The organism is Gelidibacter mesophilus DSM 14095 (assembly GCF_000423005.1).
GTDB classification, from domain to species: Bacteria; Bacteroidota; Bacteroidia; order Flavobacteriales; family Flavobacteriaceae; genus Gelidibacter; species Gelidibacter mesophilus.
This window is the reverse complement of sequence record NZ_AUHD01000014.1, coordinates 1-57,671: the sequence shown is the minus strand read 5'-3', so window position 1 is coordinate 57,671 and position 57,671 is coordinate 1. Positions and strand designations below refer to the sequence as shown.

Here is a 57,671-nt window from a genome sequence, read left to right as displayed (position 1 = left end):
TTCACTGGCTCTCCAAGCTTCATTTAATTGATCGTAAACGGTTTTATCCCATTGACTAGGGTGTTTCACATCAATCCAGATAACATCGCGATATTCGCTATCAATCAGGGCCAAATCGGGAGTTGCAGAACCATCAAACTTTTTCGAGTCTTCTTTTACAGCAGAGACAGTACCTAAAAAGAACATGCGTCTCCTACCTGCAATATCTTTAATATAAGGTCTAAACTCAACAGGTTTATTAACCGACCAATCATATTCTTTACGTGATTCAATCATTTTTAATGGCATTGCAGAAACTCCTGCATATCCTTGTTTTTTGCCAGCATGATCATAATAGAACAATTTGTCGGTACCATCTGCCGGAACAAAGACGCTGTAAGCTAAACTAGTGCGTTCTTCCCCAATGGGCTCCAATCCGAACCAATGGTACAAGCCGCTGTAGGTTTTGGTATCCACATCACTAAAATTGAAATCGGTCACAAAAGGCTGTTCATTTTGATCATCTGGCATATCTGGAATTTTTACGGCAGTTTGCATTTTCCATGGTAACGGATCCGTAAATCCGCCCAAAAATTTTAACGATTCTGCTTGCAACCGTGATACCTTTTCTGACAACGTATTCTGCTTGGTCAAAAATGGATGGTTTTTCATTTGTTCAGCACTGATGTAGGTACCTTTTCCAATCAAAACACGTTCTACATAATCATTAAAATCGTGTTTTCCACTGTCAATAACCATCACGCCACCAAATGTAGGATATGGGAAAAAGAAACCTTTCCATTTGATCAAACTTACCACTTCTACCCAATCTCCAGAATCGTTTTTCATATAAAACGTATCACTAGGTTCCATAGTAAACAACTGAAAAATATTGAAACGTTGCACCACAGCATTGTAGGTATTGCGACTGAATTTCAAGGATTCTCCAATAGAAAAAGTTACAGGAATCCGATTTTCACTGGAAAACCTTGGAAATGGTGACGTACTGGAAACCGAGAATATCTCTTCGGTATTCTCGCTGATTTGCTGCATGGTGTATTTTTCTGAAGGCTGAATGGCCATGGTCCATTTGTTTTCGCCATCTACCCTCACTAAATGGGGCAAAGACACATCTTTGGTCTCCCCAACCGATTCATTGGCCATAGAAAAAATATTTCGTAAGGGCTGAATGCGTTCGTTTTGGGTCAGTGGCAACTCATTAATCTCCACTTTATTTAAGTCTTTAAAAACATTGTAAGTTTTCATGTAATCGTACATCTTAAAATGCCAACCAACAACATAAAGCACACCAAAAAACAAAATTAAAAGTGCTAAAACACCTATGCGACGCCCAACCCCAACGGAGTTTCTAAAACTTCGCAACCCAAAAAACAATACCAAACCAATCACTAAAATTATAAAAAAGAATTTTCTTATAAACAATAGAAACGGTTGGTAATCATCACGAAGGAAAAACAATAGTAATAGTAAAACCAAAGCGCCGATAATAGTGATGGTTTTTTGTCTGCTTCCTCTATTCCAATAGTTCTTTATCATTTTTTTCTGTTGTCTGTTGTCTGTTGTCTGTTGTCTGTTGTCTGTTGTCAAAATAAAAATAAAATTTCACTCCCTAGTCCTCAATCAAAAATCGTCAATCTTCAATCGAGAATTCTAATTTTACATTAGTCCTTTATCCTTCAATCGTTCTCTAGCACTCTTTTTTGGTAATTCAGGATCTTCTTCAATTTCTTTTTTCGCTTCTTCTACGACTTTTGGATCTCTAGATCTGATATCTTGAACAAAATCCCTTCCCTGGTCAATAACATTGTCAAATTTCTCTTCAAAGGACTCACTATGTTCATCAATGACCTTTTCCGATTTTAAAATAAATCCGCCAATATAAGTCCCTAAAAGTGTGCCTACTATACTCGAAGCAAACACTGAAATAGTCGCAATATCGATTGGAATCAAAAAGCGCGCAATTAAAATTCCCACAAGAAAAATCATAGAAATGAACACCAAACGTAAAATAAATTTTTGCTGGTATAGAAACCCTGTAGGATCCATTGGTGACATTTGAAGTTTTTTGGAATACATCATTTTATTGAAAAAACGAAACAATCCGTTACCAGTAGATTCGCGCCAGTAAAGCAGGATTCCAAATAGTATTGAGCCGATGAAAACGATAATTTCTAAGGTCATAATTAAAAGTTTGAAGCTTGAAGCATGGAGCTTTAAGTAAAGGATTTATATTTATTTATAATTGTAAGTAATTGAAGACAAGAGTTTTGATTTTAATTCTCCATACCTCATTTCTAATTTATTCTATTTCTGAAAGCAATCGTCATATTCATTAAATCAAAACAGGCCTTATAATATTTTAAGAAACTATCATCAGTCATATAATTTCTTCTATTGGCTTTGTGTAAACAGGTCACCACTTCAGCAATTGATCGAATTGCATAGCCTAAAAACTTTCTATATTCTGCATCAGACTGTAGAATAGAACCTTCTGAAATATTTAATGCGACTGAGTCGGCTGCTCTTCTAATTTGTGACGACAAATTATACAACTCTTCTTTAGGAAACTTATAAGCCAATTGATTCATATCTTCACCTAAATCCATTGCTCTTTGCCAAATCAATAAATTTTCAAATTTAAACTGCATGCTTTTTTAATCATAAAGATATAAAACTTCATGCTTCGTGCTTTCAACTTCTTACTTTATATATTGTTACGAATCGTTCCAATTACCCAATCTTTCAATGAATCATCCCAATCTTTATAATTTTTATAAAATTGTTCTTTGTCGTACCAATACATGAACAACACATCTAAAGACGAGATATTAACCAGCAATTTCCAAATTAAATCTTGATGTTTTGCATTTAAGGACGAATGTGGTTGATGTAAGGCCTCAAAAAGCTCAACATCAACAATATCTGCCAATTTATGCTGATTGTTGACTTCCATTTTTTCGAGGTACAATTCAACACTCATTACTTTTTTTCGATTTTCAATGGACAGTTTGTTCAAATATCCTTTAAACAATACCTTATCATCTAAAATATCTTTTATAGGATGTTGGGGTTCCTTCAATAATTGAGAAAACATAAATTTTTTAATACGTTCATAACGTGGAGTTTTCACAACGGCGTCTAAATCATATTCAATAATCAAATGATCTCGTAGTTTATCCATCAATTCTGGTTGTGAAATGTGATAGATCAGTACGTCATGTGAGGTGTCCTTTATGGCTTCTTTGTGCCATTTTTCATCTTCGAAAACAACAATTGGCGTTATAAAATCACGTAAAACAAAAACTCCGTTAAACGCACGGGTGTAAAAAGAATCCGTTGAGAAATACAACTCATGAAGCTCTAAATTTCGATGTCTTAGGTCGCCGTAGGTCTTTGCCGAATCCAACAGTTGCTGATGTAAATTTTCATCAATAAAATTGTTCCCTTGCTTAAATGTATCAACCAGCTGAAACTGTAGCTTTTGAACTTTGTCCAAATCGTTGATCAGTTTAAAGCTAATGGAAATATCCTTATATTTTAATACATCCAATGGTTCATAAAATGCATCTATATATTGGTCAAAATCCACACAAATGGCACAATCTCTTGTAATATCATTGATTCTATCACCATGATTGCGAAAAATATGTTGCATCATATCTCTATCAAAAGTATGAAAAGGAACATATACTGGTTTCCCTTTTTGAAGAGGCGTGATGATAATCGCATTTGGATTGGCCTCTCCATTATTAAGATAGTGGATTTCCTTTTTCTCTTCAGCAATCTCAGGGCTCCACCCTAATCCGTCAATTGAAAAACTGGTGAGCTTTGTTACAGTCAGACCTAATTTTTTTAGGCACTGATTGTAACGCTCTACCAATTTCCCGCTAATGGGGATGAGATCGTTTCTAAATAAATGCGCTGCTTTTAGTTTTTCCATATTATTTCCCATGAAAGTGGGAATCTCTTTTTGTTTCCCGCCTTCGCTTCGCTGCGGACGGGCAGGCTTGTTTCTTGTTTCTTGTTTCTTGTTTCTTGTTTCTAAAGAAAAACAATTCTTAATTCTTAATTCTTAATTCTTAATTCTTAATTCTTAATTAAACTATTTATCTGAGCATATTGCAACAGAATAATCGTTTTCGCATCTAAAATCTCTCCAGATTCCATCATTTTTAAGGCTTTCGAAAAAGGTATTTCCATCACTTCAATTTCTTCATGTTCGCTTGCCAATCCTCCGCCTTCACTGACTTTCATATCCTCTGAATAGCGCGCAACAAATAAATACATCTTTTCAGTTAAGGCGCCAGGAGACATATAAGTTTCCATTATCTTTTTAACCTCTTTAACCTTATATCCTACTTCCTCTTCCACTTCTCTAATTATAGTAGATTCTGGTAAATCATTATCATCTATAGCCCCAGCGCAGACTTCAATAGACATACCTTCATCTTTGTTGGTATGGTAAATTGGCATCCTGAATTGTTTTGTTAAAATAATCGTCCCTTTTTCTACATTATATAATAAAATTCCGGTGCCATGTCCGCGATCATAACTTTCTCTAGAAACACGTTTCCAGGTGCCATCTTTGAACTGGTAATCATAATTGATTTCCAACAAAGTAGCCCAAGCTTTGGAAAGTGTTTTAAAGGTGATGTTTTTTATGTTGTCTAACATTGTCTTGTCTGTTGTCTGTTGTCTGTTGTCTGTTGTCTGTTGTCTAAAATCCTAAAAAATTACCATATCATCATTAATTGTCAAACTTTCTTCGCGCTTCCATTTCTATATTGAGTTGGTTGACTCTCGAATCGACCTGTCGTTTGAAATCAGTATCTGCAATAGTGGCAACATTATCCAAATAACGGACAACTTCCTGACGTCTTATTTCAGAAAAGTTAAGCCCTTTCATATTAGAACGCATGAGTTCTTGCAACATATTAAACTTTGTTTCGTATGCTTGTTTAAAATACACCTCAGGATTTTCGAACCATGAAGTTTCCAAATCAAAATCGGTTAAACGCAATGAAATAGCCGATTGGATATTCCGAACATCCCTTGAAGAGAAGAAAGGAAAAACCTTTTGCATTTCTTTGTAGAGATTGGCGTAAAACTGGTGTTCATTGGTTTGATACTGCTTTTCAACCTTATCATAAACAGCATGCACGCGTTCTTCTGAAGGTTTATCGACAGATTTCAAAATTTCACCCATATTTTTGGCCAAGCCCTGATCTTGAAGATAGTTATAATTGTTTGGATCTTTCATGTTTATGAAATCTGGCATCGTTTTTTGCAACTTACGCCACCATAAATGATCTTGATCCAAAAAATCGTTTTCAGTGCGTGCGCCATCAATTTTAAAACGTCCCTGTACACGAGAAATCACTGCCTTGTCCAGCATTTCCGGCAAATTAGTAAATAATCCGATGGAACTATTACCATAATTTACGGCATAAGCACCTTCCGTATATCTCAAAAACACCCCAATAACCTCTTTAACACCTGCAGAAACCCCTTGGGCAGTCCGTTCTTGCAGATTGTTTTCAGCATCATCAATAGGTGCAAAAATCAATTTTGAAGGATCTTGCATGGGTTTCATCCATTCCACCATTTTCTCGGCAGAACCTCCTTGAAATGTTGAAATCAAGGTGTCGGGCATAGGATGAAATAAAAACGGAATTTCCAAATGGTCACAATGCTCTTTTAATTTTGTAGCAATGGCGGCAATAAGCATACTTTTTCCCGTTCCTGGGATACCGTAGCCCATAAAAACGGGCATAAATCCGCCCAATTCCTGAAACGGATTCTTCTTTGCCGTAACATCATAGCTCAACATGCGCTCCGTTAAACGGCGTGCAAAATGTTTGGCGTCTTTGTTTCCAACGATCTGCTCAAACTTAATTTTGTTGAATTCTATACTTTTTGCAGCACCGGCAAAGACGTTGTTCCATCCTGAAATTGCAAATTCGGAATGCTCCAATTTGTAAGTCCTGTCCACAATGGTTTCCTGATGCTCCAAAGTTGATTTTCTCATTTGGATTTCATCAATCAATGCTTCAAAGAAAACCACAGTGAAATCGGCCACATCCTTATCACTTTTAATAATATCGGGATGTCCCAAATATTTGTCATAATAAAATAAGGTACAAGCCACACCTTTTAAAGGCGATAAAAACGAAACTTCAGGAATGCCTGCGAATTTCTGCTTCATAACGCTCAAATCGTCGGAAGCATAGGGCTTTAGATTGTGTAAAATATTATAGGCGGCTGAAAACAACATAAATGCTGTTGCAGTATGCATTTTGCTTTCGTATTCTCTTTTGCCCATGCTGTCCAATGAAGCTTTACGCTCATTTAAACTGGATAATCCCGAAGCATTATAATAACTATCCTTGATCCAGATGCCTAATGTCAACCCTTCCTGAACGGCATATAAGGTTTGGTTAAGCAAAACTGGAATAGCGATGGAATCTGGAAGCAACCGCTTTTTAAGCTCTAAAATTGTTTTGGACACCGATGTGGTCTCTGCCATATTAGAGCCGTTATTGGCTCTTGACAAATAAAGAAGAATAGAATCGTCCTTTGCGTCCTTATCTTTATTTTTGGCACGTTGTCCTTGCTCCCATTGAATACTTTTAAGATACGAAGCCGCCTCATCGCGAAGCATATGGAGTTCATTTTGTTTTATGGGAAATGTTGAGTTTTGTTGCATTGGTTGATTTATGATTTATCTATTGAATTTAGCCACGAACCTGCCCGTCCGTTCAGGCGGGTACACGAATATTTAAATTTTATAATCTCTATAAATTCTCATCCTTTCAAAGGAGGAGTGGATTCATCCCAAGATAAGGGGATGAAGACGAGGTGGTTGATTCAAACCCTTCCGTCTTAAATTCCACTACGGAAACTTAATCCACCTTCCCTTAAAAAGGGAAGGAATTTTTCTTTGCTTATTTAAAAAAAACTTCCAATTCTTCACAATTAAAAATCTTGATTTTTGATTCTATAAGCGCAGCGGTCTTTATTCTATTTTAAACTTTACTTATTTTCAAATCCGCAATCTGAATTGGTGGTTTTGCCAACCTATTCATGATTTCCGGTGTTTTACTGTACAATAACTGAATGATGCGATGTGGCGCCAATACATAACTTTTATGAATGGGTTCGTTCCATTTTTGCAAGGTTTGTTTTGAGAAATAGCCGCCTTCACTAAATTCGCTGCCTGAGAATACTTCGTCAACACTTAAGGAAAGTGCATAAGATTCCAATGGCACCACTTTATCTGCAATACTTTTTAAAATAGTATGGGTAATCTGGTTTTCATCTTTGGCAAATACATTGTGGAAAGGCCCTAAATCAATGCGTTTGATGTGTTTTGGTTTGATATCCTTTAATTTTCTATCAATTCCATAAGCCATAACATCCAAGTTCATGTCTCGGTCTGCCGTATTTTTCAAAACCTCATAGATTTGTTCTTTGATACTTTCAACATTCGGTCCTTCAAAATCAAAGTACATATAACAGACAAAAGGTCGGTTACAACCAACATCAAAAAAGCTCCAACTGGTCATAAATTCGGCGCCTGAATCTTCAGGCGCTTTTATGATTTTACCTTGTACAAAGCGATTAAAGATAAATTTTTGCTCAACGGAAGTATAATAAACAATGGAAGCTGCTTGAAACAATCTGCTTTTTTTAATAGGCTCCTTTTTTCTCAGTAAGGTATCTAAAAACTCTTCCTGTAACTCACTCACATCTTTGAGCTTATTGACATAATTTTCCCGTAAGGACAAATCATTGAACAAATAGCGGAATTCCAAATAATTTGGAAAACCAGATTCGGTCAAATCGACTTTCATGTTTTCTTCCTCGTCATACATATACTTGACCCGCATGGCTTCAATGGAATACAACAGCAAATCAGCGTACTGTTTAAAGAAAATGATTTCTTGAGTGGAACACAGTTGTTCACGCTGCGCACTCACTATTAATTCCTTCAGCGCAAAATCGACCATTTTATGATAAAATACATACTGCTCTTTGGAGTCGAGGTATGCAGAATCTAATGGCGTTACTATGTGATTAATGGACACTTTTTATAATTAAAAATTAATAATGAAAAATTATGAATGATTCGTAATGTAGCTTTTTTTTAAATTCGCGTTAAGGGTTGCAGCGGCATCCTTTTTTCTTTTTCAGAAAAAAGATACAGCGGAAAACCTGACCACGCTTTTCGCGTGGGAACGCCATGAACAAAAAACCGATCTTTTGTTTCATGAGATTCCCACTTTCGTGGGAATTTATTAAGACAATAAATCGTCACTATTGGTTTCTCGTTTTGGTGCGGCGGCAGGTTTTCCTGCGTCGTCATTTCCTGAAGGCTTAGTGGCGTCAGCTTTATAATAATCTTCAAAAATTTCTTTCATGTCAATACCGTAACGCTCCGCAAAATTCTTTTGGATATCGGCATCTTTCGTACGGATTTCCTGTAAAGCCTCAGCATAACTACTGTAAACACCTTGCATCACTTTTTCGTGAACTGGAATGTTTTCCATCATTTCCTGACGTGCTTTGGCACTTGCAGTGTGCATTGATGCTAAAGTTTCACCAATATGCTCATCTGTTTTAACTCCCAAATGCTCTAAAATAGCAGCAAATTCTTGATCTGTTCGTGCTTTTAAAGCCACTACATAGCCGTCATAATATTTAAGACGCTCTTCAGTATCACTTTTTAGTTTTGCGCGATGCGTTTGTAAGTTGCTTCGCAAAGACGTCAATACTTTAATGGTCAGGTTGTGCTTATGCACAAAACTATCTTTACTAGCCGACAATGTGGTATAGGCATTTTTAAGGCCTTCCAACTCTTCTACTTTTTGTTCTAAGGTGGTAACTTTCCCTACGGCCTGTGCATAATCAGCCGATTGTTTATCGACAATTTCGTCCAATTCCTGACGTGCCTGTCTTAACAATGCATAATTCTCATCGAGTTTCCCTTCTACTTCTTTCTTCTTTTCTAAAGCACGGGTATGGTTTTTTGTGGCCTCAACAATGGCCACCTGAAGCTTATCTTCAACCTCCCTGATTTCAACTTCCCTATTTTTTAGTCGGGTTACAGCGGCTTGACTTTTATAAGACAATTCACTTAAAAGCGTTTGCACATCGGCACTTTCAATACGCTCTTGAAACATGGCCTTAGCTCTATTATCTGCACCTGACCTGAATTTTTCAGCTTCCTTAAACTCCTGTTCTTCTTTTTGGATTCTACTTTTGCGTCCCCAAAGGTTATTCCACCAAGTATCCGGTTTATTGCGCGCATCTTCCAATTCTATCCGAGCACGTTCTAACGCTTTCTGGGCATCATCAATAATGCGTTGCTCATCAGGATTGAGAGAAGAGAATTTTTCAAAGATAATTCCCACTTCGTCCTGATAATCAGTAAGATCCTTGATGGCATCTAAAAGCGTTGTTCTATCTTTCTCTGCCATATGCACCACATCATCAAGCGTGGCATTCAGGATTTTTTGACGGGACTGCGGATCGTCTTCTTGCGCTAATTTAGATTTCATGGTATCAATGGCTTTCCCCCAATTGACATCCACTTTTCCTGTTTTTTCGTTAGAATTGGTTTCTAATAAATCAAAATCATCAGACATATCGTATATGGTTTAAATGTGATCAATAAAATTTAATGAGTAGCAATTTCGTTAAAAATTATCAGTTTCAAAATTATTACTCCTTATATTATTTGTAGGATATTTTCTTAATTTGTTACATACATTCTCAATATGTTTGAAAGTTAGTATCTTTAAGGAACTTAAATTCATAAAAATGAAATCCAAATTCCTCATTGCATCAATTTTTGCACTTACCATATTAAATTGTAAAAACACAACTGAGAAAGCTGTTAATCTAGCTTCTGAGGTTGCAAATGAACTTCATGAGACCACGAGTCCTGAAGACATCACGATCATTCCAATTGAGCATGCCACAATGATCTTAGCCTATAACGATACCGTTATTTACGTTGATCCTGTAGGAGGTGCAACAAATTTTGAAAATCAAGAACCAGCAGATTATATGTTAATAACCGATATTCATGGCGACCATTTAGACATCGAAACCCTAAAAAATATGGTATTGGATTCTACGACTCTTATAGTTCCTCAAGCTGTGAAAGAAAAGTTGCCCGCACCCAAAGTAAAGGAACTGATTGTGATGAAAAATGGTGATTTAAAGGATCTTGGCGTGTTTTCTATTGAAGCGGTTCCTATGTATAATCTAAGGGAAAAGGCCTTAAAGTTTCACGAAAAAGGAAGAGGAAATGGCTATGTTTTAACGCTGGGAAATCAAAGAGTCTACATCTCTGGAGATACAGAAGATATTCCTGAAATGAGAACTCTTAAAAATATTGATATTGCCTTTGTTTGCATGAACCTGCCTTATACGATGACCGTAGAAAGTGCGGCGAGTGCTGTATTGGAGTTTAAACCAAAAAAAGTGTATCCTTACCATTATAGAGGTACAGATGGAATGAGTGATATAAAGAAATTTAAAACACTTGTGTCTAAAGAAAATTCAGACATTGAAGTTATTCAGTTGGATTGGTATAAATAAACACATTTATTAGAAAACAAGGCTTTATTAACACGATTTTTTCATAACTTTTTTAATATGACATAGTTACTCCAGAATTTAAAAGTGTATATTTGATTCGCAATCCAGATTTAATTCTATTGAGTCATGAATCCTTTTCATTATAAAATACCTTTAGTTGCTTCAGTGAGCACTGAACAACTGACCGTAGTGTTACTCATTACTGCTGGAGTCTTCTTGTTTTTTATTGCTTTAGCCATAATTAAAATGTATAAACTGAAAGCTGAGAATAAACGCTTGACTGAAAGTGACGCGTTTAAAGCAGAAGTAGATGAAAGCTATAAGGATTTTACGGATGGGCATTTATATGACAACAAATAACTGGCCAATGATTGCCATTACTATTGAACTTTCCAACACTTAAGATTTGAATAAATTGGTGAGCATTTTAGCGAATGCTGTCGTCCTGTTCGTTTTATTGGGACTGAACATGTATAAAGTCTATAAGCTTAAGGCCGAAATAAAATCAATTAGAAATAGCAAATAACATTGTACTTAATTAAGAATATAAAAAATGCCGCTCCTTGAGCGGCATTTTTTATAGTGAACCCCAAAACTGAATAGCCAAACGCATTTAGTTTTGATGGTTGAACTAATCCCGCTTTTTAGCGGGATCTAAGGTTCAAAATCTCGAAAACCTCGAAGCTTGCTTCGGAAAGTAAAAAAGGTTTTCCGTTGAATACCTTGTGGGCTTGCCCAAGCATTTTTATTAACGTACTAATTTTTTGTACTTAAGTCGTTTGGGTGTTAAATCGCCACCAAGACGTTTCTTCTTATTTTCTTCATATTCACTAAAGCTACCTTCGAAGAAGTAAACTTCTGAGTTTCCTTCAAATGCTAGAATATGCGTACAGATTCTATCTAAAAACCATCTGTCGTGACTAATGACCACGGCACAACCTGCAAAATTTTCAAGACCTTCTTCCAATGCTCTTAGAGTATTCACATCTAAGTCGTTAGTTGGCTCATCTAAAAGAAGCACGTTACCTTCTTCCCTCAGTGTCATGGCCAAATGCAAACGGTTACGTTCACCACCAGAGAGCAATTTCACTTTCTTATTCTGCTCACTTCCTGAGAAATTAAATCGGCTCAGGTAAGCTCTAGAATTTACTTGCTTTCCTCCCATCATCACCAATTCCTGTTCATCACTGAAGTTCTGCCATATGGATTTTTCAGGATCAATATTGGAATGTTTTTGATCTACATATGCCAATTTTGCGGTGTCACCCACTTTAAATTCGCCTTTATCTGGAGTTTCCTCGCCCATAATCATTCTGAAAATGGTGGTTTTACCAGCACCGTTCGGTCCAATAACTCCTACAATTCCTGCTTGTGGCAAATTGAAATTCAGGTTTTCATAAAGTAATTTATCCTCATAACCCTTGCTGACACCAACGGCTTCAATAACATTGGTCCCTAAACGCGGACCATTAGGGATATAGATTTCTAATTTTTCGTCAAGTTGTTTTTGATCTTGACTCATCAATTTATCGTAATTGTTCAGCCGCGCTTTTTGCTTGGTCTGACGTCCTTTGGCACCTTGTCGCACCCATTCCAACTCACGTTCCAATGTTTTTTGACGTTTGGAAGCTGTTTTACTTTCCTGTGCCATTCGAGTCGATTTCTGATCCAGCCAAGACGAATAATTTCCTTTCCACGGAATCCCTTCCCCTCTATCAAGTTCCAAAATCCAACCAGCAACATTATCTAAGAAATACCTATCATGCGTTACTGCTATAATTGTTCCTTTATATTGCGATAAATGATGCTCTAACCAATGCACTGATTCGGCATCTAAATGGTTGGTTGGCTCATCCAATAACAACACATCCGGTTCTTGTAATAGGAGACGGCATAACGCTACACGACGACGCTCTCCTCCAGATAGGACGCCAATTTTCTTATCGCCATCCGGAGTTCTTAAGGCGTCCATGGCAATTTCTAATTTGGTATCTAGCTCCCAAGCGTTGGAGGCATCAATCTTATCCTGTAATTCTGCTTGACGGTTCATCAATTTTTCCATTTTGTCGGCATCAGAATAAACTTCCTCCAGACCAAACATGTCGTTGATTTTGTTGTATTCATCCAAAATAGCTACAGTTTCTGCAGCCCCTTCACGCACCACTTCGATAACCGTCTTTTCGTCATCCAATTGTGGCTCCTGTTCCAAAAAACCCACGGAGTAATCCTGAAGAAATGTAACGTCACCTTGATAGTTTTTATCCAGGCCAGCAATAATTTTTAATAGTGTGGATTTCCCGGAACCATTAAGTCCCAAGATCCCGATTTTAGCTCCGTAGAAGAAGCTTAAATGAATGTTTTTCAAAACCGGTGTATCAGCTCCTTTGAAAGTTTTAGTAAGACCTCTCATCGAGAAGATTACTTTTTTATCATCGCTCATTTTTAAAATAAGTTAGTTGTTATTAATAAAATAGTTCACCAAAGTCTGATTACAGATTATATTCTGTATAATTAAAACCCAAATGACATAAACCTTTACACCCTTCCTTTAAGAGCATTGAATACCCAGGCGATGGCGAAGAAGCCAATCCCTACAGCTGCAAAACCATAGCCTGCCACATCATCATACCTAAAAGCGCCAAGAGCAATTAAAGCTAATCCAACTATAATCATGATTGTTGTGGCCCAAGCCAACACCGTATTTTTATTCATTGACATAAATTTTCATTTTTAAGGGAATTACAAATATCGAGTATTTTAGTATAAAAACCGCTGTTAATGACGATTTTTAAAAGGATTTATAATAATCTGAAACGTTCTCACATCTTGTGTTTTCGTTTCTTTCAATAAATTTCATCATTCTTAAATCATTAAGTTTTCTCGTAAAAACATTATTTTAAAGCAATCAAACAGACCTTAAATTCTCAAGTCCTCAATTAACTTATTATTATCATATATTCTTCTGCCACTAGGAATGTATCGCCTAATTTTGCCGATTATTTTTTTAGCTAAAAGTATCGATAAATGAACAAAGCCCTATTATCATTAGCCATTGGAGGATTTGGCATCGGATTGACTGAATTTGTCATCATGGGAATTTTGCCAGATATTGCCCTGGCATTTGACATTAGCATTCCGGTGGCTGGACATTTTATTTCAGCTTATGCGTTAGGCGTCGTTGTGGGCGCACCTATCCTTACTGGTTTTGGCAGTAAATGGCCTGCCGATAAAGTTTTATTGGTACTTATGTTATGGTTTACCGTTTTTAATACGCTATCCGCTTTTGCTACTGGATACAACTCATTTATGATAGTGCGCTTTCTTTCAGGATTACCACATGGCGCATTTTTTGGGATTGGTGCTGTAGTAGCCGGGAAACTTTCAAAGAAAGGTAAAGAAGCCAAAGGTATTGCCATTATGTTTAGCGGATTGACCTTTGCCAATCTTTTGGGCGTTCCATTAGGGACCTATTTAGGTAAAAATTTTGATTGGAGCATATCATTCGTGATGGTTGGTGTTGTGGGTGTTTTAGCCGTTTTAAGCGTAAAGTTTTGGATGCCTGCGCTCAAAAAATCTTCCGAAAGTAATTTTTTAAGTGACCTTAAAATATTCAAACGTTTAGAACTATGGCTGATTATCTTATTGACTACCATTGGAACTGGCGGATTTTTTGCTTGGTATAGCTATATTTCTCCATTAATAACTGAAGTTGCTGGTCATTCGCCAAATGTAGTTTCTTATGCCATGGTTCTTGCCGGATTAGGAATGGTCATAGGAAATTTTATAGGTGCCAAACTAACTGAGAAATTCGCCCCCTTGAATACTGTAACTATCGTTCTAACGCTAATGGTTATCTGTCTTTCTCTGAACACTTACTTGGCTTCAGATAAAGTCATGGTTTTGGTGATGACCTTTATCATTGGGATGGTGACCTTCGCCATATCTACCCCTATTCAAATGTTAATAATCAGGGCATCAAAAGGCTCTGAGACTTTAGGATCATCACTCAATCAAAGTGCCTTTAATATCGGGAATGCATCGGGTGCCTATTTTGCTGGCTTACCCATTGCCATGGGCTACGGATATACCTCTGCAGACTGGGTTGGCGCGGCTATGGCAGGATCTGGGATCTTGGTGGCATTCAGCATTTTTATGCTGAGAAATCGAAAAGCGAAAAAAGTAGAAAAGCACGTATATTCATAGGTGCTTTTTAATTCTGTTAATAATAAAATTTGAAAAATAATTTTTAGAATTTCTCACGTATATTTTGCTGTTGTGATTATCAACAAAATTATTAACGCATCTTGTCCAATAAATCGCTCAACTGTTGCGCCTCTTCTTCAGTAATATTCTTTACCAATTCATCATTAAACGAATCTGAAATAGTATTTAAAAGTGCTTTACCTTTCATGGTAATTTGAATATTTACCACTCTTCTATCTTCGGGACAAGGCAAGCGTTCAATCAGTAATTTATCATGCAATTTATCCATTAATCTTGTGGCGTTGGGCGAGCGCTCTATCATACTATCCTTTATAGTCTGAACTTTAAGTGCTTTTCCGGCACCATTTAAAATTCGTAAAATATTATATTGCTGCGGTGAAATTCCATGAGGTTTAAAAAACTCATTCTGAAAGCTCGTTATCCAATTTGCAGTATATAAAATATTGATCAATGCCTTTATTTTGGCATTGGCGAATTTTGAATTAATATCCTTTGATAAATCACCCATAGCTTTAGTGTTCGGTCGAGGTCGAAGTTTTTAAAATAAATAGAGATTAAGCTATAATATCATCGAATGCTTCACTCTTTTTATCGAAAACAGACTTCACAAAAGCACATTGCGCGACCGCTTTTAAATTATTTTCTCTTAAATAATCTACTGCCGCATGAATTAATTGATGGCCAACCCCTTGCCCTTTTAGAGCATCATTCACTGCTGTATGAACAATGGTGATTTGTTGATCTCCTGAATGTTTGTAGGTCATTTCCGCTGCTTTCTTTCCGTCAAGTTCTACATAGAACAATCCTGTTTTTCCGTTGTCTGAGCGTTTTATTTCCATATTAAAGTTGTTTTTGAAATAGTTTAACTGCTTCTTTTAATTCGTCGTCAAATTCTGAATCGGTAATTTTTCCGTCAGCAAATTTATCCGCAAACAATGGCAAGGAGAATTCCGCGGCAATCTTTGCATCATGATATGGAAATCTGCTGTGTGCCATTGCCAATACCGAAGCGCCACCTCTACCTCCTCCTGAAGTTGCCATCAGAAGTATTGGTTTACCCATAAATGTCTTTTTTTCAGAACGTGATAACCAATCAAACAGATTTTTGAATGCGGCAGAATATGCACCGTTATGTTCGGCAAGAGATAGAATTATACCATCTGAATTTCTAATATAATCTAAAAATTTGCGAACATTATCTGGAGCTCCGATTTGTTTTTCTAGATCGACTCCAAATAATGGCAATTCAAAATCGTTCAAATCTAAAATTGTAATTTCTGCATCTTCTACTAAGCTTGCGGCATAGATTGCCAATTGTTTGTTTATGGACTTTAAACTATTGCTTCCCGCAAATGCTATTATGTTCTTCATACTATTTAGCTAATTTTTTGCTAAAGATATAAGAAACTATCAAAAGGACCATCGCAATCACAGCCGATATTTGCTCTCCGTCCCCAATCATGAAATGGGCAAAGAATGCTAAAATGAAAGCAAAAAAGAAACCAGCATAGGCCCATTCTTTAACAAGTTTTAAATTAGGAACCCAAAGTGCAACCAATCCCAACAGTTTTATAATGGCATATGGATAAATAAGATAGGTTGGATATCCAAAACTTGTAAACGTGACTGATACGTCATCATAATTAAAAATATACATCCCCGATGAAAAAAGCACTAATAAGGTCAATAATCCAGTTGATACGTAATAAACAATTCTATTGGTCTTCATAAAGTTATCATTTATATTAAACGCAAATATACCTTAAATAATTATGTTTTCCTAGGAAGATAAGTCCATGTAATATAGTTGTCGTATATTTAAATTTTTATCCTTCACAGCTTCTTTGTATATATTTTAAAGTTCGTATTTTTACATAAACTAAAAAACAGCAATGGATCTTAACTTCAACAAAAACGAAGACCACAATAAACTTCTACTCTCAGCATTACGTCAACGTCTCGCCAAAGTAAAATTGGGCGGCGGACAAAAAAGTATTGATAAACATCATGAAAAAGGAAAAATGACGGCGCGCGAGCGTGTCAATTATCTTTTGGATCCAAAATCTAAATCCATTGAAATTGCGGCATTTGCTGGCGAAGATATGTATGAAGAACATGGCGGCTGTCCTTCTGGCGGCGTGGTTGTCAAGATAGGGTATGTTAAAGGCAAACAATGTATGGTAGTTGCCAATGACGCCACCGTAAAAGCGGGTGCCTGGTTCCCTATTACTGGAAAAAAGAATTTAAGAGCCCAAGAAATTGCTATTGAAAACAGATTACCGATTATCTATTTGGTCGATTCTGCAGGGGTGTATTTACCAATGCAAGACGAAATTTTTCCGGATAAGGAGCATTTTGGACGTATTTTTAGAAATAACGCTATTATGAGTAGTATGGGCATTACGCAGATTGCAGCAGTAATGGGGAGTTGTGTTGCAGGTGGCGCCTATTTACCAATTATGAGCGATGAAGCCTTAATTGTGGATAAAACAGGAAGCATTTTTCTTGCCGGAAGCTATTTAGTAAAAGCTGCAATTGGCGAAACCATTGACAACGAAACTTTGGGAGGCGCTACAACACATTGTGAAATCTCTGGAGTTACAGATTATAAAGCCAAAGACGATAAAGATGCTTTGGACACTATTAGGAATATTATTGATAAGATTGGTGATTATGATAAGGCCGGATACAATCGTGCAAAAGCGCTAAAACCAAAAGAAAATCCTGAAGATCTCTATGGTATCATTCCACGAAGTCGTACGGATCAATATGATATGTACGAAGTCATCAAGCGATTGGTGGACAATTCTGAATTTGACGAATACAAAGCCGGTTACGGAAAAACTATTGTCACCGCTTACGCCAGAATTGACGGTTGGGCCGTGGGCATTGTGGCCAACCAACGTCAATTGGTAAAAACCAAGTCGGGAGAAATGCAGTTTGGCGGGGTGATTTATAATGATTCTGCTGATAAAGCCACCCGTTTTATTGCGAATTGTAACCAGAAGAAAATCCCCTTAGTCTTTTTGCAGGATGTCACCGGATTTATGGTGGGCAGTAAAAGTGAGCATGGTGGCATTATTAAGGATGGAGCCAAAATGGTAAATGCGGTAAGTAATTCCGTTGTTCCAAAATTCACGATCATTGTTGGCAATAGCTATGGTGCTGGAAATTATGCCATGTGTGGAAAGGCTTATGATCCTCGATTAATTGTTGCGTGGCCAAGTGCGGAATTAGCAGTGATGAGTGGTAATAGTGCCGCAAAAGTATTGCTTCAAATTGAAACCGCATCACTTAAAAAGAAAGGAAAAACGATCACCAAAGAGCAAGAAGACGAACTGTTCAAAAAAATAAAAGATCGTTATGATGCACAAGTGTCACCGTACTATGCCGCGGCCAGAATCTGGACAGATGGCATCATTGATCCTCTAGATACCAGAACATGGATCAGTATGGGTATTGAGGCCGCTAACCACGCTCCTATCGAGAAGAAATTCAACATGGGCGTTTTACAAGTTTAGTTCCAAAATCATAAGAATTACAATTTTTTTCAGAAGTGGTTCTTTAAAATCTCTCAGCAACTAAAAAATAAAAAGGAGTAGCTATCGCAATGACATTTACTCCTTTTCCCTTCCACCCATCGTTAACTCATAGTTTGAGCCATATTTTATCCTAAAAAATAATCGAAAGCATCTCAATTCAATTGATGAAAAATAGAATACTAAGAAATCGAGAAGACGCTTCAAAAGATTAATCACCAAATAAAAAGCGATTAAATAAAATCATCTTTTATTTAATCGCTTTAAATACTAATTGAGATCAGTATTTTTTAAACAGACGCTCCATTAGGAGAGTACATGCCCAAATTTACCAATGCTTATTATTTCTGAGCACCTTCAAGTTCCTCAACTTTGGCTTTCATGTTTTTATACTTTTCAGTTTCTCCGATAGCGCTGTAAATATTCGCTAATGTTTTTGCAGCTTGCAAATCTGTTGGTCTTAACTTAAGGGTCGTTTCCAAATAAGGAATAGCATCTTCATAAAGTTTAGATCTTTGCGCTTTTAACTCATCATATTTTTTGTTATCGGCAGCAGAACTTCCAAGGCTGTTCATTTGCTCAATAATTGTTTGTTCTTGGCCTAATATTAAAACAGCCATGTTATTATAAACATCAACATAATCAGGCTTTAATTGAATCGCTTTTTCATAATAACCCTTGGCTTGTTCTGTTTCACCGGCTTCTGCTGCAACAATTCCCAAGTTAAACAACAACTCCGGATTGTTTGGATCTTTGACCAACGCTTCCTGAATCAAACTTTTAAATTCCTCTCTGTTGCCCATCTTCAGCTGCATATTTGCTTCTGAAATAATCAAGGATGCATCATCAGGATTAGCAATTCTAGCATCCTTCATGGCTTCAATTGCTTTCGCATCGTTACCTTGGTTCATGTAAATCAATGCCACATTTCTTACAATTTCCGCTTGCTTGGATTCTGATTTTTTGGTGGTTGGTTTAATATGTGTACCAGATTTTACAGAAATATCCATCAGACTTTTAGAAGGAAATGCTTCTTCTTCATTGCTCTCTTTGTTCGTGGCAATATATTCAGTTTCAATGCCCTCATAGCCCATGTTTTTAAGCTCTTCGTAGTGCTTCAAAGCCGTGTCATAATCTTCGCCGTTAACAGCTGTTGCTGCAGCATAATAAAGATATAATGTGTCCTTTTTTGACATTTGATAGGCCTTTTCAAAACCACTAGATGACGCTGCATAATTCTTTTTTTCTAACGCAGCATTTGCGTTGGTCAAAAAGGAATTAAGCATGCCTTGCTTTATTTCTGAAACATCTTTTGAATACTTACCATTAGCACCTTCAACTTGTTCTACCATATTTAAACTCTCAATGGCAGTGTCCATATCAGCACTTGATCCGGTGCCGTTAGCATAATAAGCTTGTCCTTTTACATAGTAGAATTGTGCTTTCATTTTATCGTCTGCACTTCCAATTGCGGATTCTGCAGCATTAATTGCAGTCTTAGCTTCTGCAAAATTACTTTTCTTTATAGCTTTTTCAGCATCTTTTATCTCGCTTTTCTGTGCAAAAGAAAAAGAACCTACTAAAAGTGCCAAAGCGATTATCGTTTGTTTTTTCATTTTTAGTTGTTTTAAAATTAAGTGTTAATTGTTGTTTTCGTCGTTTAAATTATCAAGAGTTGTGCCATTTTCTTTAGGATCCTGAGTGTCAGTAGATTCGTCCAAAATGTCTTCAATTTGTTCGTTCTCTTCCTCACGCATTACCTTCGCAACAGCTGCAATAGAATCATTTCCTTTTAAATTAATCAACTTCACACCTTGAGTGGCTCTACCCATTACTCGGAGATTCTGAACCGCCATACGTATAGCGATTCCTGATTTATTGATAATCATTAAGTCATCGTCATCGCTCACGGATTTAATAGCTACTAAACTCCCTGTTTTTTCTGTAATAGAAATGGTTTTTACACCTTTTCCCCCTCTATTGGTAATTCTATAAACTGCTTCTCCATCTTCAGGATCATCTATATAAGTTCGTTTACCATACCCATGCTCAGAAACTACAAGAACAGATTCTTCCATTGGATTTTCAATGGTAACCATCCCGATCACTTCATCTTTAGCATTGGCAAGTCTGATACCTCTTACTCCAGATGCATTTCTTCCCATAGGTCGTGTTTTAGCTTCCTCAAAACGAATGGCTTTACCTGATTTTAGGGCCAACATCACCTGACTGTTACCAGTAGTCAATTTAGCTTCCAATAAAATATCGTCGTCCTTAATAGTAATGGCGTTGATACCATTGGTTCTTGGACGGGAATATTGCTCTAACGACGTTTTCTTAACCTGACCATTTTTAGTTGCCATAATTACATAATGGCTATTGATGTAGTCTTCATCCTTAAGGTCCTGAGTACAAATAAATGCTTTGACCTTATCATCCTGCTCTATATTGATCAAGTTTTGAATGGCTCTCCCTTTGGAAGTCTTACTACCTTCAGGGATTTCATAGACGCGCATCCAGAAACATTTACCTTTTTGAGTAAAGAACAACATATATTGGTGGTTGGTACCAACAAATAAATGTTCTAAGAAATCCTCATTACGCGTGGTGGATGCTTTTTGCCCAACCCCACCTCTATGCTGCGTTTTATATTCCGTCAATGAGGTACGTTTAATATAACCCGCATGAGAAATTGTAATCACTACCTGCTCATCAGGAATCATATCCTCAATACTCAAATCGCCTCCAGCATATTCAATGACTGAACGACGTTCATCACCATACTTTTCTTTTACTACTATCAGCTCTTCTTTGATGATTTGCATACGACGTTCTTTCTTTTCAAGAATGTCTTTCAAATCTTCAATGGTTGCCATCAGGTCAGCATATTCACTACGTAGTTTATCTTGTTCAAGACCCGTTAACTGACGCAGACGCATCTCCACAATAGCTTTAGCCTGAATTTCTGAAAGTTCAAAACGTTCAATCAATTTTTCACGAGCTTCATCAGCATTGGAAGAGGCGCGAATAATAGCGATCACCTCATCAATATTATCAGAAGCAATAATCAATCCTTCTAAGATATGGGCGCGTTCTTCTGCTTTGCGAAGTTCATAAGTGGTTCTTCTTACCACAACTTCATGTCTATGCTCCACAAAATGATGGATCATATCCTTTAAGTTCAATAATTCAGGACGTCCATTAACAAGTGCGATATTATTGACACTAAATGATGACTGCAATGCCGTGTACTTATATAAGGTATTTAAAACGATATTAGGAATCGCGTCACGTTTCAAGATATAAACGATACGCATCCCATTTCTATCAGATTCATCACGAATCATAGAAATCCCTTCAATTTTCTTTTCATTGACCAAATCGGCGGTTTTCTTGATCATATCGGCTTTATTCACCTGATATGGAATTTCAGTCACGATAATGGTTTCCCTGCCTTGGACTTCTTCAATATTTGCCTTTCCTCTGATCACAATTCTACCACGACCAGTTTTAAAGGCTTCCCTTACTCCGTCATAACCGTAAATAGTTCCTCCCGTCGGAAAGTCAGGAGCTTTAACATGGGTGATTAATTCATCAACCTCAATATCATGATTATCAATATAAGCTACAATACCATCAACAACTTCACTTAAGTTATGCGGCGGCATATTGGTAGCCATCCCTACTGCAATACCTGAAGCACCATTGACTAAAAGTCCCGGGATACGCGTTGGTAGTACCGTAGGTTCCTGTAATGTATCATCAAAGTTGAGTTTATGGTCTACGGTTTCTTTATCGATGTCCGCCAGCATGTCTTCAGAAATCTTACGCATTCGCGCTTCTGTATAACGCATTGCTGCAGGGCTATCACCATCAATAGAACCGAAGTTACCTTGACCATCCACTAACATGTAGCGCAAACTCCACTCTTGGGCCATACGCACCATGGCATCATAGACAGAGGTATCTCCATGTGGATGGTATTTACCTAGAACCTCACCAACAATTCTTGCTGATTTTTTATGGGCCGTATTAGATCTAATACCAAGTTCATGCATGCCAAAAAGCACACGTCGGTGTACTGGTTTCAGACCATCTCTAACATCTGGTAAAGCACGTGACACAATGACCGACATTGAATAATCAATGTAGGCCGATTTCATTTCATCTTCAATGTTGATAGGAATTAATTTTTCTCCTTCTGTCATATATAAATTAATTAGATTTTTCGTCGATTTTCAAATCGTGCTAAGATAACCATTTTATGAGTTTTAACGCCACTTTATTGATGCTTTTTTAGTATATTTTATTAACAATACCAACCCTTTTTTATTTGATAAGTATCTCGTTAAATGTTTTGAAATTTTGAAGTATTTTTCGTCACTTAGCCATTATAAAAACATTTAGGGTATAGTTTTTGCCCTAATACACTTGTTTTTACTATTTTTAATGCAGAAAGGATTTTACTATGGATGATAATTTTTCCCCAAGAGTCAAAGATGTTATAGCCTACAGCAAAGAAGAAGCTTTAAGGTTAGGGCATGATTTTATAGGAACAGAACATTTAATGCTAGGTTTGCTAAGAGATGGCAACGGCAAAGCTATTGATATATTGAGCGCGCTAGAGATTGATTTAAACCACCTACGTCGCAAAGTAGAAATCTTAAGCCCGGCAAACCCGAGCAATACTATCGTGTCAAATGAAAAGAAAAACCTACATTTAACAAGACAGGCCGAGCGTGCCCTTAAAACAACATTTTTAGAAGCTAAGCTATTTCAGAGCACCTCAATCAATACGGCACATTTATTATTGTGCATCTTAAGAAATGAAAATGATCCCACCACGAAGCTATTGAATAAGCTTAAAGTGGATTACGATAACGTTAAAGAACAATTCAAATCTATGATAACTAACAATGATGACTATACAGAATCTCCAAAAGCAGAGTCATTTTCTGATGAGGATGCCAATGATGAGGATGATAACAAACAAAACCCTTTTAGCCAATCAACCACAAAAGGTGTCAAAAAGTCAAAAACGCCAGTTTTAGACAATTTTGGTCGCGATTTAACGGTAATGGCGGAGGAAGGTAAATTGGATCCTGTAGTTGGTCGAGAAAAAGAAATAGAACGCGTCTCACAAATTTTGAGCAGACGGAAAAAGAACAACCCATTGCTCATTGGCGAGCCGGGTGTTGGAAAATCGGCCATCGCCGAAGGACTTGCGCTCCGCATCATTAAGCGTAAAGTATCCCGTATACTTTTCAACAAACGTGTGGTTACTCTGGATCTGGCGAGTTTAGTGGCCGGAACCAAATACCGAGGACAATTTGAAGAGCGAATGAAAGCGGTGATGAACGAACTTGAAAAGAATGATGATATTATTCTATTTATTGATGAGATCCATACCATTGTAGGTGCCGGTGGTGCTACCGGGAGTCTGGACGCTTCCAATATGTTTAAGCCAGCGTTGGCACGTGGCGAAATACAATGTATTGGTGCTACTACTTTGGATGAATATAGACAGTATATCGAAAAAGATGGTGCCTTAGAGCGTCGTTTTCAAAAAGTGATTGTAGAACCGACAACTGTTGAAGAGACCATTCAGATATTGGAGAACATCAAAGAGAAATATGAAGAACATCATAATGTGCAATATACACCAGAAGCCATAGAAGCTTGTGTAAAATTGACCAACAGATATATGACTGAACGCTTCCTACCAGACAAAGCTATTGATGCTTTGGATGAAGCCGGATCAAGAGTCCATATCACGAATATTGATGTGCCTAAACAAATTTTAGAGCTTGAAAAGCAATTGGAAGATGTTAAGGAAACTAAAAACACCGTGGTTAAAAAGCAAAAGTATGAAGAGGCGGCCAAATTGCGCGATGATGAAAAACGCTTAGAAAAAGAGTTGGCAGTCGCCCAAGAAAAATGGGAAGAGGAAACCAAGCTTCACAAAGAAGTTGTAACTGAGGACAATGTGGCTGATGTGGTATCGATGATGACTGGTATTCCAGTAAACAGAATAGCACAGACTGAAAGCAACAAACTTGCCATTTTACCAGAACTTATAAAAGGCAAAGTTATTGGCCAAGATGAAGCAGTTGCTAAGGTCGTAAAGGCCATTCAGCGTAATCGTGCTGGACTTAAAGACCCCAACAAACCAATTGGGTCATTTATATTTTTGGGTCAAACAGGTGTTGGTAAAACACAATTGGCTAAAGTTTTGGCCAAACAACTTTTTGATAGTGATGATGCCCTTATAAGAATTGATATGAGTGAGTATATGGAAAAATTCGCGATATCAAGACTTGTTGGTGCACCTCCAGGATATGTCGGTTACGAAGAGGGTGGACAATTGACAGAAAAAATAAGACGCAAACCTTATTCTGTCCTATTGTTGGATGAAATTGAAAAAGCACATCCTGATGTATTTAATATGTTGTTACAAGTATTGGATGACGGCTTTCTAACAGATAGTCTTGGTCGTAAAATTGATTTTAGAAATACGATCATCATCATGACCTCTAATATTGGCGCTCGCAAATTGAAGGACTTCGGACAAGGTGTTGGATTTGGAACGGCAGCGAAAGCTGCTCAAGCCAGTGACAACTCCAAGAGCATTATTGAAAATGCCCTTAAAAAAGCCTTTGCTCCTGAGTTTTTAAATCGTATTGACGACGTCATGGTATTCAATACCTTAGAAAAAGAACATATCAATAAAATTATTGATATTGAATTGGAGAAATTAATTCTACGGATTAAAGATTTGGGCTATGAACTCAAACTTACCACTGATGCGAAAGATTATATTGCTGAGAAAGGATTTGACCAACAATATGGGGCTCGACCGTTAAAGCGTGCCATTCAAAAATATGTTGAAGACACCTTAGCCGAAGAGATCATTACCGCGCATATCAATGAAGGTGACACCATTACGATGGATCTCGACAAGGAATCCAATGAATTGGTAATCCAGATTGAAAAACCTGAAAAACAAACGGAATCATAATTGAAATCCCGTGAAAAACAAAAAGCATCTGAAAATATTCAGATGCTTTTTTTGTTTGTGCTTTGTTATTGCATAACTTTATGTATGACTGATTTATTGAGGTTTGACTTTTGTGACATACACATTTATGAGGATTATATGATCGTCATTATAAATGAAGGACTTACAGTGCTACCAAAACATAATAATTTGCTAAAGGAGGTCGTGGAGGTTTTTTTTTATAAAAAAGATTTTGTCTATATCACCCACCGCATCAATTCTTACGCCGTTGATCCTACAACCTACATCGAAACTTCAAAAATTAAAAATCTAAAGGGGTTTGCAGTGGTCTCCAAAGATTTTAAGGCCAAATCCAATGCTGAAATAGAGAAATTATTCCTACACAACAAACCCTTTGAAATCTTTCACGATCTACAAGATGCGGTTTCTTGGACAAGGTCTATTCTGGATCATTAAACAAATCATGTGATCATACTTAATCGAAAATCAGGTCATTTTCAATTGAAAAATCAGCGATGAAATCTATAGATTTCACGATAAGATCATGAAATATTTCATCTTGGGTCACAAATTTAATTTCAGTTTGATAACTCTTTAAAAACGTCTCTATCAATGGTGAAGAGGTTTTAGGTTTTCTAAAGCTCATGGCTTGGGACGCATTTAACAATTCAATGGCCAATATTCTTTCCACATTATACACTAAGGTATATGCTTGGGTTGCCGAATTTGCCCCCATACTGACATGATCTTCCTGACCGTTTGACGATACAATAGAGTCTACACTTGCGGGCGTTGCCAATTGTTTATTGGCACTGACAATGCTGGCTGCGGTATATTGGGGAATCATAAATCCTGAATTAAGCCCCGGATTATCCACCAAAAATGTTGGAAGTCCGCGCAAACCTGAAATTAATTGATAGGTCCGACGTTCTGAGATGTTTCCGATTTCGGCCATTGCAATCTTTAAATAATCTAAAGCTAATGCCAAAGGCTGTCCATGAAAATTACCTCCAGAGATGATCTCATTCTCCTCTATAAAAATATTTGGGTTATCCGTAACTGAATTGATTTCAGTCTTTAAGGTTTTATGCACAAATTCTAAGGTATCCTTGGTAGCGCCATGAACTTGAGGCATGCATCTAAACGAATATGGATCTTGAACATGCTGTTTTTTCTGTGAAATAAGCTCACTGTTCTCCAAAAACTCCCTAATGCGCGCCGCTGTTTTTAACTGACCGTTATGTGGTCTTACCAAATGTACCAATTCATTGAAAGGCTCAATCCGTCCATCAAAAGCATCTAAAGAAATACTTCCAATAAAATCGGCAAAATAAGAAAGTTTATAACTCTTCATTAATAAATGAGCCCCATAGGCACTCATAAATTGAGTACCGTTTAAAAGTGCCAAACCTTCTTTGGACAATAATGTGATGGGCTGCCAATTAAAGTGCTTCATCATCGCTTCAGCAGTCATCACTTTTCCATCATACCACACCTCTCCTCTACCAATTAAAGGTAATGCCAAATGTGCCAAAGGCGCTAAATCTCCAGATGCCCCTAATGAACCTTGGGTATAGACAATAGGCAGTACGTCATTATTATAGAAATCGACCAAACGTAAAACTGTCTCCAGTTGTACGCCACTATGTCCATAACTTAAAGCTTGTACTTTTAACAACAACATCAATTTCACAATATTATTTGGAACTTTATCTCCAATACCACAAGCGTGAGACATGACCAAATTTTCCTGAAGCTGTGTGAGTTTATCTTTAGATATTTTTACATTATATAAAGAACCAAAGCCCGTATTGATTCCGTAAATAGGTTCGTCTTGGCCAACCATTCTTTCATTTAAATATTTCCTGCAATTATTTATTTTAGAAATAGCTTCCTCTGAAAGTTCAATCTTTTTATCGTAAAATATAATATCACTTAGCGTCGCTAATTCTAAGGTTTTTGAAGATATAGTGTGTATTAAGTCCATTATTCTAATTTCAGTGTTCAAAAATGGGCAATACCTACGCCTTATACAACAAATGTTAATAATTAATAAAATTTTCTTCTTTGTGTACGCAAACTATTACTTTTGGCAGCTTAAAATTATAACCATGAAAAATATATTTGTTTTCTTATGTGCACTCGCAATTGTGTCCTGTAAAGAAGAACCTAAAGATTATGTGACTATTTCTGGAAAAATCTCCAATAAATCAAGTGATTCCATTTTATTGCGAAACAGAACACTAACCAAAACCATCCTGCTGGGAGAGGACGGCTCTTTTTCTGATACGCTCAAAATCAGTCAACCTGAGGTTTTTGGCTTTTTTAATGGGAATGTGGCAGCACCAGTTTTCTTAAAAAATGGTTTTGATATTGAGTTGAAGGCAGACGCTGAGAACTTAGAGGAAACTATGGAGTTTTCAGGAGCTGGTTCAGAGCACAATAATTATCTGATCGAACAATTGAAGCTAGAGAAGGAATTATTGGATCAAGATAAGTTGAGTAGTTTGAGTTCAGAAGGTCTAAAAGAAGAAATGAAGGATATCAGAAATAAATTAACCACATTTTATAATCGCGACAAAAACATTGACAGCACACTTACCAATATGGCCAAAAACAATTTGGATCCTATGCTGAATATGTACCAAAATTATTTTGCAGAATCGATTGCGGTAAGAGAACAATTTCCGGTAGGTTCTCCTTCTCCAACATTTGAGAATTACGAAAATTACAAAGGAGGCACAACCTCATTAGCAGATTTAAAAGGAAAATATGTATATGTTGATGTATGGGCTACTTGGTGTGGACCTTGTATCGCAGAAATACCATCTTTGAAAAAACTTGAGGCAGATTACCAGGATAAAAACATCCAATTTTTAAGTATTTCCATTGATGATGCCATGAGAAGTGGTGGCGGCGATCTCGAGGTAGCTAAGAACAAATGGAGAACGATGATAGAAGAAAAAAACCTCGTTGGCATTCAATTGTTTTCAGATAAAAACTGGGAATCAGATTTTGTAAAGAATTATAAGATCAACGGTATTCCGAGATTCATTCTTATCGATCCAAATGGGAACGTTGTGGATGCAAATGCACCAAGACCGTCGAGTAAAAAATTAGTAGAACTATTTGACAGTTTAAACATTTAGTAAGCCAACGAATCCAAATTAAAAACCGCACTTAAATTTAACTATTCAAGTGCGGTTTTTGCATTTTCTAATTCTCATTTTCTTCTTCTGGTTCAGGCTGCGGTTGTACCGGTGGCTTTGTAAATAAATCAAGATATGCCTGTCCTAAATAATCAATAATATGACTTGCGGTCAAACTTTGATAGCCGTAGTCTTCAACAGCGATGTCTGCCGATTTTCCATGCAAATACACTCCAAATAAAGCGGCAGTTAAAGCTTCATAACCTTGGCAAATAAGTCCGGTGATAATGCCTGTTAACACATCCCCCGTTCCTCCTGTTGATAACCCAGGGTTACCTGTGGAGTTGATATACAATTTTTCCTCAAATACCGTGATGGTATGTGCACCTTTGATGACGAGAATGCAACCGTATTTCTTTGAGAACGCTTTAGCTTTTTTCAATTTATCAAAATCATTTTTCCATTTCCCAATGAGTCGTTCCAATTCCTTTGGGTGCGGCGTCAATACAGTTTGAGGCTTTAATAGTTTTAAATCCGATTTATGCTTGGACAATAAATTAAGCCCGTCAGCATCAATTACAATGGCTACGGTATTCGATTTTAATAACTTTTGAAACGCCAAATGCGTTTTCCCATCTACATCCATACCCATCCCAATCCCAATGGCGGTCGGTTTTATGTCAAAATCGATGGCGGTAATCTTCTCTTCATCGACATCCGTGATAACCATGGCTTCCGGGAACGCCGATTGCATCGGGATATAGCCACATTTAGGAATAAAAGCAGTTACCAAGCCTGCACCAGAGGCCAATGCACCTCTTCCTGAAAGCAACACTGCGCCTATTTTACCATAACTGCCACCAATTATTAACCCGTGACCGTAAATGCCCTTGTTAGAAAATTTCTCGCGTGGTTTATAAATAGTTATCATCTCATTTTTACCAATGAGTTCTACCTCAGTTTCTGTCATTTGTAAAAATTCAGGATCAATACCGATATCCAGCACTTCCCATTGTTTCGTATATTTTGAAGTTTCAGGAAGGAAGAACACCAGTTTTGGACTTTGAAAGCTCAGTGTGTAATCTGCCCAAACCACACTATTCTCATCTTCTGGAACGTCATCCGAATAGAGTCCTGATGGTAAATCAATAGCCAATGTAAAGGCCTTTGACGCCCTAAAATGCTGAAACAAGCCTTGCACCCACTCATTGGCAGGTCTATTCAGGCCTATTCCAAAAACAGCATCTACAATGATGTCATCTGGACCAATTGGCGGAAAATCGGCTTGACAATTAAGCATTGTTGGCCATTTCTTCGTGGTTTGTTTGATACGGTCATAATTGACCAAAAAATCCTTGGTACGCTTGTCACTGCAATTCACAACATAGGTATGCACATTATAACCGTAATTTATTAATTGCCTAGCTACGACCAAGCCATCACCACCGTTATTGCCAATTCCACAAAATACATGAATGGGCACTTGGGCACCTTGCATCCGCTGATGAAACCAATTAAAGATTTGCGTTCCTGCGCGTTCCATTAATTCCGTAGAACTGATGTTTTGCTTTTTAGCTGTCAATTCATCGCCTTTATAGATTTGTTCTTTTGAGAATATCTTCATTTTAAGAGTGATTTTTTATGATATACTTAATAATTTACCTTTTATTTCCAAAAAAGGTCTTTAAGTTTTTTTATTAAAGTAAAAATAATACATTTGAAAGGTATAGACCAAGATATGCATACTTTACACTACATAAAAAATGTTTTTATGACCTTTATTTCTACCAAAGGAAATTCTACTTTTAACATTATTACCCTTTGGGGTTAATTGTTATATTTTATCTCGTCCTGCATTTTTTTTAATTCATTTTATTTATTTAAATCATCATACTACCGACCATGAACGTATTAAAATTTGGCGGAACATCAGTTGGTTCCGCAGAAAACATAAAAAAAGTCATCACTATTCTCGATAATTATTCACAAAATGAATCCGTTATTTGCGTCGTTTCGGCAGTAGGCGGCATCACCGATAAGCTATTGAGAGCTGGGGAATTTGCCCAGCAAAAAAATGAAAGTTACCTCACTGAATTCAAAACAATCAAAGAGATCCATCTTAAAATTTTATCTGAGCTTATTCCGAATCAAAACGAAACGGTAAAAGAGTACATTGAAAGCAAATTGGCGAGTTTAAAAAGTTTATTGGACGGTATTTACCTTATCAATGAGCTGTCTCCTAAAACTTCTGATAAACTGATGAGCTTTGGAGAGCTACTCTCTTCTTATATCATAGCAGAGACTATGAAAAGCAAAGGTTTGAATGTTCTTAGAAAGAACAGTCAAGATCTTTTGGTAACCGACGCTAATTTTACCAAAGCTGAAATTAATTTCAACGTTACAAACGCCAAGATTCAAGATTATTTTAAAAACAGTAACCAGAAGATTACCATACTTCCAGGATTTATTTCAAAGTCAGAATCTGGAGAGATCACCACTTTAGGACGTGGCGGTTCAGATTTTACTGCGGCCATTATTGCTGCAGCACTCAAAGTCAACCGTTTAGAAATATGGACTGACGTTAGTGGCATGTATACCGCAAATCCAAAATTGGTAAAACAGGCTTACCCCATTGAGCGATTATCGTATCAAGAAGCTATGGAGCTTTCACATTTTGGCGCTAAAGTATTATATCCCCCATCTGTTCAACCTGTTTTAGATTTGAACATTCCTATCCTTATCAAAAACACAACAGTCCCTGACGCGATTGGAACGACCGTAACAAACGACAAAACCAACGGGTTTTCTAAAGCTGCAAAAGGCATCAGTAACATTAGCAATATCGCTTTATTGACCTTGCAAGGCACCGGAATGATTGGGATACCAGGATTTTCAAAACGTCTTTTTGGAACCTTAGCCCTTGAAAAAATTAATATTATTCTGATCACACAAGCATCTTCTGAGCATTCCATTTGTTTTGGTATTGATGAAAAAGATGCTAATCGCGCCTCGGTTAGTATTAATTTGGCGTTCGAAAATGAAATTTCTTTAAAAAAAATCGATCCTATTATTGTTGAGAAAGGGTTATCTATTGTGGCTTTAGTGGGTGACAACATGAAGAATCATCAAGGTATTAGCGGCAGAATGTTTAGCGCATTAGGAAGAAATAACATCAATATCCGAGCGATTGCCCAAGGCGCTTCAGAAAAAAACATTTCAACAGTGATAGCTGAAAAAGATGTAAAAAAAGCGTTAAACACTATCCACGAAAGCTTTTTTGAAGATCAAACCAAGCAACTTAACGTATATATAACCGGAGTTGGAAATGTTGGCGAACGTCTTGTAGAGCAAATTAAACAACAGAAAAAATATCTCAAGGAACATTTGAAAATCAATTTAAGAGTCATTGGTCTATCAAATTCCAGAACCATGATTTTTGATGAATCCGGCCTTAACTTGAAAACTTGGAAAGAGGATTTGGTTTCAGGGGAAAAAGCCTCTTTGGAAGGTTTCTTAGAACGAAACAAAGAACTCAATTTACGAAACAGCATCTTTGTGGATGTCACCGCAAATGAAGACGTATCTAAAATTTATGGAGAATATCTCAAAGAAAGTATTGCAGTTGTCGCCTGTAATAAAATTGCCTGTTCAAGCACTTACGAAAACTATAAAAATCTGAAAAGACTTTCAGTAAAATATAATGCACCCTATTTATTTGAAACAAATGTTGGTGCTGGATTACCGATTATTGACACCCTCAATCATTTAATTGCTTCGGGAGATCAAATAACCTCTATTCAGGCCGTCCTATCAGGCAGTTTGAACTTTGTTTTCAATAATTTTGATGACACTACAAATTTCCATGACGTGGTTAAGCAGGCTCAAAAAGAAGGTTACACAGAACCAGATCCACGTATCGATTTGAGTGGCGTGGATGTTGCCAGAAAAATATTGATTTTAGCACGGGAAAGTGGTACCGAAATGAATTTGGAGGACATTGAAAACACCTCTTTCTTAACCACAAGCAATTTGAAAAGTGATACTGTTGATGATTTTTATAAAACATTGATTGCTGACGAGGCACACTTTCAAGAGCTTTATGCATCGGCAAAAAAGAACGATTGTCAATTAAAATATGTGGCAGAATTTGATGGTAAGACGGCTAAGGTCGGTCTTAAGGAAATCTCAAAAGATCACCCCTTTTATAATCTGAAAGGAAAAGACAATATTGTCATGTTTTACACCCAACGCTATCCTGAACAACCCATGATCATTAAAGGTGCAGGTGCTGGTGCTGATGTCACCGCTTCGGGATTGTTTGCGGATATTATTAGGATTGGGAATTAGGGTTTCAATATGTAATATTCAGTCGGCAGTTGGCGTAATAGCCATAGGGAAATATTAATAGTTGTGTCTTATGACTAAAAGGACGTGGCAAAAAATAAATAAGTATTTGTGATTAAAAACGAAATTAAAATATTTTCACCGGCAACGGTAGCCAATGTCGCTTGTGGTTTTGACACCCTAGGATTTTGTTTGGACACCATTGGCGACGAAATGATCATCAGAAAAACAGAAAAAAAAGGCATTTGCATTACCAAAATCGAAGGTTTCGATCTCCCTTTGGAGGCCACTAAAAATGTAGCTGGTGTTTCTGCATTGGCAATGATTGCAGATGCGAAACCAGATTGCGGTTTTGAAATCGAAATTTACAAGAACATTAAACCTGGTAGTGGAATTGGAAGCAGTAGCGCCAGCGCTGCCGGAAGCGTTTTTGCCATCAACGAACTTTTAGGACGGCCTTATAACAAGACGCAAGTCACTGATTTTGCCATGAAAGGTGAAGCTTTGGCCAGCGGTAGCGAACACGCTGATAATTTAGCTCCCGGGATTTTTGGAGGATTTACGTTGGTGAAAAGCTCCTCGCCGTTGGAAGTGCTGCAATTACCAACTCCTGAAGATATTTATGCAACCATCATCCATCCTCAGATTGAAATCAAAACTTCTGATGCCAGAGCCATTTTGCCAAAGGAGTTCCCTTTAAAGGATGCCATTACGCAATGGGCCAATATGGGAAGTTTTGTTCATGCTTTGCACACCAGCGATTATGAACTCTTAAAAAGAAGTTTGCAGGATGTAATTGTAGAACCCCATAGAAGTCAATTGATTCCGCATTATGCTGATATTAAGGCGGCAGCACTTAATAATGGCGCTTTGGGCGCAGGTATTTCAGGTGCTGGCCCTTCAATTTTTGCGCTTTCAAAAGGCCTTGAGAATGCCAAAAATGTAGAAAAAGCCATGCGAAATGTGTATTTAAAGACAGAAATTGCGTTTGAAACGCACGTGTCACGGATTAATACGGAAGGAATTAGAATTTTAGAATAAAGCTAGGTGACGGATGACAGATGACAGAAATGAAATCTAGAAAACATTATGTATTATGAGTAAATTTAAATTTGAGAAACTCATTATTTGGCAAAAAGCCATGGATTTTGGTGAAGAAATCGATGATCTATCAGAAACTTTCCCTGATAAAGAAAAATATAATCTGTCCTCTCAAATAAGTAGAGCCGCAGACACAATAGCCTTAAACATATCAGAAGGGTCGATAGGTCAGAGCAATCCTGAACAAAAGAAATTTATTGGATAGGCCATACGCTCATTAGCCGAAGTCATTACTTGTCTTCATAAATCAAAAAGAAGAAACTATTTAGATATAAGTCAATTCGAAAACATATATGAAAAATCATTCGAGTTGATGAATATGATGATCGCATTTATAAATAAAATTAATTAAAAAAGTGGTGACTTATCGGCATGACTTCGGTCACCCGTCATCGGTCATCCGTCAATTACTATGAATTATTACAGTCTGAACAAAAAAGCTCCCAACGCATCATTTAAAGCTGCCGTAATAAAAGGTATCGCTCCTGATAAAGGCCTTTATTTTCCTGAGCATATAACCCGTTTACCAGCTTCATTTTTTGAAAATATTGATAATTTATCCTATGAAGAAATAGCTTTTGAAGCTATAAAGCAATTTGTAAGCCCAGATATTCCTGAAGACGTTTTGAAAACAATCATTGCAGAGACCTTGTCTTTTGATTTTCCAATTGCAAAGATCAATGAGAACGTTTCTACTTTAGAACTGTTTCACGGACCAACGATGGCATTTAAAGATGTTGGTGCCAGATTTATGGCACGTTGTTTAGGTTATTTTAATCAAAACAATAGCGAAGAAGTTACCGTTTTGGTGGCTACTTCAGGGGATACCGGAGGAGCGGTTGCCAATGGCTTTTTAGGTGTCAAGGGCGTGAATGTCGTTATCTTATATCCGAGTGGAAAAGTGAGCGATATCCAGGAAAAGCAATTGACCACGTTAAAACAAAACATTACCGCTATAGAAGTGGACGGTGTTTTTGACGATTGCCAAGATATGGTCAAACGTGCATTTCTGGATGAAGAATTAACCAGTAAAATGCAACTAACATCTGCCAATTCCATTAACGTGGCGCGTTGGCTACCACAGATGTTCTATTTCTTTTTTGCCTATAAGCAACTTTACAAAACGCATAAAAAAATTGTGTTTTCTGTACCAAGTGGCAATTTTGGTAATATTTGCGCAGGGATGATGGCGCAACAACTAGGCTTGCCAATCTATCATTTTGTAGCTTCAAATAATGAAAATAACGTTGTGACTGAATATCTCACGACAAAATTATATCAGCCAAAACCATCCGTTCAAACCATAAGCAACGCCATGGATGTTGGTAATCCGAGTAATTTTATAAGAATTCAGGAAATCTATAAAAATGATTTTGACGCTCTAAAATCTAATTTGTCCTCTTATAGTTTTTCAGATAACGCAACCCGAGTTGCTTTAAAGGAATTATATAATAATTTTAAATATGTAGCCGATCCACATGGTGCCGTTGGCTATTTGGGATGCAAAGCATATTTAAAGGAAGACACAAATGCGCATTGTGTGTTTCTTGAAACCGCCCATCCCACAAAATTTTTAGATGTCGTAGAAGAGGTCATCAGTAAAACTATTGCATTACCCCCTCAAATTGAAGCCGTAATGGACCAAGAAAAAAAATCCATATCGATAACAAATTACGAGGATTTGAAAACCGTGTTATTAAACACCGTATCATAAAAAAAGAGGCCAAACGCCTCTTTTTTTATAGAATGTTATCGGAGTGAAAGCTATTTTTCAGACAGTTTCTCTAAAGCTTCCCCAATTAAAGTATCACCGTTTAATATTTCAAAAGAGACGTTATTTGCTGTATCTTCATTAAGTACTCGCACTAAGGTTTGCGCCACATCTGCCCTGCTAATCTCTCCACGTTCAGATAGTTTTTCCTTCAATTGAACATGATCTGTCGCTTTATTGTTATTTAGAGTTCCTGGTCTAACGATGACATAATTTAGGCCGCTATTTTTTAAATGTTCATCGGCATTATGTTTTGCTTTCAAATAGTCCTGCAGCTCCTCCGCTTTTTCAGGAGCATCAGCGCCCATTGAGCTCAGCATGACAAATTTTTTAATATTAGAATTTTTAGATGAATCTATCAAGCGTTTAGCGCCTTCTTGGTCAACCCCTATCACGTTTTTACCTCCTGAGCCAGCTGCGAATATTACTTTATCTATATTTTTAACAGCATGGGAAACATCTTTCTCCAAATCGCCCAAAACCGTTTTAATTCCTTCGTTTTCAAACTGAGTCATCTGTTCCTTTTTTCTCACCATTGCTACGGGTGTAAAATATTGTGTCTCCATTAAAAGTTTCACTATTTGTTTTCCTGTGGTGCCATTTGCACCTGCTACTAATACATTTTCCATACCATCAATCTAACATTATTTTAGGCTTCACCAATTTTCTGAGGGCATTTAACTTAACTTTATCAACTTTCACATACAGTTGATAAGACTTGTGCGTCTCTATGTCATATAATTTAAAGAAGAATTCTCAGTGCGCTTTTTACAAACTTATAATCGGAAAGATTGATTTTTAAAACAGATAATTTTCGATACTTTTGTGAGGCAATTATGGAGGATATATTGGTAGAAATTGTAAAGTTTTTGGAAATACAATCGAAAACTTCGTTTTTGGCATGAGCTTAAAAAAAGGATTGTGCTATGCGTTTTTAATACTGTCCATCATCATTGTCATCGTTTTCATTTTAACAAAAAAAAATCAAATACAATAGCCGCCCCTTTTTACTGAAAGAAAGGGTCATGGAATTAAAACAATCAAATTATGAAAAATACAGCCTTAACAACAACCCACCAAGCCCTTGGCGCAAAACTAGTTTCTTATGCAGGTTTTAATATGCCTGTTCAATATGAAGGTGTCAGTGCAGAACACGAAACGGTCAGAAAAAGCGTAGGTGTATTTGATGTCTCGCATATGGGTGAGTTTTTAATTAAAGGACCGCATGCTCTTGAATTAATACAAAAAACATGCAGTAACGATGCTTCAAAATTAACCATCGGGAAGGCGCAGTACAGTTATTTACCAAATGAAGATGGTGGTATCGTGGATGATTTGATCATTTACAAGTTGAAAGAAGAATCTTATTTGTTAGTGGTCAACGCTGGAAATATTCAAAAAGATTGGGACTGGATTTCTTCTAAAAATGATGTTGGTGCAACTATGAGAGATCTTTCTGAAGATTACTCGTTATTGGCAATTCAAGGTCCTAAAGCGGTTGAAGCCATGCAATGCTTGTCAAGCCATGACCTTTCAGAAATTAAATTCTATAACTTTGTGGTTGGCGATTTTGCAGGCATTGAGCATGTTATCATTTCCGCAACTGGCTACACCGGCAGCGGCGGGTTCGAAATCTATTGTAAAAATTCTGAAGTGAAACAAATTTGGGATAAGGTTTTTGAAGCTGGCGCAGACTATGGTATCAAACCAATCGGATTGGCTGCCCGTGACACCTTGCGCTTAGAAATGGGCTATTGTCTATATGGAAATGATATTGATGACACCACCTCTCCGATTGAAGCTGGATTGGGCTGGGTCACAAAATTCACCAAAGAGTTCACAAATAGTGAAGCACTTAAATCAGAAAAAGAACAAGGCCCTGAAAATAAATTGGTGGGCTTTGAACTGGATGAAAAAGGCATTCCGCGTCAGGGTTATGATATTGTAGATGATAAAGGTAAAACTATTGGAAAAGTTACTTCTGGCACGATGTCTCCCTCATTAAATAAAGGTATTGGTTTAGGTTATGTGCCGGTTATCTATTCAGAAGCTGGAAATAAGATTTATATTCAAATTCGGAAAAATGCAGTTCCAGCTACGGTTGTGAAAACACCATTTTATAAAGCCTAATGCATGATTGATTACCAAAATGTCATTGATACCATACATGAAAATTTAAGAGATGAAGTGAATAGAGGCTTAGTGGCTTCCTATATCCCTGAATTAGCAAATATTGATGTACAAAATTTTGGAATTCATCTTCGGTTTTTAGACGGTCAAACTTATGGCACTGGTGATTGGAACAAGAAATTCTCCATTCAGAGTATCTCTAAAGTCTTGACGCTTGCCATGGCTCTATCACGGTATCCTGAAGACTTGTGGCAACGTGTGGATGTGGAACCTTCGGGAAATCCGTTCAACCATTTATCACTTTTGGAATTGGAAAACGGCATCCCAAGAAATCCGTTAATTAATGCGGGTGCTCTTGTAATTGCCGATATTCTGGTAAGTTTACTTGAGAATCCAAAAGAAGATTTTTTAAATTATGTAAGAGCCGTTGTTGATGATTCTACCATCGTCTTTAATTTGGAGGTTGCCAGATCTGAACGTCTTACGGGTTACAACAATTACGCTGCAGCCAACCTACTGAAAGCCTATGGAAATTTAACCAATGACGTAGATGATGTTTTGGATTTCTATTTTCATCAATGTGCAATTGAAATGACTTGCGAACAGCTCACCAAGGCATTTCTCATGTTTGCAAATCATGGTAAATGTTGCCTAAAAACCAATCAACTCTCACCTAGTCAGGCCAAACGGATCAATGCGATAATGCTTACTTGTGGTTTTTACGACGAAGCCGGAGAATTTGCTTTTGAAGTAGGTTTACCTGGAAAAAGTGGTGTTGGAGGCGGCATAGTTGCACTGTTACCTAATCATTTTACAATTTCAGTTTGGTCTCCAGGTTTAAATATGAAAGGCAATTCGTTACTGGGAATGAAAGCTTTAGAAGATTTTACCTCTATGACCAAATTATCTATTTTTTAAAAAATTGCCCCTCATAAATGTTGACTCCAGAAAACAAACACCGAATACTTATCCTTGGCGCCAGTGGTTTCATTGGAAACGCCCTATATAAAGAACTGTGTTCATATTTTAAAACCTACGGGACTTATCATATTTCAAATAAGGCATTTGAGAATAATAAACACTTTTTTCAATACCGCGTGGAGGAAGACGATATTTTTGAAATCCTCGAAGCAGTCAAACCTTCCATTATTATTTCATGTTTACGGGGCGACTTCTATGCCCAGGTAATTGCCCATCAACATGTTGCTGAATATGTGGTAAAAAATGATTGTAAGCTGATGTTCTTTTCTTCGGCAAATGTTTTTGACGCCTACAGTAAATATCCAAGCTATGAAGACGATAAAACTTTGAGCGGAAGCGTGTACGGACATTTTAAGATTAAGATTGAAAATATGTTATTGCGATTGCCAAAACGAAAAGTGGTCATTATCAGATTACCAATGGTATTTGGAACACAATCGCCACGTCTTAAAGAAATCAAAGAACATATTTTAGAAAACACGCCTATAGAAGTTTTTCCAAATTTGATAATGAATGTGACTACTGATTTTAAAATGACCCAACAAATCCATTATATCATTAACAGAAACAAATATGGAATTTACCACTTAGGAAGCTCAGATTTGGTCCATCATGACGACTTTATAATGGAAATAGCCTCTTTGATCACTTCAAAACCAGTACGTTTTAAAAACGTTTATACTACCAATGAAGACCGCTATTTAGCGGTTATGCCCAAGACAAATAGACTTCCCCAACATCTTCAAATTAGTAGTACTGAACTTTTGGAAGAATTAGATAATTACATGAATTATAACTCTTAGTTCTAGATTTTATCAATTATAATTTATAATTTTAAGAAACTAAAAATCGAAATTATGTCTCTACTTTCTGAAGATACCATTGAAAAAAAATTGTTGCACTTTCCAGACTGGGAATATTATGACAACGCACTACATGCTGAATTTGAGTTCGACAATTTCAAGGATTGTTTCAGTGCCATGAGCAGAATTGCATTTGAATGTGAGGCGCAAAACCATCATCCCGATTGGAAAAATGTTTATAATATGTTAACTATTACATTATCCACACATAGCGCCAAAGGCGTTACGGATAAAGATTTTAAACTGGCCGCCGCCATTGAAGCGATTGTTGAAGTACAGGAATAGTAAAAAATGGCCTCTTAAATTATGATGAAAAAGCTGGTTTCTATTACTTTCAGTTTAATCATTTCATGGACCTACTCACAAAGCGATCCTTTTTTTTGTGATCAAATATATGAGCTGAACCAGCGTATCCAACAGCATCATTTCCGTCCAAAGCCCCTAAACGATAGTCTCTCTAAAGATGTCCATCAATTGTTTTTAGATCGATTGGATGAAAACAAACGTTTTTTTCAAGAATCTGATATCTCGAAGTTCAAAGTTGACGAATATCAACTCGATGATGCCATTGCTTCTGGAAAATGCGATTTTATCGAAAAGTATAGTGCGACGTTAGTTCAGCGGATTGAAGCCTCCAAAGCGTATATCGCAACTTTAAGAGATGAAGCATTTGATTATTCAGGAAAAGACACGCTCTATTTTAAACCCATTAAAACAATGGGATATTTTAAGGATGATGCGGCCTTTAAAAAGTATTGGAATAAGCGTCTTCGCTATGCCATTCTTGATAACTTGATTGAGCAAGACAGTTCCCGTTCATATGTAGAAAAGAACTTCTCAGTTTTAGAAAAAGAGGTCAAACCAAAAATCATTGAAAATCAATTATGTCTTCTGGATGAGTTACTTCATAAAAATGGAGGCCTCGATCTTTTTGTAAAAGAATCGTTTTTAAATGCTTTTGCCAATTATCAAGATCCAAATTCCTTTTTCTATAATGATTCAGATAAATCACAATTTGAGGGCTCCGTGTCCAATCATCAATACACTTTCGGTATTGATACCATGAAAAATGGAGATGGCGATATTGTGATTTCCTACATTGCTCCAGGAAGTGCAGCATCTTTAAATGGGAAATTTGATGAAAATGATGTTATCAAATCGCTAACTTCTCCCACCCAAACTTTGGAAACATTTTGCGTATCCAATGAAGATATTATTGCTTTTACCTCTAATGAGAAGAACGAAACAATCATTTTTAAAATTAAAAAGCAAAATGGTTCCGTTCATGATATTCAACTCACAAAAACCGATCTCAAGGTTGAGGATAATTCTTGCACGGCATTTATACTTAAAAAACGATCAAATTATGCCTATTTAAAAATACCAAGTTTCTATACAGATTTTGATACGCCCAATGGCTATGGATTAGCCTATGATGTTGCAAGGCAACTCCAAATCATTAATACAGAAAAAGTTAAAGGTTTAATCCTGGATTTAAGATTCAATGGCGGAGGATCCATGAAAGAAGCCGCACAACTTGCCGGCTTGTTCATAAACAAAGGGCCTCTGGCAATTTTAAAATACGGCAATGGGGAAACTTTTACCATTAGAGATGATTTTAATGGCACATTTTTTAATAAACCCATCGTTTTGCTTATTGATAACTTTAGTGCTTCGGCCTCTGAATTTTTCGCCGCTGCTATGCAAGATTATAATCGTGCTATTATTGTAGGTTCACCAAGTCATGGAAAAGCTTCGGCACAGGTTATTCTACCTTTGAGTGAGACTGACGATTTAGGGTTCTGTAAACTGACTATAGAAAAATTCTATCGGGTCACGGGAAAAAGCCATCAGTCCGTTGGTGTTGTGCCAGATATAATTTTGCCATCACTCTATGACGGTTTTAAGACCAATGAAGCTTATAGTCCGTTTGCTCTCTCCAATGATTCGATAATCCCTATGTGGATATATCATCCTTATAAAAAACTCCCTATGGCAGAAATCCAATCAAAAAGTAAGATTAGGATAGAACGGAATGACAGTTTTAGGGCTATTCATAAGCTGAATACTGAATTATTGAATACGTACATTGACAGAGATTTAGAATTCCCCCTAACATTGGAATATCTGTATAAAGATGTCCAAAACTATAATGACCTATGGACGGATTTGAATATAACCTTTGATCAAAAATTTTCGAGCATCCCGGTTAAAAACACAATGTTCACCCAAAAGAAATTGGTAGGTGAAGACGCCATTATACTCAATGAGATCTTGATGGATGATATTTCTACCGATATTTACATCCATGAGGCGTTAACTATTCTCGCAGATATCAGAAATAAGAAATTACATTGAACATGGCCATTTTATCACTAAACATTGATATTGATGCCCTGATTTTTTTTAAATTTGCCAGAGGTGTTCAGTAACTGATGACGGTTAACAGATGTCAGTTACTTTGGACCTCAAATTGGAAAACTTAGAATTTTAAACTTTAAACATAGAATTAGAGCATGGGAAGAGCTTTTGAATTTCGTAAAGCACGTAAAATGAAACGCTGGTCAGCAATGAGCAAGGCCTTTACACGCATTGGTAAAGACATTGTCATGGCCGTTAAGGATGGCGGACCTGATCCTGATAGCAATGCCCGATTAAGAGCTGTCATACAAAATGCAAAGGCTGTCAATATGCCCAAAGACAATGTAGAACGCGCCATTAAACGTGCTTCTGACAAAAGTTTAGGTGATTTTAAGGAAGTGCTTTTTGAAGGTTATGCCCCACACGGCATTGCCATATTGGTGGAGACGGCTACCGATAATAATACCAGAACGGTTGCCAATGTTCGAAGTTATTTCAATAAATGTGATGGTAGCTTAGGTACTTCTGGTTCTGTTGTATTTATGTTTGACCATTCCTGTAATTTCAGAATCGCAGCTGACGGTTTGGATCCAGAAGAATTGGAATTGGAGTTTATTGATTTTGGTGCAGAAGAAGTCTTTATGGACGATGATGGGATTTTGATCTACGCACCTTTTGAGAATTTCGGAGCCATACAATCGGAATTGGAAAAACGGGAGATTGAAATTCTATCTTCCGGCTTTGAGCGCATTCCGCAAGTGACCAAAAAATTATCTGCTGAAGAAGCTGAAGACGTTGAAAAACTATTGGAAAAGTTGGAGGAAGATGACGATGTGCAGAATGTCTATCATACTATGGAGGAATAAGTTCGCTCCACGTGAAATCAAGGAACACACTCATTACTGGAATTTAAATCGTTTTTTATATTTATTTGGAAATACTTATGATTGTTTAAACTTCAAACTGATATCAAATTATTGAATTTCAAATATGATCTTTCGTTTTACATAAAGAAAATATAACAGAATTGATTAATCACAAGATAGTCACCTCATAAAAGGATGTGCAATATATTGGTTCATGTGTATTTGTTAAGCAAGCACAATGAAAGAAACTATAAAAAAGGCCAAGAATATTGCCAAGCTCAAACAATTTATAAGGCAGAATTCATTTTTACATCTTTTTATTTAGTTCACTAAACCTGATGAAGTATGAACGCTCGAATGCGGGACTAAAGTAAACCTTTGCCACTTTTCTCCTGACTACTTTAAGCAAAAACTCCGTTATAAATACCAAAGATGTGCCTGTTAGCCACAGACCAATGAATTGAAGATATATATTGTCCAAATAAGATTTATGAAGATCTTCAATTTCAAAAAATTACTAATAAACAAAATCTTGTATACTTATTTAATTCATTTAACGCAGCTTTTTAACTGTTGACCATAAAACAACTATCAAATATGGAAAATGTATAACCATTTATTATAATTGTATAATAAATCGACGAACGACATAATCTATCTTTGAAATTAAACTGTAAGGGATGTTTACTTACATAATATTTTAAATTAGATGAAACTATCCATAAATTTTTTAGTGATTTTTTACATTGCCAGCTGGCTATTGGGCATCACATTTTTTGTTGATTTTCAATTCATTAACATTATATTCCTATCTATCGGCATTATAGCTGTTCTGTTAATTTTTGCAGTTAAGCGAAAAGAAATCTTAATGGTAGATTGAGAATTCCAATGGTTCTTAAAGTTTTAAAATATCCTTGCATATATTACGATGTGAGGTATTGATTTGAGGTATTAAAGTACGAACTTCTCCAAAACAACTTGGCTTTAAGTATTTGCAAGATCTTCCATTTTAAGATTGACAATTCATATCTATTTTAAAATAGTTAAATAGTTGGATTTCCTTTCCAGTATGCATCCAATATGCACTCAGTTAAGTTTTATTCTGAGTTTTAATTAAAAGTCTTCTATAGTTAATTAATTTTCCTTTTCATTCTCTTGCTTTCCGTACTGATGAGTGCAATACAAAGCTTAAAGTATAATCGATAAGTGGTATTGAATTCTTCGTGATGCAACTAAACATCTGCATAAGAATCTCATTAATTTTTAAATCTCTCAGCATAGGATTCTTAGTCCAATAGGTTGAAAGACTTAGAATTGTATCATACTTTATCTATAGTGCCAAAGATTATTTTTTTACAGTTAATCAATTTACGGCATTCATAGTATTTTAGAAGTAATTATTAATCCATAAAAAACAACGAAATGAGCACTAGACATGACAAATTAGTAGATCAATTAGAGGAGATTTTAGAAAAGAATAGAGATGCCGAAAAAGGTTATAAAAAAGCAGCAGAAAATGCTAAGAACCCAAGTTTGAAAACTTTTTTTGCAGACAGAGCTCGAGACCGAGCAAGCTTTAATGCCCAATTAAAACGAGAGATGGTCGTAAATTATGATGATATTGATGATGAAGGTTCTTTTACCGGAACCATACATCGAGCTTGGATGGATGTTAAAGCTCTATTTTCCGCAGATAATGATGAGTCGATGCTTGAAGAAGCTATTCGTGGTGAAAAAGCATCCGTTGAGGAATATGAAGAAGTTTTGAAGGATAGCAATTTACCTGCGAGCATTGCAACCATTGTTAGACAACAAAAAATGAAAGTACAGGAAGATCTTGCTAAAGTAAAAAGTATGGAGCATTTTAAGTAATTAAAAACTCTTAATTATTAAAAAAATGTCCCAACATGGGGCATTTTTTTTAATTGTCTAGATTGAAATTCTCCTCTTTCCATAGTGATTTTGAAAAATAGGTTATTTCAATCTTTTATTCACTAATTAAATCCATCTTCCTGGATTAATTTTAAAATAAAAAAACAAAACATCATGACTATTGAAGAAACATTTTGGATGATATGTTCCGTATTAGGAATTTTTACAATTACCATTATTATAACAAGAGTTTTTGGCTTAAGGACTTTCGCAAAAATGTCCAGTTTTGATTTCGCCTCAACTATAGCAGTGGGCTCTATATTGGCTTCAATTATTCTTAACTCAGAGTATTCTTTGTTTAAAGGTGGCGTCGCACTATTAACAATTATTGCATTCCAGACCTTATTTTCATTTTTAGTCAGAAAAAGCGATTTATTTAAACGTTTTTTTACGAACAAGCCACAATTGATTATGTGGAACGGCAAAATTTTATTTGAAGCCCTAAAGAAATGTAACGTTGGTAAAGATGATTTAATTGCCAAACTAAGAGAAGCGAATGTTCATGAATTTAAAGATGTAAAGGCCGTAATATTTGAAAGCACAGGAAATATCTCAGTAATACACAACTCAGAAGACAGAAACATCTCCTTAGATTTATTAACTGACGTTGCCACTTAAGGAGTATTTCTTGGTGCTTAGGCGATTATAACCTATTAGTTAAATTTATACAGTTTTAGATTACACCTTTACAATTGATAACCGACAATTTTTAAATGGTAGGCGAAATTTTTTTAAAAATAAGAAATATCAGAAAACGAGGTTACAGAACAATTTAAAAAACAAAGTTTGATGAAAACTGGATTGGTATGGTTTAAAAATGATTTAAGACTTCAAGACAATGAAGTATTGTGTCAGGCAATAAGACAATGTGATCAAGTAGTGTGTTGTTTTTGCCTTGAACCTCATTTGTTTGATGTTTTAGAAATTGGTTTTAGGAAGACGGACATCAATCGTTTTAAATTCTTAGAAAAATCAATTGAAGATCTAATAAAAAATATAGAAGCTATCGGTGGTCATCTAATCATTTGTTCTGAAGGTGCGGTTAAAGAAATTCCAAAACTTATTAAAAAATTCAATGTCTCAACAATTTTTGCTGAACAAGAATATGCTTACGAAGAATTACAAATTATTGATGAACTGCAAAAATTAGTGAATGAGGTAGAATTCAATTTTTATTGGGGTAAAACTTTGTATAATATAGATGATATTCCATTTGAAATTTCTGAAATACCTTTGACCAGTAAAGCGTATCGGATTCCAACCTCCAAATTGACCAAACTCCGAAAGACCTATAAAATCCCTGATCATTTGGTTAGCCATCCACAAGCAGCGTCTACCAGATTTCCATCGCCCACTGAGTTTGGTTTTCATCAAACAGAATATGATAATACCACCCCTCTGATGATTGGAGGTGAAGATGAAGCATTAAAAAGACTTCACTACTACACATTTGAATCTGAACTTTTAACAGGGTATCGATGGTCACGTAACAAATCTCTGGGTCTTGATTACAGTTCTAAATTATCACCTTATCTAGCACTGGGATGCCTATCACCTCGTACAATTTATGAAGCTGTTCAAGATTACGAGAAGCAGATTAAAAAAAACCAAAGTACATGGTGGCTCATTTTTGAACTGGTGTGGCGTGACTATTTCACATTCAAAGGCATGCGATTTGGAAAATCTATCTTTTTCACTAGTGGAATCAAAAACAGGAAAGTTGATTTTCAAAATGACTTAACCAAATTTAAACGTTGGCAAGAAGGAAAAACTGGAATCCCTTTTATTGATGCCCATATGAGACAGCTCAACTTAACGGGTTATATGAGCAATAGAGGGCGAGTGAATTGTGCCAGCTATTTTGTTAAAGATCTTAGTATTGATTGGACTTGGGGAGCCTCCTATTTTGAAAGTAAATTAATTGATTATGATGTGAGCGCAAACTGGTTGAATTGGCATATGCAAACATTTGAAATGTATTATACAAATCCTGTACATCAAAGCTTGAAATATAGTGCCAATGAATATATAGCAAAATGGATACCTGAATTAAATCATATTCAAGACAATAAGATTCATGCACCTTGGTTATTTGAAGATGTTATGAAAGAAACAGAATATCCCAAACCAATTGAAGTCTATAGTAAATGGACAAGATCAATAAACAGAATTTTGAAAACTTTAGATTTTGCAAATTAAAATTTGGTGTTTAATGAGCAATTAACATTAAAGTCAACATCTATTTGTATCCATTTAAACGCCATAAAAGATTTCGTACCGTGAGTACATTTTTACAAACCTAAAAACGCACTCAAATTCTAAAACAATTACAATATCTCTCGAAATTAAGGGATTAAAATTTATACTTAAGTATTTAAGTATAAATTTGGAGGGTTTTTAGGTTATATTTAATTGAGGTTATTAGATTCCAAAATTTCAATGAGAGCTTTAGCCGTGGGTCCTGCGGATAAGGGATTCTGTCCGGTAATTAACCATCCATCCGTTTCCACATGTGATGTAAATGGAACCAAAGATTTATGATAGTCTGCACCTAACCACTTTAATTTCTCTTCTAATTTAAAAGGTATGGCGTTTGAACGCAGTACCAATAATTCTTCAGCGTTGGAAAATCCAGTCACTCTTTTCCCACGTAAAATAGAATTATCTAAATTGGCCGCCGAAACCAAAGCTGCGGGGCCATGGCAGACAGCTGCCACAGGTTTATTTAATGATATGAAATCCACAATTATTTCCCGCTTTCTTGATTGTTTGCTAAATCAAACATGGGTCCATGACCTCCTGGAAAAAAAACGGCATCATAATCTGTAGCAGAAATTTCAGATAATTTTAGGGTGTGTTTCAATTCATCTTGTGCAAAATCATCGTCCATAAAACGCCTATTGGATCCCGTTAGATTTTCTGTCAGCGTACTCATTGGATCTATTGGAGGACTCCCACCCTTTGGACTGGCAAGAACAACGGTATACTTCTTATCTTTAAATTCATAATAAGGATCGGTAAACTCACCTATCCACAATCCCGTCTTGCCATCTGTATTTAACATCTCCTGATGAGAAGTCATTATCATTAGAATTTTTCTCATAATCACAGTAATTTATTGATACGAAAGATTGAAAGCACATCAAAAATATTTAGTGAAATTAAATGTTTTGTAAAACCTCATTTAATTCAATTACAATTTAAATGAAACTGTTAAGGTTTATTTATAATAATTATTAATCCGTATTCGCATTAAACAATTGTTTTTCTAAGTTAAGTAAAGTGTTTGTAGAGTTATAATTTTATATCGAATTGTAATTATGAAAACACATAAATTTCATTTGCACATCTAAAATTACATTACGAGATATAAAACAAATAAATTTCTTTCAAATAGTCATAGAAACGTTATGAAAAAAAAGGTAACCATTATAGGTTCAGGACCAACATGTATATATTTTTTAAAACAGTTTTCCGACCAAAGCAAAGAGTTTAAGTCACGTTTTCACTCCATAACAATTTTTGAAAAATCACATAATTCAGGTATGGGAATGCCCTATAATCCTGAAATGACTGATTTATATAATTTATCTAATATTTCATCGGAAGAAATTCCAGCATTAGAAGAAAGCTTTGCGGATTGGTTAAAGAAACAACCGACGGAAATTCTTAAAAATTTAAATGTCACTGAATTTCCAATCAGTAAGTCAAAAGTATATAGTCGCCTGGCCCTTGGTCATTACCTGAAGGTTCAATTTGACTTGATTATTGAAAAAATTAAAGCACATGGCATACCTGTTCAATTAAATTCTGGCATTGAAATCGTGGATATTAACCCTATCAAAAACACTGATCAAGTATCACTTAAAGCTTCCAACAATAGGGTCTATAATCGTTTTCATAAGGTCATTATTTCAACAGGTCATATATGGTTGGATAAAGACAAGCCTGATCATGGATACTATGCCTCACCATGGCCTATCTGCAAAATACTGCCAAAGGAGGATGCTTATTATAATTTCACCATAGGAACCTTAGGAGCTTCTTTGAGTGCCTTTGACGTCGTCACATCTTTGGCACACCGTCACGGATCTTTTCAGAAATCGGAAAAGGGTTTCACCTTCAATCTCCACAAAGGCGCACAGAATTTTAATCTCGTCATGCATTCTGCCGAAGGTTGGCTTCCTCATTTGCAATATGAACAAGAAAAACCCATTCGAGAAATTTACAGACATACCAACCGTGATGAGCTGCTTTCTCTAATCGAGGATTCAGGTTTTTTATCCATTGCGGTTTTTTTTGATACCATTTGCCGTTCCGCACTTTTAAAAGCAGCATCTTTGGATGGAGATATCTTGCTTACCAAACTATTGTCACAATCAAACTTTGGAATTAAAGAATTTGTGGAACACATGGAAAATCAGCACGAATATGTCAACTCATTCGAAGGTATGCGCAAGGAATTGAATCAGGCCAGAAAAAAAATGAAATCAGAGAAGCCTACCTATTGGATGGAAACCCTAGACGATTTGATGTACTGTCTAAACTTTCACGCCGAGCTGCTTTCCGCAGAAGATCATTTGATTTTAAGTAAACATATAATGCCATTTCTGATGAATGTTATTGCAGCACTCCCATTAGAATCAGCCGAGATTTTACTGGCCCTTTATGACGCTGGATGCATATCACTAAAAAAAGGTTTTGTGGAAATTATTGAGGATAAAAATGCTAATGGGAATACAGTTATAAAAGTTAATAATGAAACTGAAAACTCAGAAAGAATTGAATACTCCATGTTTGTCAATTGCTCCGGACAGGCAACAATAGAATATGAAGATTATCCATTTCCTACCCTTCTAAAAAATAATTTCGTAAGTAGATCAAAAGCAAAATTTAAATCTATTCCCAAAACATCACTTATAAAGACGGAAAAAATGAAAAATAAGATTCTCACTACAGAGGATGAATTTTATCTATATACAGGAGGGATTGATATTGATGCCGGTTACCGGATATTAGATCCTAAGGGTTTGCCCTCTTCACAAATCAGCGATGTGTCCTTCATGCATACTTCTGGGTGTCGCCCATACTCCTATGGTTTACAAGCCTGCAATGCTACAAGCACCCTGTTAATCGAGCAATTCAAAAAAGAATTTCTTGACCACTCTTTTAAGGAAAACATTACAATTGAAGAAATCACAGAAATTTATGAAAGCAAAGACAATTTATAGAAATTAATTTCACTTAAAAAGAAAATAATTATAGCTACTTTATAGCAATCACGCATCATCACGGATAAGTTCAGATGACCTTTATTAATAAAGTAATATAACCAAAACAATGGAATATCCAATAATCCCTATTCAATCCGAAGGCGAATATCATGATAGCGTAGAGATGCATTGTGATGGTACATTAAATAAAGCAAAAGCCAATTTTGAAATACTAAAAATTCGTTTGCAATCGGTGAATGAATGGCACACCTATTCTGAAAAAATTAAGTCGAAATTTGAAATGCTCGACTCCAGTATTTTGGAATGCTCGACTCCAGTATTTTGGAATGCTCGAAAGAACTTAAAATAGGAAATTTTATGAAGTTTGAGAAAGTTATTTAATTCCTGAAGTCCTAGATGTCATTTTTATTTAGCATTCTTGTGCTGGATTTTTTTTTAATCAATGAGATAGTAAAAATTTTACAACAATAAAACAGCTCCCCAATTATGAACAGTAATAATTTTGATAGAGAACCAGAGTTTCAAAAAAAAATATGGATTATAATTGCCCTAGCGGCATTTACGTTTATAGTTCTTTGGATTTTGAAAGCAACATTTTCTGTCTTGCTTTTGGTCTTTGCTGGAATACTTTTAGCCAATTTACTGCAGGGATTAGCGGGGTTAGCAAGGAAACATTTAAAAACGTCAAACGAGTGGTCCATTGCAATTTCTATTCTCTTCACTTTAATGGCCACTGCAGGACTGCTTTGGTTAATAGGAGCTAAAATACAGGATCAAGCCTCTGAGCTTATTGATACAATTCCAGCAACAATTGATGCAGCACAACACCAACTTGAACAATCAAGATTTGGACAGTTTATAATTAACAAAATAACTTCAGATTCAACAATTTCAAAATTGGAAGCCTTTGGAGGGCAATTTTTCACTTCTACCTTTGGTATATTAGGAGATATATATGTCGTTCTTTTTATTGGATTATTTTTAGCAATTTCTCCCAACATATATATTGATGGTATTATTAAACTAATTCCAGAAAAGGGTCAGTCCAAAGCAGAAAAAGTCATTTTCAATCTTGGCTCGCAACTTAAAAACTGGTTAAAAGGTAAGTTGTTCTCAATGTTGGTAGTCGGCATATTAACAGCCATAGGCTTGGCTGCCTTGGGTATAAAACTGTGGTTGGTATTGGCATTGATTGCCGGATTGATTAGTTTTATTCCAAATTTTGGACCTATAATTGCCCTTATTCCTGCTGTACTCATTGCTCTCCTTGATAGTCCACATACTGCTGTTTACGTAATTATTCTTTATATAGTGGTTCAATTTTTAGAAAGTAATTTTATTACGCCATTAGTCCAACAAAAGATGATAAGTTTACCACCAGCTATGATCCTCACTGTTCAATTATTAATGGGCACTTTAACTGGGGGGTGGGGATTGGTCTTGGCAACCCCTATTGCAGTAGTCGTTCTTGTACTGGTCCAAGATTTATATTTAGATAAAAAATCATAACCCAAAAGTTATTCCGTACGCTAATTAGCAATTTTATTCTGCTTAAAAATTCAAAATGGAAAGGAAATAATTCTTTACTGAAGCTCTTGAAGAACTTAGGATAAAGACCATATTTCAAACGTACAACAATGGTATGGCACTTAGAGATAGTATAATAGTCCGGACTTGCTCTTTGCCCCATATCAGTTTCTCGATTTGAACAAGCCCTTAAGAACTGGGTTTGAATGTCTATTGGTATTGATAAAGAAATACGAAGTTTCTGAAATACCAATTGCATTTTATTCAACCTCCGCTGCAGAAGAAGATATCGAAAAAACTTTCGTTAACGGTACATAACAAAACCTTATGATTTCAAGCAGTTGAAATCCTTACTTTCGCAAGTTGTGACCACATTTTGGCAATATTTGAACAGGGATAACTTCTTGTTGCGATTATAAACTCTTTCTAGATGGTAGGATATTATTATATTTTAGAAAACAGCATCTAAATCAAAGTATTCCTAAAAAATTTAAAGGTTTAAAAAATTCTTGATTGTAAAATACAATTCATTTAAGTATCACGAGTGTTCTAGTATCCAGGTAGTCATTGTAAAAAAAAAATCTAAGTTATTAAACTTAGACCTTCTACACTTATGGGGATGGTGTTGGTGTGATTTTTCATCCATTGATTTCGAGTTTACAACTTGCAATTCCGAATGTCATTTTCTATGTAATATTTGTTCTTCTAGCAATACTCGCTATGACCTGGTCAAAATCACTAGAGTAATTGTTGACATCCTCACACTAATTTCATAATTATTATAACGGTAATACGTTAGAATGTTACTCCATCGACATTCAAAATGACCAATTGGAACTATTCAGTTTGCTATCTTCCGTATCATAATAATCTCTGTTATTTTCTTTGTCGAAACTTATAATATTTTATTTCTTGGTATCATTAGGCTTAAAACCATCTCCAGTGGAATCATCTCTTTCGCTATGGACTTGTTTACTCCCACGGGCATGTTTCGTACTCGATTCTTTTCTATCAGTTTCCTGTTTTTTCTTATCGCTCATAATTTCTATTTATTAGATTAAAATTCTTTAATGAAATATACATAAAGAATAAAGAAACCTCAGTCTCTATCCCAATCTGTATTGACTTATATGCTTTCATTATTTACAGATATAGCCTAAACTACCAAAACGCAACACAACATTTTTAAGGTCGATCTTTTTTAAGCTAAGTAAATTAGCTTATGGAATAATATTGAAAACAACTACGCATTATCTTTAATTGATATCAATTTAAATAATAATTAAATATAAAATTTTAGAATTATGAAAACATTAGAAGATTTATTTGAGCATCAGTTAAAGGATTTGTACAGCGCCGAATCACAACTCATTGAGGCTTTGCCAAAGATGGTCAAGAATGCATCGGATTCCAAATTAAAAAAAGTCTTTGAAGATCATCTGGAAGAAACCAAGAAACATAAAAAACGTTTGGAGCAAGTCTGTGATGAATTAAAAATTGACCCAAAAGGAGAAACCTGTAAAGCTATGGAAGGCCTAATTAAGGAAGCTGAAAGTTTTATCAAAGAAAAGAAAGATGACGATGTGAACAATGCGGGCCTAATTGCGGAAGCTCAGCGTGTAGAACACTACGAAATATCTGGATATGGAACAGCCATACGCTATGCCAAGGAGTTGGGTCATAAAGATATTGCGTCCAAATTAAAAGAAACTTTGGACGAAGAATACGGTGCAGACGATAAATTGAATAAAATGGCCGAACAACGTCTTAACAGAAAAGCGATTGATTAAAAACAATTTAATTACTATTCAAAAATCCCGAGAAATTTTCGGGATTTTTAATTTTAGGATGCTTAAACATATATGAACCAAAATCGTTTAAGATTAGATGCCATCCTCGTGGCGCAATGTATTGTAACCTAACTCATCATCGGACTTATACGATTTGTCCTCTTACTGTTTAAGAAAAATAGAATAGTCACTTGCTTCTTTTCTTTTCTCTCTTTCTCAACTTTGGCCTACTCTCAACGATAACGTGATTTTCCTCAAAGATTTCCGCCATCTTGATTTTATGTTCGGGTCTTAGTACTCTTTCTTTACTTCTTTGTCCTTTTCAATCTCCAATGCTTTTTCTTTAGGGTTTTCCTTAACTTTTGATTTTTAAAATTAAGATTTAAATATCCTAAAGCATAACCTATGGATTTATAAGTCCTTCTGCGTCAGTGATGACATAATGAATAGGTTTAAATGTTCCACCATTACTGTCTTCGGCAGAACATGCCGTCAGACCAACCAACAAGTCCATTTTAGCTTCAAAACGAACGAGATCTCCCGCTTTTGATGTTGGAGGAAATACTTTAAGTTTACCAGATTTACTAAATTGTACATTCATAAATATATTGAAAGCAGTAGGAATGTCATCAATACCAATGCCGTATTTAAGTAGGTTTTGATGAAGATTATCAAGACAACTTGGATGATAATCTTGCTTATCATACATGATCTGGAAAGTTTCAGGACTACATGGCGCCAAAAGAAAATCATTTCGTCCATTGGTATCTTCCTTAATTGCCATCATTTTTTGTGACCGATTGCTCCAAAGATAATGCCCTGCTGATATAAGTATACTTTCTTCAAAATCCATAGTCTTTCCGGAAGAAATTTTCTCTTTGTGATCATTAAGATTAAACAGGACCATATCACAAACCTGTTGACCCTGTGGATCAATAACAGTTAGTATTTCTCCTTTTTTAAGCTCAAAAGCACTACCTGTTTGGGGGTGAATTACATGTATTGCGTTCATTTGTTTTTATTTTTTATTTGTAAATGGACATTTCCAGTCAGCTTCTACTTCCCTTCCACTATATTGCCTAGTTTCACTGGCTTTACCAAAATCCTTTAAAACAGGATTGATTGTTCCCTGAAGTTTTTTATCCCTACGTCGTATTCTTTTTTTGATATTCTGATAAATGCCCATGTCTCGTAATTTCTCAAATTGCCAATGCAGATTGAACACCAAGGTACAATATGGTGCTTGCCTAGCTATTCTTGAACTATTTGGGTGCATGCCAATTATATAAAATGCTTTTCCTTTTATACTAAAACTGAAATTTGCGTTTTCAGGTTCTCTGTTTACGCTAGTATCCCAGTCTTTGTCATCATTGTCATGTAACTTTTGCAAAAATTTCCATAAGGCATTTTCAAATTGTAGTTCTGTTTTGAAATTGTTTTCCTTAAAACAGAATAGTATAGTTTCAAACGCGTTAGAATCAAAATCATAATCCTTAATATAGGAATCAAGATCTGAAAGAACAGGTGCAACCACCGAATCAGATGTTATATCATCATAAATTTTAAGTTTATAGTCATCTTGCATAAATATGGTATTTGCCATGACGCATGGATGTTTTCGTTTCAAAATAAAATCTCTGTATTGGTACTCTATGGTATCTTGCGCTTTTTTTAAGATTGGTGTAGCCATTTTTCTCATTTAATTTTTTTTAATTTTATCTACCTGTAAGTATCTATTGGTCAATAGATTTATTTTCATCCATGAAATTTCGTCCTTTGGTAGGTAGATATGGCCAATCGGCAGGAGTTCTTTAAAGTGATTCTCCTATCTTCAGAGAATAGATAATGAAAATAATACCTCCATTCGCTTAAATCAATTAGATAGTTTAAGAAAATGAAGGATTAATAAAGTCAAACATCAACGACTTTAATATTATGCTTTGTTGTAAATTAGAATATTCTGAAATTTCTATGATGGGTTGTTTCTAAACCAATCACGATACATTGAAAACTGCGCCTCATCAAGAACTGCTTTTAGAACAGAATTATGTTCATCAATTTTATCCTGTTCATTTTCTTCATAATTGGGATTGTTTTTTTCCCATGTGCCCATGACGGTGCGGTAGTCTCTCTCGTAACGCAGCTTTTGTTCATCTGTCATTCCCAAATCCTTGTACATCTTTTGAGTTCTGCTATCTGAGTAATCCGGATAGTGCTTTCTTTCAGGAGTTGAACTTTGAAAATTAGATGTGGTCTTCCGATTTTCAGTATTTGGTGATCGCGATGCTTTTACATCATTGTTTTTAGAAGGATTTATAGGGTTATGGGAATTTGAAATTGATGCAGGTCTACTTTTTATTCCATAAGTCAGATATGCCACGGCACCTGTCAGTCCCGCAAATGCCAAAAATTTTGCTAATTTATTCATTATAATAGATTTTATAAATTAATATTGAATCGTCAAGATAGCTATGAATTACAATAATGATTGACTTAAACAATCTAAACTTTAGCCCAAAAGATTTCCTCGCTAGATATTGTTGGTTTAGAATAACAGCTTACTTTTAAAAATGTTTTTGATAAGATTTAAAAGAACCTTAGCAGAATTGGGAAAGGCATAGCAACGCATAGTTAAGATTTAAAAGGACATCGTTGGGCCAGCACTTCTAAAGCAAAATTAGGAATCGTGAATTTTCAAAAATTCATTTGTTAAGTAATAACTTATTTTTTGACTTCATAATCCTCAAGAGACTCCGGCAAAATTGAATGTTCCAAAAATGGGTTGTCATATTTAAATACACTTAAGGTTCCTGACTGCTCATAATAGGCATGTTCAACTTCCGAAAGATATCTGATACCTTTCTGCCTGAGTAGCATTAACACTTCGTTTTTATCAATTTCATCCACCTCAAAATTATGTTCCAATAACTTTCCGTGTTCTACCAATTTCAAAACTGGTGGATGCGTGACTTTGCGAATACTTCCAAATTCAATTCCCATTAACACATACAATTTTTGAAACCCGGCAATCAACGTAATAACTGAAATTGCCACGACTAAAGGAACCGTCGGGTAAAGCATTGCATCTCCAACCGCACTTCCCATTGCGATAATCAGCAGAATGTCCGCACTTCCCAAATTACCAACCGCACGTTTGCCAATCCAACGAATCATTAAAATGGTATAGCTCATAATAATTGTAACCCTAATCAAGATTTCCAGATACACTATAATACTAAAGTCTCCTACAAGCATATTCAGGAAATCAAACGTATATTCATTGCCATCGATCATAACTATATAGATTAAACATTGTTTAGTAATTAAAAATAAAGATTGATTTTTCAATTTAAAAACACCTTTATCGAAGATGATCACGATAAACAACAATCCGTTTCTGATAATGTATTCAAATTCTAAAACCATAAGAGGATGTCTAAAAAAAATTTAGATATCTCTATGATATTTTAAGAAGGCACTTAATATTCAACTACCATTTTGCATTTAAAAAATGCAAAAACTTGGAAGAGCTATTAAAAATGGTCTTATATCCTTATGCTTAGAAAAGAATGTGTCCTCTATAAAGTTTTCACAATCCCCATCTGACTCAGTGATTTTACTATGTCTAAAAGCTTCATTTGCAATCTTTATAAATTTGAATTCTTTTTTACCAATTTCTTACCACCAGTTATGTTTATGGCATCCAACAAATCAACTTTCATAAAAAATTTATTACATAATATTGAACACCTTCTCATCAGTTTAAGGCGTTACCAGCATCTTTGAGTTTCAGACCAAACTTCTGACCATCGTTCCATTCTTCGTTACGGCAACGTGCTAATTAAAATCTTTCTTTTTTAACACTTGAAGAAAAAATTTTATAGAGGTCAGTATCTAAATACATATCTTTATTGTCAGTAAACATATAATATTATGGATATTTTTAAAGGTCAAAATCTTCTAGAGTTCTCTGATCGGTTCAAAACCGATGAAGATTGCAAGAAATACTTAGCTTCAATTAAATCAAATATGGGCTACAAATGCTTGAGATGTAATCATACTGCCTGCCAAGTTCGCAAGGATTTTGCAAGACAGTGCAATATCTGCGGACATATTGAATCTACCACGGCCAATACGCTTTTCCACAAGGTTAAATTTGGAGTTCGCAAAGCATTTTTTATTTGTTTTGAAATGGCTTCATCAACCAAGAGCCTATCTGCACGCTATATGGGT

49 protein-coding genes and 2 pseudogenes (1 of these 51 running past the window's edge) are annotated in these 57,671 nt (G+C 35.9%); 25 read left to right on the top strand and 26 right to left on the bottom strand.

The window, feature by feature from the left end; all coding sequences use genetic code 11:
- The 8 genes from G525_RS0115005 to G525_RS0114970 form a co-directional block, all read right to left on the bottom strand.
- Positions 1-1,536, bottom strand: the 5' portion of a protein-coding gene (locus tag G525_RS0115005; RefSeq protein ID WP_027126892.1) for a hypothetical protein. The gene continues 162 nt to the left of window position 1, outside the view; 1,536 of the gene's 1,698 nt are visible here — the first part of the coding sequence; its start codon is at positions 1,534-1,536; the stop codon falls past the left edge of the window.
- Positions 1,537-1,656: 120 nt separating this feature from the next.
- Complete coding sequence (locus tag G525_RS0115000) at positions 1,657-2,181, bottom strand: hypothetical protein (RefSeq protein WP_027126891.1); 525 nt, start codon at positions 2,179-2,181, stop codon at positions 1,657-1,659.
- 113 nt (positions 2,182-2,294) lie between these two features.
- Complete coding sequence (locus G525_RS21130) at positions 2,295-2,648, bottom strand: four helix bundle protein (protein ID WP_035479817.1); 354 nt, start codon at positions 2,646-2,648, stop codon at positions 2,295-2,297.
- 56 nt (positions 2,649-2,704) lie between these two features.
- A complete protein-coding gene (locus G525_RS0114990; RefSeq protein WP_027126890.1) occupies positions 2,705-3,940 on the bottom strand; it encodes a DUF6638 family protein in 1,236 nt (411 codons plus the stop codon).
- A 146-nt stretch (positions 3,941-4,086) separates the two neighbouring features.
- Complete coding sequence (locus G525_RS0114985; RefSeq protein WP_027126889.1) at positions 4,087-4,674, bottom strand: NUDIX domain-containing protein; 588 nt, start codon at positions 4,672-4,674, stop codon at positions 4,087-4,089.
- A gap of 73 nt (positions 4,675-4,747) precedes the next feature.
- The gene (locus tag G525_RS0114980; RefSeq protein ID WP_027126888.1) at positions 4,748-6,706 is read right to left on the bottom strand and encodes an AAA family ATPase; all 1,959 of its coding nucleotides are present in this window, start codon (positions 6,704-6,706) and stop codon (positions 4,748-4,750) included.
- Between the two features lie 319 nt (positions 6,707-7,025).
- Positions 7,026-8,087 carry a hypothetical protein gene (locus G525_RS0114975; protein ID WP_027126887.1) on the bottom strand — a complete coding sequence of 354 codons (1,062 nt, stop codon included), beginning with the start codon at positions 8,085-8,087 and terminating at the stop codon, positions 7,026-7,028.
- Between the two features lie 210 nt (positions 8,088-8,297).
- A complete protein-coding gene (locus tag G525_RS0114970; RefSeq protein ID WP_027126886.1) occupies positions 8,298-9,647 on the bottom strand; it encodes a coiled-coil domain-containing protein in 1,350 nt (449 codons plus the stop codon).
- Positions 9,648-9,822: 175 nt separating this feature from the next.
- Between G525_RS0114970 and G525_RS0114965 the strand changes: the two genes are divergently transcribed.
- On the top strand, positions 9,823-10,608 hold the full coding sequence (locus G525_RS0114965) for an MBL fold metallo-hydrolase (protein ID WP_027126885.1): 786 nt from the start codon (positions 9,823-9,825) through the stop codon (positions 10,606-10,608).
- A 126-nt stretch (positions 10,609-10,734) separates the two neighbouring features.
- Entirely contained in the window at positions 10,735-10,968 is a 234-nt protein-coding gene (locus G525_RS0114960; RefSeq protein WP_035479815.1) for a hypothetical protein, read from the top strand.
- A gap of 388 nt (positions 10,969-11,356) precedes the next feature.
- Here the strand turns inward: G525_RS0114960 and ettA are convergent, their stop codons facing one another.
- Both ettA and G525_RS22300 read right to left on the bottom strand, forming a co-directional pair.
- Entirely contained in the window at positions 11,357-13,048 is a 1,692-nt protein-coding gene (gene ettA / locus G525_RS0114955) for an energy-dependent translational throttle protein EttA (protein WP_027126883.1), read from the bottom strand.
- A 95-nt stretch (positions 13,049-13,143) separates the two neighbouring features.
- Positions 13,144-13,320, bottom strand: a complete 177-nt coding sequence (locus G525_RS22300; RefSeq protein WP_190246267.1) for a CAL67264 family membrane protein — start codon at positions 13,318-13,320, stop codon at positions 13,144-13,146.
- 312 nt (positions 13,321-13,632) lie between these two features.
- Between G525_RS22300 and G525_RS0114945 the strand changes: the two genes are divergently transcribed.
- Positions 13,633-14,811, top strand: coding sequence for an MFS transporter (locus G525_RS0114945; protein ID WP_027126882.1), 1,179 nt, complete (start codon positions 13,633-13,635; stop codon positions 14,809-14,811).
- 91 nt (positions 14,812-14,902) lie between these two features.
- Here G525_RS0114945 and G525_RS0114940 read toward each other — a convergent pair whose 3' ends face one another.
- The 4 genes from G525_RS0114940 to G525_RS0114925 are packed head-to-tail and all read right to left on the bottom strand — an operon-like array spanning position 14,903 to position 16,561.
- Positions 14,903-15,340, bottom strand: coding sequence for a MarR family winged helix-turn-helix transcriptional regulator (locus G525_RS0114940; RefSeq protein ID WP_027126881.1), 438 nt, complete (start codon positions 15,338-15,340; stop codon positions 14,903-14,905).
- Positions 15,341-15,386: 46 nt separating this feature from the next.
- Positions 15,387-15,671, bottom strand: coding sequence for a GNAT family N-acetyltransferase (locus G525_RS0114935; RefSeq protein WP_027126880.1), 285 nt, complete (start codon positions 15,669-15,671; stop codon positions 15,387-15,389).
- Position 15,672: 1 nt separating this feature from the next.
- Positions 15,673-16,203, bottom strand: coding sequence for an NADPH-dependent FMN reductase (locus tag G525_RS0114930; protein ID WP_027126879.1), 531 nt, complete (start codon positions 16,201-16,203; stop codon positions 15,673-15,675).
- A gap of 1 nt (position 16,204) precedes the next feature.
- A complete protein-coding gene (locus tag G525_RS0114925; protein ID WP_027126878.1) occupies positions 16,205-16,561 on the bottom strand; it encodes a DoxX family protein in 357 nt (118 codons plus the stop codon).
- A 163-nt stretch (positions 16,562-16,724) separates the two neighbouring features.
- Here G525_RS0114925 and G525_RS0114920 point away from each other — a divergent pair, with 163 nt between their 5' ends.
- Complete coding sequence (locus G525_RS0114920; protein WP_027126877.1) at positions 16,725-18,353, top strand: acyl-CoA carboxylase subunit beta; 1,629 nt, start codon at positions 16,725-16,727, stop codon at positions 18,351-18,353.
- 359 nt (positions 18,354-18,712) lie between these two features.
- Here the strand turns inward: G525_RS0114920 and G525_RS0114915 are convergent, their stop codons facing one another.
- Together G525_RS0114915 and gyrA are read right to left on the bottom strand one after the other, a co-directional pair.
- Positions 18,713-19,987 (bottom strand): tetratricopeptide repeat protein, encoded by a 1,275-nt coding sequence (locus G525_RS0114915; protein ID WP_027126876.1) that lies wholly within the window; start codon positions 19,985-19,987, stop codon positions 18,713-18,715.
- A gap of 24 nt (positions 19,988-20,011) precedes the next feature.
- Positions 20,012-22,579 (bottom strand): DNA gyrase subunit A, encoded by a 2,568-nt coding sequence (gene gyrA / locus G525_RS0114910; protein ID WP_027126875.1) that lies wholly within the window; start codon positions 22,577-22,579, stop codon positions 20,012-20,014.
- Between the two features lie 260 nt (positions 22,580-22,839).
- Between gyrA and G525_RS0114905 the strand changes: the two genes are divergently transcribed.
- Positions 22,840-25,389: an ATP-dependent Clp protease ATP-binding subunit gene (locus G525_RS0114905; RefSeq protein WP_027126874.1), complete on the top strand. Its 2,550-nt coding sequence runs from the start codon at positions 22,840-22,842 to the stop codon at positions 25,387-25,389.
- Between the two features lie 84 nt (positions 25,390-25,473).
- Positions 25,474-25,845 carry a hypothetical protein gene (locus G525_RS0114900; RefSeq protein WP_027126873.1) on the top strand — a complete coding sequence of 124 codons (372 nt, stop codon included), beginning with the start codon at positions 25,474-25,476 and terminating at the stop codon, positions 25,843-25,845.
- Between the two features lie 19 nt (positions 25,846-25,864).
- Here G525_RS0114900 and hutH read toward each other — a convergent pair whose 3' ends face one another.
- Positions 25,865-27,376: a histidine ammonia-lyase gene (gene hutH, locus G525_RS0114895; RefSeq protein ID WP_027126872.1), complete on the bottom strand. Its 1,512-nt coding sequence runs from the start codon at positions 27,374-27,376 to the stop codon at positions 25,865-25,867.
- 124 nt (positions 27,377-27,500) lie between these two features.
- Here hutH and G525_RS0114890 point away from each other — a divergent pair, with 124 nt between their 5' ends.
- The gene (locus G525_RS0114890) at positions 27,501-28,538 is read left to right on the top strand and encodes a TlpA family protein disulfide reductase (RefSeq protein ID WP_027126871.1); all 1,038 of its coding nucleotides are present in this window, start codon (positions 27,501-27,503) and stop codon (positions 28,536-28,538) included.
- Positions 28,539-28,605: 67 nt separating this feature from the next.
- Here G525_RS0114890 and G525_RS0114885 read toward each other — a convergent pair whose 3' ends face one another.
- Entirely contained in the window at positions 28,606-30,162 is a 1,557-nt protein-coding gene (locus G525_RS0114885) for a bifunctional ADP-dependent NAD(P)H-hydrate dehydratase/NAD(P)H-hydrate epimerase (protein WP_027126870.1), read from the bottom strand.
- Positions 30,163-30,440: 278 nt separating this feature from the next.
- On the opposite strand from G525_RS0114885, the gene thrA reads away from it, so the two are divergent.
- The 4 genes and pseudogenes from thrA (at position 30,441) to thrC (ending at position 35,697) form a co-directional block, all read left to right on the top strand.
- Positions 30,441-32,885 carry a bifunctional aspartate kinase/homoserine dehydrogenase I gene (thrA, locus tag G525_RS0114880; protein WP_027126869.1) on the top strand — a complete coding sequence of 815 codons (2,445 nt, stop codon included), beginning with the start codon at positions 30,441-30,443 and terminating at the stop codon, positions 32,883-32,885.
- A 111-nt stretch (positions 32,886-32,996) separates the two neighbouring features.
- Positions 32,997-33,923 carry a homoserine kinase gene (locus tag G525_RS0114875; protein WP_035479838.1) on the top strand — a complete coding sequence of 309 codons (927 nt, stop codon included), beginning with the start codon at positions 32,997-32,999 and terminating at the stop codon, positions 33,921-33,923.
- A gap of 55 nt (positions 33,924-33,978) precedes the next feature.
- Positions 33,979-34,335, top strand: a pseudogene (locus G525_RS21125) (four helix bundle protein).
- A gap of 60 nt (positions 34,336-34,395) precedes the next feature.
- Positions 34,396-35,697 carry a threonine synthase gene (thrC, locus tag G525_RS0114865; protein WP_027126867.1) on the top strand — a complete coding sequence of 434 codons (1,302 nt, stop codon included), beginning with the start codon at positions 34,396-34,398 and terminating at the stop codon, positions 35,695-35,697.
- 50 nt (positions 35,698-35,747) lie between these two features.
- On the opposite strand, the gene G525_RS0114860 is transcribed toward thrC, so the two are convergent.
- Positions 35,748-36,383: an SDR family oxidoreductase gene (locus G525_RS0114860; protein ID WP_027126866.1), complete on the bottom strand. Its 636-nt coding sequence runs from the start codon at positions 36,381-36,383 to the stop codon at positions 35,748-35,750.
- Between the two features lie 418 nt (positions 36,384-36,801).
- Between G525_RS0114860 and gcvT the strand changes: the two genes are divergently transcribed.
- From gcvT to G525_RS0114810, 9 genes are all read left to right on the top strand, one after another.
- Positions 36,802-37,884, top strand: coding sequence for a glycine cleavage system aminomethyltransferase GcvT (gene gcvT, locus G525_RS0114855; protein ID WP_027126865.1), 1,083 nt, complete (start codon positions 36,802-36,804; stop codon positions 37,882-37,884).
- A 3-nt stretch (positions 37,885-37,887) separates the two neighbouring features.
- Positions 37,888-38,802 (top strand): glutaminase, encoded by a 915-nt coding sequence (locus tag G525_RS0114850; RefSeq protein WP_027126864.1) that lies wholly within the window; start codon positions 37,888-37,890, stop codon positions 38,800-38,802.
- A gap of 17 nt (positions 38,803-38,819) precedes the next feature.
- The gene (locus G525_RS0114845; protein WP_027126863.1) at positions 38,820-39,668 is read left to right on the top strand and encodes a sugar nucleotide-binding protein; all 849 of its coding nucleotides are present in this window, start codon (positions 38,820-38,822) and stop codon (positions 39,666-39,668) included.
- A 54-nt stretch (positions 39,669-39,722) separates the two neighbouring features.
- Entirely contained in the window at positions 39,723-40,013 is a 291-nt protein-coding gene (locus G525_RS0114840; protein WP_027126862.1) for a 4a-hydroxytetrahydrobiopterin dehydratase, read from the top strand.
- 21 nt (positions 40,014-40,034) lie between these two features.
- Positions 40,035-42,086: a S41 family peptidase gene (locus G525_RS0114835; RefSeq protein ID WP_027126861.1), complete on the top strand. Its 2,052-nt coding sequence runs from the start codon at positions 40,035-40,037 to the stop codon at positions 42,084-42,086.
- 158 nt (positions 42,087-42,244) lie between these two features.
- A complete protein-coding gene (locus tag G525_RS0114830; RefSeq protein WP_027126860.1) occupies positions 42,245-42,955 on the top strand; it encodes a YebC/PmpR family DNA-binding transcriptional regulator in 711 nt (236 codons plus the stop codon).
- 1,422 nt (positions 42,956-44,377) lie between these two features.
- Positions 44,378-44,827, top strand: a complete 450-nt coding sequence (locus G525_RS0114820) for a ferritin-like domain-containing protein (protein ID WP_027126859.1) — start codon at positions 44,378-44,380, stop codon at positions 44,825-44,827.
- 174 nt (positions 44,828-45,001) lie between these two features.
- Positions 45,002-45,505 (top strand): DUF421 domain-containing protein, encoded by a 504-nt coding sequence (locus G525_RS0114815; RefSeq protein ID WP_027126858.1) that lies wholly within the window; start codon positions 45,002-45,004, stop codon positions 45,503-45,505.
- 171 nt (positions 45,506-45,676) lie between these two features.
- Complete coding sequence (locus G525_RS0114810) at positions 45,677-47,086, top strand: DASH family cryptochrome (RefSeq protein ID WP_027126857.1); 1,410 nt, start codon at positions 45,677-45,679, stop codon at positions 47,084-47,086.
- A 209-nt stretch (positions 47,087-47,295) separates the two neighbouring features.
- Here the strand turns inward: G525_RS0114810 and G525_RS22550 are convergent, their stop codons facing one another.
- Together G525_RS22550 and G525_RS22545 are read right to left on the bottom strand one after the other, a co-directional pair.
- Positions 47,296-47,631: a DJ-1/PfpI family protein gene (locus G525_RS22550; protein ID WP_211222938.1), complete on the bottom strand. Its 336-nt coding sequence runs from the start codon at positions 47,629-47,631 to the stop codon at positions 47,296-47,298.
- Positions 47,632-47,633: 2 nt separating this feature from the next.
- Positions 47,634-47,990 carry a type 1 glutamine amidotransferase family protein gene (locus G525_RS22545; protein WP_211222937.1) on the bottom strand — a complete coding sequence of 119 codons (357 nt, stop codon included), beginning with the start codon at positions 47,988-47,990 and terminating at the stop codon, positions 47,634-47,636.
- A 307-nt stretch (positions 47,991-48,297) separates the two neighbouring features.
- Here G525_RS22545 and G525_RS0114800 point away from each other — a divergent pair, with 307 nt between their 5' ends.
- The 3 genes from G525_RS0114800 (at position 48,298) to G525_RS0114790 (ending at position 51,630) form a co-directional block, all read left to right on the top strand.
- Complete coding sequence (locus G525_RS0114800) at positions 48,298-50,118, top strand: FAD/NAD(P)-binding protein (protein WP_027126856.1); 1,821 nt, start codon at positions 48,298-48,300, stop codon at positions 50,116-50,118.
- Between the two features lie 109 nt (positions 50,119-50,227).
- On the top strand, positions 50,228-50,470 hold the full coding sequence (locus G525_RS21870) for a hypothetical protein (RefSeq protein WP_051209959.1): 243 nt from the start codon (positions 50,228-50,230) through the stop codon (positions 50,468-50,470).
- 137 nt (positions 50,471-50,607) lie between these two features.
- The gene (locus G525_RS0114790) at positions 50,608-51,630 is read left to right on the top strand and encodes an AI-2E family transporter (protein ID WP_027126855.1); all 1,023 of its coding nucleotides are present in this window, start codon (positions 50,608-50,610) and stop codon (positions 51,628-51,630) included.
- Positions 51,631-52,553: 923 nt separating this feature from the next.
- Here the strand turns inward: G525_RS0114790 and G525_RS22780 are convergent.
- Positions 52,554-52,688 carry a hypothetical protein gene (locus tag G525_RS22780; protein WP_281170406.1) on the bottom strand — a complete coding sequence of 45 codons (135 nt, stop codon included), beginning with the start codon at positions 52,686-52,688 and terminating at the stop codon, positions 52,554-52,556.
- 264 nt (positions 52,689-52,952) lie between these two features.
- Here G525_RS22780 and G525_RS0114780 point away from each other — a divergent pair, with 264 nt between their 5' ends.
- A complete protein-coding gene (locus G525_RS0114780; RefSeq protein WP_027126854.1) occupies positions 52,953-53,438 on the top strand; it encodes a YciE/YciF ferroxidase family protein in 486 nt (161 codons plus the stop codon).
- Between the two features lie 403 nt (positions 53,439-53,841).
- Here the strand turns inward: G525_RS0114780 and G525_RS0114775 are convergent, their stop codons facing one another.
- The 4 genes from G525_RS0114775 to G525_RS0114760 form a co-directional block, all read right to left on the bottom strand.
- Positions 53,842-54,450, bottom strand: coding sequence for a DUF1989 domain-containing protein (locus G525_RS0114775; RefSeq protein WP_027126853.1), 609 nt, complete (start codon positions 54,448-54,450; stop codon positions 53,842-53,844).
- Between the two features lie 6 nt (positions 54,451-54,456).
- The gene (gntA, locus tag G525_RS0114770; RefSeq protein WP_051209963.1) at positions 54,457-55,128 is read right to left on the bottom strand and encodes a guanitoxin biosynthesis heme-dependent pre-guanitoxin N-hydroxylase GntA; all 672 of its coding nucleotides are present in this window, start codon (positions 55,126-55,128) and stop codon (positions 54,457-54,459) included.
- A 279-nt stretch (positions 55,129-55,407) separates the two neighbouring features.
- A complete protein-coding gene (locus G525_RS0114765; protein WP_027126851.1) occupies positions 55,408-55,866 on the bottom strand; it encodes a hypothetical protein in 459 nt (152 codons plus the stop codon).
- A 293-nt stretch (positions 55,867-56,159) separates the two neighbouring features.
- Positions 56,160-56,864, bottom strand: coding sequence for a DUF421 domain-containing protein (locus G525_RS0114760; protein WP_027126850.1), 705 nt, complete (start codon positions 56,862-56,864; stop codon positions 56,160-56,162).
- A 507-nt stretch (positions 56,865-57,371) separates the two neighbouring features.
- On the opposite strand from G525_RS0114760, the pseudogene G525_RS0114755 reads away from it, so the two are divergent.
- Positions 57,372-57,671: pseudogene (locus tag G525_RS0114755) on the top strand (IS1595 family transposase); the annotation flags it as partial.

Coding starts and splice junctions, on each gene's coding strand:
- G525_RS0114780 (WP_027126854.1), top strand. CDS start 52,953: ATGAAAACATTAGAAGATTTATTTGAGCATCAGTTAAAGGATTTGTAC.
- G525_RS0114935 (WP_027126880.1), bottom strand. CDS start 15,671: ATGGAAATAAAACGCTCAGACAACGGAAAAACAGGATTGTTCTATGTA.
- G525_RS0114930 (WP_027126879.1), bottom strand. CDS start 16,203: ATGAAGAACATAATAGCATTTGCGGGAAGCAATAGTTTAAAGTCCATA.
- G525_RS0114960 (WP_035479815.1), top strand. CDS start 10,735: ATGAATCCTTTTCATTATAAAATACCTTTAGTTGCTTCAGTGAGCACT.
- G525_RS22545 (WP_211222937.1), bottom strand. CDS start 47,990: ATGAGAAAAATTCTAATGATAATGACTTCTCATCAGGAGATGTTAAAT.
- G525_RS0114800 (WP_027126856.1), top strand. CDS start 48,298: ATGAAAAAAAAGGTAACCATTATAGGTTCAGGACCAACATGTATATAT.
- G525_RS0114860 (WP_027126866.1), bottom strand. CDS start 36,383: ATGGAAAATGTATTAGTAGCAGGTGCAAATGGCACCACAGGAAAACAA.
- G525_RS0114985 (WP_027126889.1), bottom strand. CDS start 4,674: ATGTTAGACAACATAAAAAACATCACCTTTAAAACACTTTCCAAAGCT.
- hutH (WP_027126872.1), bottom strand. CDS start 27,376: ATGGACTTAATACACACTATATCTTCAAAAACCTTAGAATTAGCGACG.
- G525_RS0114835 (WP_027126861.1), top strand. CDS start 40,035: ATGATGAAAAAGCTGGTTTCTATTACTTTCAGTTTAATCATTTCATGG.
- G525_RS0114840 (WP_027126862.1), top strand. CDS start 39,723: ATGTCTCTACTTTCTGAAGATACCATTGAAAAAAAATTGTTGCACTTT.
- G525_RS0114820 (WP_027126859.1), top strand. CDS start 44,378: ATGAGCACTAGACATGACAAATTAGTAGATCAATTAGAGGAGATTTTA.
- G525_RS0114790 (WP_027126855.1), top strand. CDS start 50,608: ATGAACAGTAATAATTTTGATAGAGAACCAGAGTTTCAAAAAAAAATA.
- G525_RS0115000 (WP_027126891.1), bottom strand. CDS start 2,181: ATGACCTTAGAAATTATCGTTTTCATCGGCTCAATACTATTTGGAATC.
- G525_RS22300 (WP_190246267.1), bottom strand. CDS start 13,320: ATGAATAAAAATACGGTGTTGGCTTGGGCCACAACAATCATGATTATA.
- gntA (WP_051209963.1), bottom strand. CDS start 55,128: ATGGCTACACCAATCTTAAAAAAAGCGCAAGATACCATAGAGTACCAA.
- gyrA (WP_027126875.1), bottom strand. CDS start 22,579: ATGACAGAAGGAGAAAAATTAATTCCTATCAACATTGAAGATGAAATG.
- G525_RS0114915 (WP_027126876.1), bottom strand. CDS start 19,987: ATGAAAAAACAAACGATAATCGCTTTGGCACTTTTAGTAGGTTCTTTT.
- G525_RS0114925 (WP_027126878.1), bottom strand. CDS start 16,561: ATGAAGACCAATAGAATTGTTTATTACGTATCAACTGGATTATTGACC.
- G525_RS0114980 (WP_027126888.1), bottom strand. CDS start 6,706: ATGCAACAAAACTCAACATTTCCCATAAAACAAAATGAACTCCATATG.
- G525_RS0114850 (WP_027126864.1), top strand. CDS start 37,888: ATGATTGATTACCAAAATGTCATTGATACCATACATGAAAATTTAAGA.
- gcvT (WP_027126865.1), top strand. CDS start 36,802: ATGAAAAATACAGCCTTAACAACAACCCACCAAGCCCTTGGCGCAAAA.
- G525_RS0114900 (WP_027126873.1), top strand. CDS start 25,474: ATGACTGATTTATTGAGGTTTGACTTTTGTGACATACACATTTATGAG.
- thrC (WP_027126867.1), top strand. CDS start 34,396: ATGAATTATTACAGTCTGAACAAAAAAGCTCCCAACGCATCATTTAAA.
- G525_RS0114940 (WP_027126881.1), bottom strand. CDS start 15,340: ATGGGTGATTTATCAAAGGATATTAATTCAAAATTCGCCAATGCCAAA.
- G525_RS0114810 (WP_027126857.1), top strand. CDS start 45,677: ATGAAAACTGGATTGGTATGGTTTAAAAATGATTTAAGACTTCAAGAC.
- G525_RS0114775 (WP_027126853.1), bottom strand. CDS start 54,450: ATGAACGCAATACATGTAATTCACCCCCAAACAGGTAGTGCTTTTGAG.
- G525_RS0114890 (WP_027126871.1), top strand. CDS start 27,501: ATGAAAAATATATTTGTTTTCTTATGTGCACTCGCAATTGTGTCCTGT.
- G525_RS0114830 (WP_027126860.1), top strand. CDS start 42,245: ATGGGAAGAGCTTTTGAATTTCGTAAAGCACGTAAAATGAAACGCTGG.
- G525_RS0114765 (WP_027126851.1), bottom strand. CDS start 55,866: ATGAATAAATTAGCAAAATTTTTGGCATTTGCGGGACTGACAGGTGCC.
- G525_RS0114885 (WP_027126870.1), bottom strand. CDS start 30,162: ATGAAGATATTCTCAAAAGAACAAATCTATAAAGGCGATGAATTGACA.
- G525_RS0114965 (WP_027126885.1), top strand. CDS start 9,823: ATGAAATCCAAATTCCTCATTGCATCAATTTTTGCACTTACCATATTA.
- thrA (WP_027126869.1), top strand. CDS start 30,441: ATGAACGTATTAAAATTTGGCGGAACATCAGTTGGTTCCGCAGAAAAC.
- G525_RS0114990 (WP_027126890.1), bottom strand. CDS start 3,940: ATGGAAAAACTAAAAGCAGCGCATTTATTTAGAAACGATCTCATCCCC.
- G525_RS0114905 (WP_027126874.1), top strand. CDS start 22,840: ATGGATGATAATTTTTCCCCAAGAGTCAAAGATGTTATAGCCTACAGC.
- G525_RS0114760 (WP_027126850.1), bottom strand. CDS start 56,864: ATGGTTTTAGAATTTGAATACATTATCAGAAACGGATTGTTGTTTATC.
- G525_RS0114970 (WP_027126886.1), bottom strand. CDS start 9,647: ATGTCTGATGATTTTGATTTATTAGAAACCAATTCTAACGAAAAAACA.
- ettA (WP_027126883.1), bottom strand. CDS start 13,048: ATGAGCGATGATAAAAAAGTAATCTTCTCGATGAGAGGTCTTACTAAA.
- G525_RS0114815 (WP_027126858.1), top strand. CDS start 45,002: ATGACTATTGAAGAAACATTTTGGATGATATGTTCCGTATTAGGAATT.
- G525_RS22780 (WP_281170406.1), bottom strand. CDS start 52,688: ATGAGCGATAAGAAAAAACAGGAAACTGATAGAAAAGAATCGAGTACG.
- G525_RS0114920 (WP_027126877.1), top strand. CDS start 16,725: ATGGATCTTAACTTCAACAAAAACGAAGACCACAATAAACTTCTACTC.
- G525_RS21130 (WP_035479817.1), bottom strand. CDS start 2,648: ATGCAGTTTAAATTTGAAAATTTATTGATTTGGCAAAGAGCAATGGAT.
- G525_RS21870 (WP_051209959.1), top strand. CDS start 50,228: ATGGAATATCCAATAATCCCTATTCAATCCGAAGGCGAATATCATGAT.
- G525_RS0114945 (WP_027126882.1), top strand. CDS start 13,633: ATGAACAAAGCCCTATTATCATTAGCCATTGGAGGATTTGGCATCGGA.
- G525_RS0114845 (WP_027126863.1), top strand. CDS start 38,820: ATGTTGACTCCAGAAAACAAACACCGAATACTTATCCTTGGCGCCAGT.